This window comes from Streptococcus sp. ELY_86 (genome assembly GCF_058314495.1).
This window is the reverse complement of the sequence record NZ_JBZFUK010000004.1, coordinates 115,344-166,717: the sequence shown is the minus strand read 5'-3', so window position 1 is coordinate 166,717 and position 51,374 is coordinate 115,344. Positions and strand designations below refer to the sequence as shown.

The following is a 51,374-nucleotide window of genomic DNA, read 5'->3' as shown; positions in this document are numbered from 1 at the left end:
GGATAAGTCCTCGAGCGATTAGTATTGGTCCGCTTCATATGTCACCATACGTCCACTCCCAACCTATCTACCTGTTCTTCTCTCAGGGCTCTTACTAACTTAACGTTATGGGAAATCTCATCTTGAGGGGGGCTTCACACTTAGATGCTTTCAGCGTTTATCCCTTCCCTACATAGCTACCCAGCGATGCTCTTGGCAGAACAACTGGTACACCAGCGGTAAGTCCACTCTGGTCCTCTCGTACTAGGAGCAGATCCTCTCAAATTTCCTTCGCCCGCGACGGATAGGGACCGAACTGTCTCACGACGTTCTGAACCCAGCTCGCGTGCCGCTTTAATGGGCGAACAGCCCAACCCTTGGGACCGACTACAGCCCCAGGATGCGACGAGCCGACATCGAGGTGCCAAACCTCCCCGTCGATGTGAACTCTTGGGGGAGATAAGCCTGTTATCCCCAGGGTAGCTTTTATCCGTTGAGCGATGGCCCTTCCATACGGAACCACCGGATCACTAAGCCCGACTTTCGTCCCTGCTCGAGTTGTTACTCTCGCAGTCAAGCTCCCTTTTACCTTTACACTCTGCGATTGATTTCCAACCAATCTGAGGGAACCTTTGGGCGCCTCCGTTACGCTTTAGGAGGCGACCGCCCCAGTCAAACTGCCCGTCTGACACTGTCTCCCTAGATGTTTAACCTAGCGGGTTAGAGTAGCCATAACACAAGGGTAGTATCCCAACAGCGCCTCCAAGTAAACTGGCGTTCACTCTTCCTTGGCTCCTACCTATCCTGTACATGTGTTACAGATACGCAATATCAAACTGCAGTAAAGCTCCATGGGGTCTTTCCGTCCTGTCGCGGGTAACCTGCATCTTCACAGGTACTAAAATTTCACCGAGTCTCTCGTTGAGACAGTGCCCAAATCATTACGCCTTTCGTGCGGGTCGGAACTTACCCGACAAGGAATTTCGCTACCTTAGGACCGTTATAGTTACGGCCGCCGTTTACTGGGGCTTCAATTCATACCTTCGACTTGCGTCTAAGCACTCCTCTTAACCTTCCAGCACCGGGCAGGCGTCACCCCCTATACCTCATCTTACGATTTTGCAGAGAGCTGTGTTTTTGATAAACAGTTGCTTGGGCCTTTTCACTGCGGCTGACCTTCTGTCAGCGCCCCTTCTCCCGAAGTTACGGGGCCATTTTGCCGAGTTCCTTAACGAGAGTTCTCTCGATCACCTGAGGCTACTCGCCTCGACTACCTGTGTCGGTTTGCGGTACGGGTAGAGTATACATTATCGCTAGAAGCTTTTCTTGGCAGTGTGACATCGCTAACTTCGCTACTAAACTTCGCTCCCTATCACAGCTCAATGTTACAGATGCAAGCATTTGACTCACATCACACCTCACTGCTTAGACGTGCTCTTCCAATCGCACGCTTTAGCTAGCCTTCTGCGTCCCTCCATCACTCTATACTCTAGTACAGGAATATCAACCTGTTGCCCATCGGATACACCTGTCGGTCTCTCCTTAGGTCCCGACTAACCCAGGGCGGACGAGCCTTCCCCTGGAATCCTTAGTCTTACGGTGGATGGGATTCTCACCCATCTTGCGCTACTCATACCGGCATTCTCACTTCTATGCACTCCAGTGCTCCTTGCGGTACACCTTCTCTGCACATAGAACGCTCTCCTACCATTACCTAAAAGGTAATCCACAGCTTCGGTAAATTGTTTTAGCCCCGGTACATTTTCGGCGCAGGGTCACTCGACTAGTGAGCTATTACGCACTCTTTGAATGAATAGCTGCTTCTAAGCTAACATCCTAGTTGTCTGTGCAACCCCACATCCTTTTCCACTTAACAATTATTTGGGGACCTTAGCTGGTGGTCTGGGCTGTTTCCCTTTCGACTACGGATCTTAGCACTCGCAGTCTGACTGCCGTCTCTGACTCTTTGGCATTCGGAGTTTATCTGATATTGGTAATCCGGGATGGACCCCTCAATCAAACAGTGCTCTACCTCCAAGAGTCCCTCGCGACGACGCTAGCCCTAAAGCTATTTCGGAGAGAACCAGCTATCTCCAAGTTCGTTTGGAATTTCTCCGCTACCCACAAGTCATCCAAGCACTTTTCAACGTGCCCTGGTTCGGGCCTCCAGTGCGCTTTACCGCACCTTCACCCTGCTCATGGGTAGGTCACATGGTTTCGGGTCTACGTCCTCGTACTTAGTCGCCCTATTCAGACTCGGTTTCCCTACGGCTCCGTCTCTTCAACTTAACCTCGCACGAAAACGTAACTCGCCGGTTCATTCTACAAAAGGCACGCTCTCACCCATTAACGGGCTCGAACTTCTTGTAGGCACACGGTTTCAGGTTCTCTTTCACTCCCCTTCCGGGGTACTTTTCACCTTTCCCTCACGGTACTGGTTCACTATCGGTCACTAGGGAGTATTTAGGGTTGGGAGATGGGCCTCCCAGTTTCCGACGAGATTCCACGTGTCTCGCCGTACTCAGGATACTGCTAGGGTTACTGACTATTTCAAATACGAGGCTTTTACTCTCTTTGGCTGACCTTCCCAGATCATTCTCCTATAGTCCTTAACACCATCTTGCAGTCCTACAACCCCGAAGTGTAAACACTCCGGTTTGCCCTCCTGCCTTTTCGCTCGCCGCTACTCAGGCAATCGCTTTTGCTTTCTCTTCCTGCAGCTACTTAGATGTTTCAGTTCACTGCGTCTTCCTTCTCATAACCTTAACAGTTATGGATGACAGCCTCTAGCTGCCGGGTTCCCCCATTCGGACATCTCTGGATCAAAGCTTACGTACAGCTCCCCAAAGCATTTCGTTGTTCGTCACGTCCTTCGTCGGCTCCTAGTGCCTAGGCATCCACCGTGCGCCCTTATTAACTTAACCTTATTAAAAAACTCTTTCAATATGATCTACAGCGTTTCGGTTTCTTTTTTTGTTGCGCTATTCAATTGTCAATGAGCTATCTCTAGGATACAAAGTGACGGTTCGCTTTAGCGAAAACTTCTGTAGAAAATTAGGAATCTGACGCTGTGTGCCTGGCACACGAGGAAGATTATCTATTTTCCTAAGAAGTTAGTCACGTGTTCAACTTCACTTTTATTCAGTTTAGTAGGTTTTGTATCCCAATGGAGCCTAGCGGGATCGAACCGCTGACCTCCTGCGTGCAAAGCAGGCGCTCTCCCAGCTGAGCTAAGGCCCCTCTTCCCTCTCAAAACTAAACAAGACGTAGCCAAGTGCTTCCGTTGTAATTGTATTCGGACTAAAATCCTTGTGAAAAAGATGTCCTGCCTAAGAAATCAGGATTTCTTGTCAGACCCCTATGTTCATACGGATTTCTTAACGTTCTCATAACTTACTTTTCCTTAGAAAGGAGGTGATCCAGCCGCACCTTCCGATACGGCTACCTTGTTACGACTTCACCCCAATCATCCATCCCACCTTAGGCGGCTGGCCCCTTAAAGGTTACCTCACCGACTTCGGGTGTTACAAACTCTCGTGGTGTGACGGGCGGTGTGTACAAGGCCCGGGAACGTATTCACCGCGGCGTGCTGATCCGCGATTACTAGCGATTCCGACTTCATGGAGGCGAGTTGCAGCCTCCAATCCGAACTGAGATCGGCTTTCAGAGATTAGCTTGCCGTCACCGGCTCGCGACTCGTTGTACCGACCATTGTAGCACGTGTGTAGCCCAGGTCATAAGGGGCATGATGATTTGACGTCATCCCCACCTTCCTCCGGTTTATTACCGGCAGTCTCGCTAGAGTGCCCAACTCAATGATGGCAACTAACAATAAGGGTTGCGCTCGTTGCGGGACTTAACCCAACATCTCACGACACGAGCTGACGACAACCATGCACCACCTGTCTCCAATGTTCCGAAGAAAAACTCTATCTCTAGAGCGGTCATCGGGATGTCAAGACCTGGTAAGGTTCTTCGCGTTGCTTCGAATTAAACCACATGCTCCACCGCTTGTGCGGGCCCCCGTCAATTCCTTTGAGTTTCAACCTTGCGGTCGTACTCCCCAGGCGGAGTGCTTAATGCGTTAGCTCCGGCACTAAGCCCCGGAAAGGGCCTAACACCTAGCACTCAGCGTTTACGGCGTGGACTACCAGGGTATCTAATCCTGTTCGCTACCCACGCTTTCGAGCCTCAGCGTCAGTCACAGACCAGAGAGCCGCTTTCGCCACCGGTGTTCCTCCATATATCTACGCATTTCACCGCTACACATGGAATTCCACTCTCCCCTTCTGCACTCAAGTCCTACAGTTTCAAAAGCACACAATGGTTGAGCCACTGCCTTTTACTTCTGACTTATAAAACCGCCTGCGCTCGCTTTACGCCCAATAAATCCGGACAACGCTCGGGACCTACGTATTACCGCGGCTGCTGGCACGTAGTTAGCCGTCCCTTTCTGGTCAGTTACCGTCACTATGTGAACTTTCCACTCTCACATACGTTCGTCTCTGACAACAGAGCTTTACGATCCGAAAACCTTCTTCACTCACGCGGCGTTGCTCGGTCAGGGTTCCCCCCATTGCCGAAGATTCCCTACTGCTGCCTCCCGTAGGAGTCTGGGCCGTGTCTCAGTCCCAGTGTGGCCGTTCACCCTCTCAGGTCGGCTATGTATCGTCGCCTAGGTAGGCCTTTACCCTACCTACTAGCTAATACAACGCAGGTCCATCTCTTAGTGATACTTTTGTATCTTTTAAATCTCTAACAGGCGTTAGTCATTCTTATGCGGTATTAGCTATCGTTTCCAATAGTTGTCCCCCGCTAAAAGACAGGTTACCTACGCGTTACTCACCCGTTCGCGACTCACGATTAATGTGGAGCAAGCTCCGGTATCAATCGTGCGTTCCACTTGCATGTATTAGGCACGCCGCCAGCGTTCGTCCTGAGCCAGGATCAAACTCTCATTGCTTCTTAAGTTTGAGCGCTTAACTCACTTTGTGTCATCGCTGACTTATTGTTCTTGACAGGTTACGTCTTCCGTAACCCGCACTTGGTTCGTCTTGTTCAGTTTTCAAAGGGCTCTGACCTGCTGTCTCCTAACGAGACAACTACTATATTCTATCAGCTCTTCCCCCCTTTGTCAACTCCTTTTCCTTACTTTTTTTCAACTAAATATTATTTATGAAAAAAAGAAAGACATTTTTGAAAAACGCCAAAATGTCTTCCTATTAATTCATTGAAATCGTTGAATGTTTATAGCCATAAGTGAAGTAAATCAAAACACCAATCACTGTGCTGACACCAAATGCAATCCAGGTAATTGTCATATACTGGCTCATCAGCGCTAAGCATATAATTATCGAAACAATCGGCAGTACGGGGATAAAAGGTGTTTTAAACTCTCCATCCTTAGGCTCCCCTTGGTCTTTTCTTAGTTTAATGATAGCAACTGCCAGCATAATAAGGTAGGCGAGTGTACAAATATTTAAAAACTCTGCAATACTGGAAAGAGGAAATACTCCTGCACAAATCATAGAAGCAAATCCGACCAGAAGCGTTGCATTCTTAGGAACTTTACTGTGTTTAGTAACAACACTGAGTTTTTGAGGGAGCAGACCATCACGGCTGATGCTGTAAACCGTTCTTGCCAAAGCATAGGTCATTGAGATACAAACAGTTATCAGTGTTAAAATAGCAATAATGGAGATGTAGTCAGCTGCCCAATTTAAACCTGTCTGGCGAAGTGCAAAAGCAACTGCATCCGCTACATTTAATTTAGAATAGTGAACAATTCCTGTCAGTACCAAAGTAACACCGGCATAAAGAATAGTTACAATAGTTAAGGAAACTATGATGCCCTTAGGAATTGTTTTTTGCGGTTCATGGACTTCATCGACAGCCATTGAAATAGATTCAAATCCTAAAAAGGCAAAAAACATCAGAGAAGCACCGGCCATTATTCCTGTCTGGCCGCCGTAAATTTGACCAAAGCCAAAGGGAGAAAAGTTAGACCAATTTTCAGGTTTAAGGTGAAAGATTCCTACAATGATGAAGAGCGCCAAAGCTGAAAACTTCATAACAACAAGACTGCTGTTAAAGCGCAGAGCAATTTTAGAATTCAAAAGAACAATTCCCGTAACCAAAAGAACTACTAAAACCGGCAGTAAATCAATATAATTGCCCTTGCTGGGATTAAAAGTACCGTTTAAAGCTGCCGGCAGCTTTATCTCATAGCTCAATAGCAACCCTTTGAGGTAACTTCCCCAACCAGAAGCAACACTGGATACTGCAGTCAGAAATTCCATGATGATATACCAGCCGGCCAGCCAAGCAGGAAATTCCCCTAAAGTAGCATACAAATAACTGTATGCTCCTCCGTTTGCCGGAATTCTTGAGGCGAATTCTGCATAAAAAAGAGCCGAAATGCCAACCGCTACTGCTGCAATAATAATTGAAATAACCAAAGCCGGACCTGCGTATTTCGCAGCACCAATACCAGTAACCGTAAAGATTCCTGTTCCTACCATTGACCCTAAACCAAGGAAAATCAAGTCCACTACTTTGAGATGGCGCTTCATTTCTGTCTTGTCTAACTTTGTATTTTTCTTTCTGAAAATAGTCATCATTTCTCCTAATCGTTTTAACAACCATATTAGTTTATCATAGTAGGCGGTCCTTGTAAATTTAAACGGACAAAAAAATTCCTATTAAATAGTAATAGGAATTTTTTAAATATTAATCAGCCTTATCTTCAGTCATTTTTTCCTTGATTTCATCATAAGAAAGGGCATGAGCTTCTTCTGAATCATCTTCTGATTTCTCAGGAATCTTACCTGTTTCGTAAATAGACTTGATTTGTGCTGCATCAAGTGTTTCGTACTTAAGCAAGGCTTCAGCAATCAATTTATGTGTTTCGCGATTGCCATTAATGATATCAGCTGCTTTATTGCGAGCGTCATTAAGGAGATCACGAACTTCTTCATCAATAAGAAGGGCTGTCTGAGCTGAATAGGTCTTTTCAGGCGCAAACTGACCCGGCATCATTGAATGGTTGCCTTCATATTGAACAGGACCGAGTTTTTCACTCATACCATATTCTGTTACCATGGCACGAGCTAATTGTGTTGCCTGCTCAAAGTCGTTGGAAGCACCAGTCGTTTGGGCATTAAAGATAATTTCCTCAGCAACACGGCCTCCCATAAGTCCAGCCAGCTGTTCTTTCAAGTCATCTTTAGATAGGAGATTTTGATCTTCCTTCGGCAGCGCAATCATGTAGCCGCCGGCGCGGCCGCGCGGAACAATTGTAACTTTATGCACAACACGCGCATTTGATAAAACCAGTCCTACAATCGTATGTCCGGCTTCATGGTAAGCAACCATCTGTCGCTCATGTTCAGAAATAGTTTTATCCTTCTTAGAAGGACCGGCAATAACGCGATCTTCTGCTTCATCAATATCGCTGGCATCGATCGTTTTCTTATTGCGGCGTGCTGCAACAAGAGCAGCTTCATTTAAAACATTTTCTAAGTCTGCGCCGACAAATCCCGGTGTTTGCTGAGCAATAACCTTTAGGTCAACATCCTTAGCCAGAGGTTTGTTTTTGGAATGAACACGAAGGATAGCTTCACGGCCCTTAACATCTGGCCGGCCGACAAGAACCTTGCGGTCAAAACGTCCGGGACGCAGAAGGGCGGGATCCAGAACATCGCTGCGGTTGGTTGCAGCAATAACGATAATGTTTTCGTTTCCTTCAAAACCATCCATCTCAATCAGCAGTTGGTTGAGGGTTTGTTCACGCTCATCGTTTCCGCCGCCCATTCCAGCTCCGCGGCGACGTCCGACAGCATCAATTTCATCAATAAAGATGATGGCACGCTCAGCCTTTTTAGCATCCTCAAAGAGGGAGCGAACACGGCTAGCACCGACACCGACAAACATTTCAACAAAGTCCGAACCTGAAATACTGAAGAAAGGAACACCGGCTTCACCGGCAACAGCTTTGGCAAGGAGAGTTTTACCGGTTCCCGGAGGGCCTTCAAGAAGAACACCTGCCGGAATACGGGCTCCCAAGGCTTTATAGCGTTTTGGTTCCTTTAAGAAATCAACAACTTCGATCAGTTCTTGCTTTTCTTCCTCTGCTCCGGCGACATCTGAAAAACGCACCTTGACATCACTCTTAGAAGATGAACGAGCTTTGTTCTTACCAAAGCTCATGGCACCGCGAGCGCCGCCCCCGCTTTGATTCATCATCATAGTGAAGAAGAAAATCATAATGATAATTGGCAGGAAGCTTATCAGGAAAGAAATCCAAGCACCGCTTGAGCTTTCTTGTTTAACAGAAATTTTTGTTCCGTGACCTTCTGCTAATTTTTCAATTTTATCAATAGAAGTACTGTTAGGCAGAACAATGGATGTAAACTTCTTAACTTTTGCAGTAGCACCGTTAAAGAAGGCTAGCTCATTATTTGCTTTTATTTCTTTAGCTTTTTCATACTCACCTGTTACTTGGAGAATGCTGCCGTTGGGCTGATAGGTAATTGACTTTATATCGCCTGATTTGACATGCTTAACAAGGGTCGTGTAACTGATTTTTTCACTCTGTGAGCCTGTCCCTCTAAAAAAATACTGAAAACCAGTTACAATAGCCAAAATCAGTATAATGTAAACAAAGGAGTTTCTCACAAATCCATTATTTCGATTATTTTTCATGTATTAATTAACAACCTTTTTCTTATTTTGAATAAACTTCTTCTTTCAAGACTCCTACGTAAGGAAGATTACGATAATTTTCAGCGTAATCCAAACCAAAACCGACGATAAATTCATTGGGAACATCGTAGCAGACATAATCAGCATCAATGTCAACAACACGGCCTTCCGGCTTATCAAACAATGTTGCAATTTTAACAGAGTTTGCCTGGCGATACTTGAACATGTCACGCAAATATTTTAAAGTACGGCCGGTATCGATAATATCTTCAATAAAGACAACATCACGGCCTTCAATATTGGTATCAACATCTTTTAATATCTTAACTTCACCGCTGCTTGTGGTGCCGCCATAATAACTTGATACAACCATGAAATCAATTTCAACCTGAGTATCAATATGTTTCATTAACTCAGCCATAAAAGGAACAGAACCTTTTAAAACACCGACTAAAAGAGGATTTTTTCCTGCATAGTCCTTGGTTAACTGAACACCTAACTCTTTGGTTTTAGCGATAATTTCCTCTTCAGAATAGAGGACCTTTTTAATATCTTGTTCGAGCATTTCTCACCAGTTTCTATTTTGAATATACAGTCTGCCTTTCATTATATCATCTTTAAAATCTTTTCTCAAATAAGTAACATCATCTAAAAGAACAAAAATGATTTCGCCGTCTTGCTCAGCAACAACTGCTTCCGAGCGTTTGGCACGAGGAATTTTCTCATCAATGAACAGGCGCCGCAATTTTTTGGAATAAGAGCCCAGCTGAATTTTATCCCCTGGCTTGCGTTTTCTGATTACAACAGGAGAGTCGGTCTTTAAAGGAATCCCTTCTTTAGAACCTGACTCTCTCTGAAAAGAAAAAGTGTACTGACCATATTTGACCATACCGCCATATTCTAGCACTCTTTCCTCGTCATCTCCATCCGTCTTGAGACCTATTTTGTTAATTTCAAAGGTTTTAGCATCTTTTTTTAAGTAATAACCATTTTTCAAATAATGATGATAGCTGCTCTTTCTTCTAAGGATATGCAGGAGGTTGTTAAACTGTGCCTTACTTATATTTAAATCAGGAAATTTTTCGAGGTAATCCTGCAGCAGAAAATACTGAACTGGTTCACTTTGTTTTTGAAAAACCTGACAGTCCTGAGGGTCTAAATGTTCACTTAAATCACTAAAAGCCTGAAAGAGTTTCTCTGTTTCTGCACCCAAATCAATTAAATGCCGGGCCAGCTGAGGATTTTCCTGCTTTAAAGCCGGCATATAGGTATTTCTGATTCTGTTTCTTAAATAGCGGTCTTCATTGTTTGAACTGTCGTCAAAATGAAAGATATCCGGTAAATCTTTTTTAAAAAAGGTTAAAAAAGGGCGAATCAGCTGACCGCCGGCAAAAGGCTGAACTTCCTTTATACCAGTTAAATACCGCAGACGCGACCCTCTCAGTAAACGCAAGAAAACCGTTTCAGCCTGATCGTCAGCATGATGAGCCGTTACAAGCCCTGTATAGCCATCTCTAAGCATAACCTGCTTAAAAAACGCATAACGAAAATCACGCGCTTTTTTTTCAGAAAATTCTCCTTTATAAGTGTCGCTGTAAAAAGGAAGGGCTTCTTTTTCAGCCCAATTTTTAAGATAGGCCTCCTCTTCATCAGACTGCAGCCGCTGCTTATGATTCACATGTGCTATGGCTATTTCTATATTTAACTGCTTTTGATAAGCATGCAAAAAGTGCAGCAGATTCATAGAATCTACTCCACCTGATACAGCTATTAAAACTTTGTCATGCCTGTCAAAAAATTTTTTTTGACGAACGTATTTGAAAATCTTGTCGTAGGTCATTTTAAGATACCATATACATCATCAGCAATTGCTGAGATATTATTATAGGATGCTTTATCTGTAAAAATAGATAAAACAAAGGGTTCACCGGCATAAATAACAGCTACATCATGCTTATAGTCATAAGCATCCCCGATTTTATGAGCGACAGGAACGGCAATATCACGGGAAATACGATTGCTGTCAAACTCAGTTGTTTTTAAGTAATTTAAGGCTGAGCCGCGCTGATTGTAAAGAGCTTCCATAACATTTGCTGCTGTTCTTGATGACACTTTTCGATTGTCCATATTCCACTGGGATTCAGCAGCTCTTTCAATCGTTTCTTGGTAAGCTCTGTCATATTTATGGGCAACATAATAACCTAGAATATTGCTGGCAACGTTATCTGAATGCTGAGTTACCGCTTTTAATAAAGCATCTACTGTATAAGCCTTATTATCAGCTTTTTTAGGCATTTTACCGCTGCCTTCTGTCTTATAGGCTCCCTTAAATTCATTGACTCGTTTGGTATAAGTCAGCTTATCCGTTAATTTTACCTTCCCGTCTTTAATTTGTTTTTCAACAAAATATAAAATAGGGAGCTTGGCCACACTGGCAGAGTACATTGCTTTGTCTTCGTTAATTCCGGCTGTTTTTTGCGTATCCAACTGCTTAACATAGATGGAATAATTAGCTTTATTATATTTGCGGTTCAGCAGAGCCTGAACTTTTTCCATACGATTGTCCTCGGGCTCTAAATCGTTTTTATCAATCCAGCCTTGACCGTCAGCTTTTAAATAGATTCCATGTCTGGTGACAGCTGTTTTGGAAACATGCACTTTATGATAGCCTGTAAGTTTTGTTTTGACTTTTTTGACGCCTGTCACATAAGGACTTTGATAGATAGTGAAGCTTTTTTTGAGCCAATAATTTTTGGAAAAATAATCCTGCCGAAGAACAATATCGGCATAGACACTATCCTGACTGGCCTTTATAAAGCGGCCGTCTGACAGCTTAAAGACCGGTGTCTCGACATTTTCTGTAATCAGGGCTTTGATTTTCAAAGCAGAATTCGGTTTAATCTTTTGAGCTTTTCCTGTCAGATCAGTTTTTGGATAACTGGAAACAGCACGATAAACATTAGGATTTTCCGGAATGCCGGTAAAGAATTCTCCGGGTTCTTTTTCCGTACTGATTGCCAAAATAGGAGCAGAAAAAACAAACATTAACATGACGGCTAATAGTTTTTTCATTTTGCTCCTCCTACTTTATTTTGATTCTTCGGCTTATTAGACGGCTCTTCCTTTAAAGCCTGATTTTTGTGAGCCAATTCTTCCAGTTTGTCATCAGAATAAGCTAAAAATTTTTCAACTGTTTCAATTAAATGTTCCATTATTTCGGTAATAAACTTGGTGCAGGGTAAATATTTTCTCCATCGATGGAATAATAATATTTAGCGCGTGCATATTTTTCAACATAACTGTCATCTTTCAGACGCCGGGCAAATTTTTGTTCAGCCTCTGTTCTTTCATTTAGCTGCTCTTGCTGTTTTTGCAGTTTAACAATCTGCTCTTTTTTCTCCTGTAAATTCATATAACTGGCAACAAGATTATAGGCCGGTAAAATAAACAGCAAAATGATAAAGACCAGTATCCAGCCGATGAAGCGATGGCGCCGCCTCATCTCTTCTTCTTCATAACGCTTTTTGCTGTTTTCATCATTAATGTATTTATTATTAAGCTGAACAATGTTAGGCTTCTCCATCTGGTTCAATCCTCGACTCACTTATGATTTCATACATATTGGCAGCATCGTCTTTTTTGGTGCTGTCTTTCATTTCTAAAACACGAACTGTCAGCAATTTGTTGCCAAAGCGTATTTCAATAGTATCATTAATTTTTAAATCTGTTGAACTTTTAGCCAAAATGCCGTTGACTTTGATACGTCCTTTATCAGCAACTTCCTTGGCTACCGGGCGGCGTTTGATAATACGGGATACTTTCAAATACTTATCTAATCTCACCTAATCACCTCAAATCTATTTTTTTATTCTATCATTTTTCTTTTTAAAAAGATAGGAAGAGCTTGGCCGTGGGCCTGTATTTTTCAGTTACAGGTCATTAAAAATCTGTTAATAATAACTTACTGACTGGTTTTTCTCATTTTAATCTCATCTAAGCCAGCTCCAAATTGGAGCAGCTCTTCTAAAATTTCGTAATCTTTCTTTGCTTTTACATTAAAAATAATCTTAATTTTTCCTTGATCTTCACTGATTTGCGCTTTGAGATTGGTCTTGGATAGAGCTTCAAAATAGTCTTGAGTCAGATAAAATTTCTGAGAGGCTTTTTCAAAGACAACATGGATACTGTCATTTTTCTTCTCCGCCAGCGCTACAAATGCTTTATCCATATAGGACTTGACAAGGCCGATTTCCAGCAGATAAGCGACCTGATCCGGATAGTCGCCAAAACGATCGATCAATTCCTCTTGAAGTTCTTGGTAATCGTCACGGCTGTCAATTTCGCGGATTCTCTTATAAATTTCTATTTTTTGCCGTTCATCGGTAATATAACTGTCCGGCAGGTAGGCATCTATTTGCAGATTGATTTCAGCATTGCCTTTGGAACGTGTCTGTGATTTTCCTAATTTTGTTGCAATCGCTTCTTCTAAGAGCTGTGAATACATTTCAAAACCAACAGAGTCAATAAAGCCGCTTTGCGATGATCCCAAAAGATTTCCGGCACCGCGGATAGACAAATCCCGCATAGCGATTTTAAAACCTGAACCAAGTTCTGTAAATCCCTTAATAGCTTCCAAACGTTTTTCTGAAACCTCGGTTAATATTTTATCAGGATGGTACATCAAATAAGCATAGGCGATACGGCTGCTTCGGCCAACACGACCCCGAAGCTGATACAAAGTTGACAGTCCCATATGGTCTGCATTTTCAATAAAAAGTGTATTAACATTTGAAATATCAACACCCGTCTCAATGATCGTCGTTGTCACTAAAATATCATAATCACCGTTGATAAAATCCATCAAGGTATTTTCAAGCTGAATTTCACTCATTTGTCCATGAACAAAACCAATGCTGGCTTCCGGAACTAATTCCTGAAGCTCTGAGACTTTCCTGTCAATCGTGTCAACCTTATTGTAAACATAGAAAACCTGACCGCCCCGATCGATTTCACGGATAATGGCCTCACGAATAACTCCCTGATTATTTTCCATAACATAAGTTTGAACAGGATAGCGGTTAGTCGGCGGTGTTTCAATCACTGATAAATCCCGTATGCCCAGCATAGACATGTGCAGGGTTCGCGGAATTGGTGTAGCTGTCAAGGTTAAAACATCAATCTTTGTTTTGAGTTTTTTCAGCGTTTCCTTGTGCTTAACCCCGAACCGCTGCTCTTCATCAATGACAAGAAAACCTAAATCTTTAAAGATAACATCTTTAGAAAGCAGCCGATGGGTACCGATGATAATATCAATCTGACCTTTTGCCAATTTTCTCAGCGTTTCCTGCTGTTCTGCTTTTGTCTTAAAGCGGCTCATGACATCAATAATAACCGGAAAATTTTCAAAACGCTCTTTGAAATTAGTATAATGCTGCTGAGCCAGAACTGTTGTTGGCACTAAAACCGCTACCTGCTTGCCATCATTAACGGCTTTAAAAGCTGCCCGCATGGCAACTTCTGTTTTCCCAAAACCAACATCACCTACGAGCAGGCGATCCATGGGCTGCTCTTTTTCCATGTCTTTCTTGACTTCCTGAATAGATCTTAGCTGATCTTCCGTCTCAATGTAGGAAAAGTGATTATCAAAGGCTTCTTGACTGTCATCATCCGCAGAAAAAGCAAACCCTTTTAGCTGACTGCGTTCAGCGTACAGTTTCAAAAGGTCATCAGCAATATCTTCAACCTGCCGTGATACCTTTTGCTTAGCTCTCTGAAAGCGGCCGTCATTCAGTTTGTTAATCTTTGGTTCTTTTCCATCACTGGCGACATATTTGGAAAGCATTTCTATTTGTTCGACCGGAATAGAAATACGATCAGAATTTTGATATTGGATGGTTAAATAATCCCGGTGAACACCTGAAACCTCAATGGTCTCAATGCCTAAGAAACGGCCAATCCCATGGACATTGTGGACAACATAGTCACCTTTTTCCAGCTCATTGTAATCTTTCAGGCGCTCTGCATTGCTGACAGCAGTTCGGCGAATTTTACGTTTAACCTTTTTATGAAAAATCTCGCGCTCAGTGATAAGAGCAATTTTTTCATCAGCAAAATAAAAACCGCTAGACAGATTTCCGATAACCAGCTGTGCTTGATTTTCAAGGAGCTCGTCAGGTTTACTAATTGGTAAGGTTAAATGATACTCTTGTAAAGTTTCTTGTAAACGTTCTTGACTAAGCTGTGAATCTGTCTGCAGAAGAACTGTTGCGCCCGATTTCTGATAACGCTCGATTTCACTGACTAATAAAGGAAACTGATTAAAGAATTCCTGCATAGGATACTGTGTAAAGTTGTAAACAGCGTCAAACTTTAGATTTCCTAATCCCTTGTGAAAACTCGAAAAGAAGGTAGCTGGTTGGTATTGCCGCAAATATCTGTAAGTATCAGCGAAATAAGACAGACTTGACACTGCTTTACTGTTTTGTAAATCTTCTGTCAAAAGAGCAGCCGCATCTAAATCAAAACGGCTGTTACGATCTAGAATCTTTTGAAAATCATCAAAGAATATTGGCGTTTGCTGAGGCAGGTAATCCAGCAGCGTCCATTCTTTTTGGTAGAAAAAGGACAAAAATTTTCTAATATCCTGATGCCGATGACGATCTTTGGTAACTGCTAAAACTTCTTTCAAATAAGATTTCAAATTCTCACTGGCAGTAATGGGAACTTTTTCCAACTGACGACAAGCATGCTCAAAGTCACTTTCAGTAAGTACAATATCATCAGACGGTGTCAAAGTGAAAGAATCAATGTTAGCAAGCGATTTTTGGCTGTCAACATCAAAAGTACGAATACCATCTATTTCATCACCAAAAAATTCTAGGCGGTAGGGAAACTCCTGCTCAACTTCGTAGACATCTAAAATATCTCCCCTTTTGCTGAACTCTCCCGGATTATAAACCTGAGACACCCTCTCATAGCCAATGTTTGACAGCTGCTTTACAAGATTGTCAAGGCCATATTCTTCGCCAACAGTTAGTTTTAATCTGGCTGCTTGATAGTTTTTGGGATTGGGCAATAAGATTCTAGTTCCTGCAATACTGGTAACCAGAATGCCTCCTTTTTGCTGATCCAAAAGAAAATTCAGGCTCTTTACACGAGAATTTGTCTTGTCCTGCGAAGCAAAAATAAATTCAGCTGCCGGTGCATCATCAGCAAAAAAGCGATAGACTTTTTCATCACCAATGAGAGCTGACAAATCATCTGCTAATTTTTCAGCTTCATTTTGAGTTGAAGTAACAACCAATAGTTTACCCTTTTGACTGCTGTCAGCAGCGGCTATTGCTAAAGCCTTGCTGGTATTAGACAGCCCCATTAGTAATTGTCTGCTGGAATCAGATAACAGTTCAGTCCACTTTTTGATATTAGTATTTTGTTTAAATAAATCTATTATGTTCATTTTATCCATTGAATTTTTGCATTGTCATATTGAAATCTTTGGTTTGTAAATAATACTTTACAGCCTCGTCAACCTTGTCAAGTGTCTTTAAAATGGTTATGCGGTCATCTTTATCAAACTTTCCAAGAACATGCTGAATGACAGTCATGCCAGTCTTAGGACGGCCAATTCCAATCTTAACACGATCAAATTCCTGTGTTCCAAGCTCCTTAATAATACTTTTAATACCATTATGACCCCCAGCAGAGCCCTTTTGCCGAAAGCGGATTTTCCCTACTTCCATATCCAGATCATCGTAAATAACAATCAGATCATCCGGAGCTAGATTATAATAAGCTAAAAAGGCTCTGACAGCCAGTCCGCTGGCATTCATAAAAGTTGTTGGCTTGATAAAATAAATCTTCTCACCATCCATAAACGTGCTGGCTGCTTCTGCTTTGAAAACTTTATTTTCTGTAAAGTTAATATTTAAAGAGTTGACAATACTGTCAACTGCCATAAAGCCAACATTATGTTTTGTATCCTTGTACTTGCTTCCCGGATTTCCTAATCCAACAATTAATTTTGTCATTTTTTCCTCTCAAAGACCAAAAGGGAGCTGGGAAAATTTCCCAACTCTTTTTAGGTTATACGCCATTTTTAGACATTTTCTCACGTGCTTTTACACATTAAACCGAAATTCCATGATGTCGCCATCCTGAACAAGGTAATCTTTTCCTTCTTCACGCAGGCGGCCAGCTTCCTTAACAGCCTTTTCAGATCCATAGTGAATTAAATCATCATAAGACATCGTTACGGCACGGATAAAGCCCTTTTCAAAGTCCGAGTGAATAATTCCTGCTGCCTGAGGTGCTTTGATGCCACGTTTGAAAGTCCAGGCACGCACTTCTTTTTCTCCGGCAGTAAAATAAGTTCCAAGCCCCAAGAGATGGTAAGCAGCCCGTGTCAGCTTATCAATGCCTGACTCTTCCAATCCCATCGCCTCAAGAAACTCTTGTTTGTCATCATCATCAAGCTCTGAAATTTCTTCTTCGGCACGCGCTGAAATAACAACAACTTCTGCATTTTCAGTTGCAGCAAAATCACGAATCTGTTTAACATAGTCAATACTGTCCGGATCTGCTACCTTATCTTCATCCACATTAGCCACGTAAAGTACCGGTTTTGTTGTCAGTAAAAACAGACCCTTGACAATTTTTTGTTCGTCTTCTGTAAAGTCGATCGTTCTGGCAGATTTGCCATCCTCAAGAACCGGTTTGATTTTTTCAAGAACATGAAACTCAGCGACAGAATCCTTATCTTTTTGTGTTCTTGCAATCTTTTCAACACGCGCATAACGTTTGTTAACTGATTCCAGATCAGCCAGGATCAATTCTAAATTAATCGTTTCAATATCTGCAATGGGGTCAACAAAATCAGACTCACGGCCTTGCTCACGCATGACATTTTCATCATCAAAAGCACGCACAACATGGACAATGGCATCTACTTCACGGATATTGGCTAAGAATTTATTGCCCAAGCCCTCTCCTTTCGAAGCGCCTTTAACAATACCCGCAATATCGGTGAATTCAAAAGTTGTCGGAACTGTTTTTTTAGGTTTTATCAACTCTGTCAGTTTTTGGAGACGTGCATCCGGCACTTCAACCATGCCGACATTTGGATCAATAGTGGCAAAAGGATAGTTGGCAGCCTCTGCTCCTGCCTTAGTGATTGCATTAAAAAGGGTTGATTTACCGACATTAGGCAAACCAACGATACCTGCTGTTAAAGCCATATTTTATTCTCCGTTACATTTATTAAGTCCACACCATTATATCATAAAAAAACCTGCCATAAACAAGCTTTTTATCTTACGAAATAAAAACAAGTAAAAGATACACAGCAATCAGAAAAGACAAAACTAAGTTTTTCTGTGATTACAAGACTTTTTTTATTTTTCGTTCAAAATCATGCCGGCTCATCATGACAACATGGTCACAATTGGTACAGCGAATCTTAATATCTGCTCCCAAGCGCATGACTTCCCAGCGATTAGCCTTTTTGCCTGTTGACTTAATCGTGCAGGCATGAGGTTTTTTCATTTCAACAAAACTTCCTAAATCATACATTTTATTTTCCCTTTCAACGATATATTTTTCTCTCTTGGCATGTGAAGGTCTCACTGGAAAATTCAGCCAGTTCACCGTCAATCTGAGCAGCTGTCGGTTTATAGCAGTCCAAGGTTAATGCCGTGTAAGACTCATGTTTTAAACGAGCACTTTTTTTATGTTTTTTCAGGACTAAAGCCAGCAGTCCTTGGATATTTTGAAAGACCGTTCCTTTCTTCAGATAAACCAATTCAAGCTGCTGCCTTTTGGCGGAAGCCTCCGGCCAAGTCATAATGCCGCCTCCAAAATAAGCAGTATTGGCCACAACAAACAAAAACAAATCAGATAGCTTTTGGGAACGCCCTTTAGCATCCGTAAGTGTTAAGGAAACGCTGTCGCGGCTGAAAGCAGAGCGAATGCCAAACAATAAATAGGTCAGCTTTCCCAAATAAAGCTGGTTTAGACGTCTTTTCAAAGATGAGTTTTGCGAATAAGAGATGACACGCGCATCAAAACCAAAACCCAGACTGTTTAAAATCAAATAGTCATCCGATCGAAAGACAAAAATCGTTTCTGTCCTGCGCTTTTGCAGTGCCTCCATAACTCTTTTCGGGCTCGCCGGCAAACTGCGGCAAAAATCATTGCCCGAACCCGAAGGCAGATAGGCAAAAGGGATTTCTTTTGGCAAGGCAAAAAGAACTTTTGACAGCGTACCGTCTCCGCCGACAATCAAGAGCTGGTCTTGATCAGATTGGTAATCAGCCAGAATTTTAGTTAATTGGTTAATCTCATCGCCAGCACACTGCGTCAGATAAATCGCTGCCCTAAACTGTGGATAATTTTTTTGAATTGTTTTTGCTTTTTTTAAGCCGCTTTTATCTCCTGCATTAGGATTTACCAGAATATAAAGCATAAAATCATTATATCATATTGCTAAAAAATAACGCCTATAGCAGGCGTTATTTAGCGTTATTTTAGTTTGTTCGTACCGGTGTAATCAGCTGAATAAAGTTTTCACTGTCATCGCCCGGTGTCAAAGTAAACGGACGGATCGGTGAAATAAAGCGAATCGTTACAGTTTCGCTCTTAAGCGCTTTAAGCGCTTCAATCAGATAGGTTGGGTTAAAGCTAATGGTTAAATCACTGCCGGAAATCTTTTCAGTATCCAATTCTTCATTAACTTTACCAACTTCAGGAGAGTTAACATGGGCAGTTACTTGATTGTTGGCAATTTCTAATTTTACCGTACCGTTTTGGGTTGCATTGGAAATAAGATGAGCTCGTTCCATGGCGTAGCGCAGCGAATTAGTATTAAAGACAACCTCAGTTTCAAAGTTATTCGCCAATAAACGGTCAGTATCCGGATAATTACCTTCTAAAAGGCGCGTGTAAAAGCTGATGGTTTCGCTTCTGAAGAGAATTTGACTGCTGGAGAAGAAAACTTCTACCGATTCCACATCTTCTGTGAAAACAGCTGAAAACTCACGCAAAGAACGGCTGGGGATAACAACATCGAAATCATCTGTTGAATTGTCCAAAGTCAGTTTGCGCTGACTCATGCGGTGAGAATCGGTAGCAACTGCTTTAAATTCTTTATGATCCGTTAAAACGAGATGGACACCTGTTAAAATCGGACGGCTTTCTTGTGTGCTGGCAGCAAATGCTGTTTCTGAGATAATGGTTTTCAACAGCTTTGTATCCAAAATCAAAGGATTATTGGTGATAACTTCCTGCAGACGCGGGTATTGTTCAACATCTTTTCCTTTTAGAGTGATTTCTGATTTACCGCTGTTTAAAACCACCTGATGCTGTTCGATTTCTTCAAAATCTAAGGTGACATCCGGTAAACTTGAAACAATATTAATAAAGAAATTAGCCTCAAGCAGGATTGACCCTGGAGAAGTAATTAACAGCCCTGCATTTTCATCATCAGCTGAAATAGTATTTTCAATAGAAATTTGTCCGTTAGAACCTGTTAAAACAATTGATTGGGAATGAACTTCAATTTTTAAACTGGAAAGAATAGGGATAGCATTTTTAGAACTGATAGCTCGTTTAGTGGCATTTAAAGCTTGCAAGAAGAAGGCTTTATTGATTGAGAATTTTATCATGGAATACTCCTTTATTTTATAAGTATTAAGTTAGTGGTAGTAGTAGGTCTTGTGTATAGTGCGGATAAGTATCAGAATTTGAGGTACTGTCTGGCTTAAGAGTTGTTCACAAGCTGTGGATAAAAAGTTACTTTTACGAGACTTATGCACAGAGCCTATTTTATTTTATTTTTGATGGTTTCTAATTCAATTTTCAGACTGTCATCTTGAGCCAGCATATTTTTTATTTTATTATAAGCATGCAGCACAGTTGAATGGTCCCGTCCTCCAAACTCTTTTCCGATTTTTGGAAGGCTGTTGTCAGTCATTTCACGCGCCAAATACATGCCGACCTGACGTGCCAGAACAATATTTTGCGTCCGTTTGGTTGATTTAATTTCTTTGACTGTTACGCCGTAGAATTTTCCGACCTGCTTTTGGATTTCTTCAATAGGAATAACAATCATCTTAGGACTGCTGTCTTGCTTTCTGGCTCTGATTGCTTCTGCTGCTACCTCGACGGTTATCACGTCAAGATTTCTGTAATTGGCTACCAGACTGATGTCTTTTAAAGCCCCTTCCAAATCCCGAACATTGGAGTCAAACTGTCCTGCCAGATATTCAATTGTTTCTGATTGGAAACTGTAATTGTATTCTTGAATTTTATTGTTCAAAATGGCGACACGTGTTTCAAAATCAGGCGGTGTAATGTTGACCGTCAGTCCCCATTTAAAGCGTGTAACCAAGCGCTGCTCCAAGTCATTGAGATCATCCGGCGTTCGATCGCTGGTTAGAACAATTTGTTTATTATTGTCGTGAAGAGCATTAAAGGTATTGAAAAATTCTTCTTGTGTGGCAGCCAAACTTTTCTTGGCCAAAGATTGGATATCATCAATCAGCAGCAAATCTAAGTTGCGAAATTTCTGCTTAAGCTCATCCATATTTTGCAGCCTGATGTGGACAACAAATTCGTTTATGAAGTTTTCAGCAGAGATATACTTGATTCGGGCCTTAGGATTATTAGCCAAGACAGCATTGCCAATGGCATTTAGCAGGTGGGTCTTACCTAAACCGGGTCCTCCGTAAATAAAAAGAGGATTGTAGGTTGTTCCCGGAAGGTCTGCCACAGAAACAGAAGCTGTAAAGGCCCAGCGGTTTTCATCACCAATTACAAAATTATCAAAACTGTATTTTGGATTAAGATCGTTTTGCACAATTGGCAGAGGCTGGGCGGACGGTCCGGATACCGCAGTTTGGAAATGTGTGTCCGACTGCAGCTCTTCCTCTTCAGAAACATAGTCAATGGAGATTTCAGTGTTGAAAACTTCAAAACCGGCTGTCAGCACAACAGGCTGCAAATTTTTTTCCCAGAACAGCTTTTTCATATCGTCAAGCACAATGGTTGCGGTACTTCCTTCAACTTTTTGCAGTTTAGCATCTGAAACAAAAAAATCAAACGTTGCTTGTTTTAATTGACTTTGTGCAAGTTCTAAGATCCTATTCCAAAAAATTTCTTCATTTTTTGTCATAGTGTGCTCCTATCAAGATTTGTAATAAGAAAATTTTACCACAAAAAGCAAAAGTTTTCCACAGCTGCAAATGAAAAATCCACATAGTGGACAAAAGTTTTCCACAACTTGTGGATAAAGAGATAAAAACTGTTAATTCAGCTATCTGAGCTAGTTTTAGCTGTGGAAAAAAGTGCCAGAAAAAAATGAAAATAAACAGGCTAAAAAAACCTGTTTATTATTCTGTTGAATTCTTCCTCAGAAGAAAAGGAAATTTTCAGCTGCCCCTGATGCTGTTTACTGTAGGAAATAGAAACAGGGAGGCCCAGAAGCTGACTGATTTCCTTTTCCTTTTCTGCAATAAAAATATCTTTTGCTGGTTTTTTCTTTTTTTCTTTCTTTGACAGGTTTTTCAAAGCTTTTTCAAGCTGACGGACACTTAACTGCTGATCAAGGATGCTGCGGAACCACTTATCCTGCAGCTCCTGTTTATCGATGCTTAACAGCAGACGCGCGTGCCCTTGAGAAATTACCCCTTTTTCAAGAGCCTGTTTGATATCAGACGGCAGATTTAAAAGTCTGATGCTGTTGGTAATATAGGGCCGGGATTTTCCAATTGCCTTGGCGATATCGTCATGGGTCATCTGACTTTTACTGATGAGATTTTGATACGCCTTAGCTTCTTCAATCGGATTAAGATCAGAGCGCTGTAAATTTTCAATAATGGCCTGCTTCATACTGTCTTTATCGGAAATATCTTTGACAATGACAGGAATTTTATTCAAACCAGCCAGTTTAACGGCTTTTAGCCGCCGCTCCCCTGCAATCAAATCATAGCCGAAAATATCTGATTTTCGGACAATTACAGGCTGAATCAGACCGTTTTCTTTGATGGACTGCGCCAGTTCTTCCAGTTCTTTGGTCTTAAAGCGGAGCCGTGGCTGATAAGGATTGGGATTAATATCTTTAGGATCAAGGTATTTTAATTCTTCAGGCATAACTAACTCCATAAAAAAGGGAAGGACAAAATGTGCCTAAGTTCAAAAAAGCAGCTTTTTTGCCCATCCCAGATACAGTTGAAACATATCTTTAGCAGTGAAGATTTATTGTCAAAAGCGGCAACATTTAATCAAAAGGCTTCACAGTCAGTCTTTTAAGTCAGTTTTAGCAGCATTTGCTGCTTGGTGGGATTTGTGCGATTAATTATTTAAATCCTGACTTGTCTTTGTCAGCTGAATATCAACTGTCTTTTTATCTTTGCCGCGGTAGAAGGTAATCTTAATAGTATCACCTTTTTTATGCTTGTAAAGAGTACTTTGAAGATCGCTGATGGAAGCTACTTTTTTGCCGTCAATTTCTGTGATAACATCGTATTTTCTCAGTTTACCGTCAGCCGGCATGCCATTTTGAGTTGAAAGAACAACGATACCGCTGGTAATGTTACTTGGAAGTTTTAGGGACTCTCTGCCGCTGGTAGATGCTTCGCTCAGATTAGCCATTGAAATACCGAGAGCCGGTCTGATAACTTCACCATTTTCTTCTAATTGGTTAATGATGGAAACCACATCGTTTGATGGAATGGCAAAGCCCATTCCTTCAACAGAAACACCGCTGCTTGAATTGCTGCTGGATGCAATTTTACTTGAACTGATACCGATGACCTGCCCTTTGATATTGATCAAAGCTCCGCCGGAATTACCCGGGTTAATAGCTGCATCGGTTTGGATAGCATTGGTTGAGATGGTTTCGCCGTTTTCATTTTGTGTGGTTACTGTTCGGCTGAGGCTGGAGACAATGCCTTCTGTTACCGAATTAGCATAGTCGCTTCCCAGAGGACTGCCGATGGCAATAGCAGGTTCACCGACCTTAATCTTATCTGAATTTGCAAATTTTGCAACAGTGCTGACTTCTTTAGAGGAGATTTTCACAACCGCTAAATCAGAATAGGTATCGGAGCCGACTAATTTCCCGACGACTTTTTTTCCGTTAGCCAGCATGATTTCAAGCTTTTCAGCATCTTTTACGACGTGATTGTTGGTTATCAGGTAGGCTGTATCACCGTCTTTTTTATAGATAACGCCTGATCCCTCACCGTAGACATTTAAACCATCTTCGGATTGATTTTCGTCCTGTGAGTCACCGTAATTATTGTAGTAGCTGGTATCCGTGTCTATTTTTTGGTAATTGATGACCGAAACAATAGCATTTTTAACATCTTTGACAGCTTCAGTGGTGTCAGACTTGGTGTTATAGACGACATTGCTGACAGTTGTTTTTCCGCCGTCAGAAATGGACTTGCTGCCTGATACCCAGTAAAAGACCACTGTTGAGATAATCCCTAAAATAAAACTTAAAAAAATAAGCAGAAAAGGGATAAACCATCTTAGGAAGGTATGGGGTTTTGCATTATTCACTTTTAGGACCTCCGAATTTTCAATAATTAGTCTGGAACAGTCTAAGAAATTTGACTTAATTATACCTTAAAACACTAAAAAAAGAAAGAATCCACAAGTTGTGGAAAACCTTCTGAAAATGTTGACTGGTATTTGCAAATAAGTGTTTTTCAGAAAAGCAGTTTATTTTAAAAACTGTGGATAAGTCTGCTGAAAAAGGTGTTATAATAGAAAATATGAAAGTAAAAATAATAGCAATCGGTAAAATTAAAGAAAAGTATTTAAAAGACGGTATTGCTGAATACAGCAAGCGTTTAAGCCGTTTTACTAAGTTTGAAATACTAGAGCTGCCGGATGAAAAAACACCTGACAATGCCAGTCAGGCGCAGAATCAGCAGATTCTTGAAAAAGAAGGTCAGCGGCTTATGTCTAAAATTTCCAATCGGGATTTTGTCATTGCTTTGGCCATTGAAGGCAAACAGTTCTCATCTGAAGCTTTCAGCAAGGTTTTGTCTGATGCAAAAGTAAAAGGTTACTCCAACCTTACCTTTATTATTGGAGGAAGTCTCGGGCTTTCTAAGGAAATAAAAAACAGAGCTGATCTGCTTGTTAGCTTTGGTCTTATGACCCTGCCTCATCAGCTCATGCGTTTAATACTAACTGAGCAGATTTACCGAGCGTTTATGATTCAGGAAGGAAGTCCTTATCACAAATAGGAGACATGATGACTTATTCTGAAATGTTTAAATTGTTTGAAGAGAATTCTGATTCAGAAAAAGCTGCAAAAATGGCTAACTATCAGAAAGACCATTTTGCATTTTATGGGATTCCAACGCCTTTGCGGCGCCAATTGTCTAAAACATTTTTGAAAGAGAAATCTTTAGAAGAGGCTGTTGACTGGAAATTTGTTTTTACAATGTGGCAGGAAGACTGCCGTGAATGCCAGTATCTAGCCTGTAATTATCTGCAGATGGCAAAAATCAGATCAAAATTGATTCTGTCTGATCTAAATAAAATAAAAAAGCTCGCTGTCAGCAAATCATGGTGGGATTCTGTGGATAATTTGGATGAAGTTGCCGGAGCTATTGTTAAAAATGATTCTCAAGCTAAAGAAATTATGTTAGAGTAGTCTTTAGCCGATAACTTTTGGCTGCGGAGAGTGGTTATTGATCATCAGCTGACTTTTAAAAAAGCTACTGACGAAAATCTTTTGGCAGCTATCATTGAAAATAATCTGTCGGGTTCTGCCTTTGCTAAAGAATTTTTTATCAACAAGGCTATCGGCTGGGCCTTGCGGGAATATTCAAAAACCAATCCTATTTGGGTTCATCAGTTTATTGAACAACACAAGGAACAAAAGAACCGTTTATCTGTCCGAGAAGCCAGTAAATATCTGTAAGAGCGTTTCACGTGAAACAAAGGGAGAAAGTTTGAAAAATGACAAAAAATTATCAAAATTTTGAAGGATTGAGAGTGGCAATGCTGTTAACTTTTGTCAGCGGCTTTATTGATGCTTATACTTTTATCACTCAAGAAGGGCGCTTTGCCAGCATGCAAACGGGAAATTTGCTGTATATGACAATCAATCTTGCAGAAGGGCATTTAAAAGAAGCCGTTAGTTTTTTGATTCCCATCATCTTTTTTGTTTTAGGTCAGTTTTTCTATTATTTTCTTAGAAAATGGGTGACGCCTAAAGATGTCGGTTGGCATAAGCTAAGCACTTATGTGATGCTGTTTTTGCTGGCAGCAATAGCTGTTGTGAGTCCTTTTTTGCCTTCTATTTTTACGATTGCCGGTTTGGCATTTTTTGCTTCCATTCAGCTGGCAACTTTTAAGCGGGTCAGAGGTTATACTTACACCAATACGATGATGACAGGAAATATAAAAAACGCCGCCTATCTTTTTCTTAAAGGAAGTGTCGAAAAAGATAAGCAGATACTAAGACAGTCGATTTATATCATTACGGTTATTGTTACTTTCATGGCAGGTGTTTTGCTGTCTACTGTTATGTGCCGCTACTTGACTGAAAACAGTCTTTACGTCTTGCTTTTGCCTATGTTGGTACTGGTGTATTTCTTAAATATAGAAAGAAAAGAAAAAGACCTCAAGGACTTATGAAGCTGCTTTTGACGGCTAACGTTAAAATACAGCAATAAGAAAAGGATCGGTAGTTGCCCGATCCTGTTTTTGATCCCAGCAGGATTCGAACCTGCGACCGTTCGCTTAGAAGGCGAATGCTCTATCCAGCTGAGCTATGAGACCTCATAACCTCATTATTTTACCAAAAGTTATAGGCTGCTGTCAATCTTTACAAGCATAAGTCTTGTTAGTTTGTCCTGAGTTTTTTTCTGGCAGCATGGAGGGAATATTCTTATAATTTTTTTGAAAAAAAGCTAGACAAATAAAAGATATTTGTTATAATAATAAGAGTGTTATGGTCCGTTGGTCAAGGGGTTAAGACACCGCCTTTTCACGGCGGTAACACGGGTTCGAATCCCGTACGGACTATCCATTCCGGCATAGCTCAGTTGGTAGTAGCGCATGACTGTTAATCATGATGTCGTAGGTTCGAGTCCTACTGCCGGAGTGATAAGACACTAATCCTGCAATTTGTGCAGGGTTTTTTATTTGATGAGCTTCAGTCTGTTTTGCGGTTTTTGGTACAAAGCAAATAAACCAGCTGAAGTCAGAATGTGTGTGACTTGCGATTACGTTACAATTTTTGATAGGGACTAAAAGTGTCTGCGCAGATATTATATTAAACGTAAAAAGAGCCTGTAAATGGCTCTCTTTTTAGTATTTTGAGGTTTTAGCGGCTCTGTTGGATTTTTGGCAGTAAAATTGATACAGCATAAAAAGAAGGACGCCAAAGGCAGAAATCAGAATTCCCTGATACAGGCCTTGAGGAAGAAATGTCATGGTCAGTTCGCCTCGGCCTTTTTTAACATTAATTTTCATAAGGCCGTTTTGAGCTTTTTTAATATCTAGTTTTTTCCCGTTCTGTTCTGCTGACCACCCTTTGTCATAAGGCAGAGTATAAATCAGTGAACTTTTCTTTTTAGCTGTGTAAGATGTAAAAATTTGATTTTTTCGAACTGAAACTTTGGTTGCCGCACTTTTTAATTGTGCTGCTGCTTTTTGATAGGCTGTTAAATTTAAGGCGTAAACCTGCGGTAAATCATAACTGACTGTTTTATTATCAGGAAAAGTGACTGTGAAAGTCAGCAGCTCTTCTTTTTTATAATGGCCTAAATTAAACAAATAATAACTGTTATCCGCAATTTGTTTTGTCTTTCTGCCCTTAACGGTTAATAAAATATTTTTTTCGTTTTCACTGCTAAAACTGATATTAGGAAGATTGATATAAAGCTGGCTGTTAGCAGGAACCTTTACAGTATAGTAAACTTTTGCTTGACTTCCCTTTAAATCAGTAACAGCTGTGCGGCCGTTTAAAACCTGACTGTTTTTACTTGAAAGAATGGGAACTTCTGTAAAGAAGGAATCTGTTATTCCTGTCAATTCTTTGACAAATTTTTCCTGATTGGCAAGCGGATCAGAATCTAAATTGACATCCTTGTAAAGGCCGTTTGCCATAAGTGCCAAGGGCAGCTGATAAGAATTTTTGTAAAGACTGTAATGGCTGCCCTTTTGTTTGAGCTTAAATCCGAATTTATGGGGATTTTGTGTGCTGATATTGTAAGCAACTGAGAAAAGGCTGTCCATTAAAATGGTGTTGTTATGGTAGCTGATGAAAGCATGATTGCCTTGGGAGTAATAGCCTAAAGCGTTTAATAATTCGGCAGACAGCGTGTTTTTGACGGATGAAAATTGAGAAATGCTGTTATAGTTGAATTTCATGCCGTCATTTAAAGTCTGGTGAATCAGTTTTTCCAGACGGAAAAAACCAGGTGTTTCTTGGTCAGCTAACTTGACATAATTGTCAACTTCTTTTACATTATCGTCGTAAACCGTTCTGGAAGGAAAGTTCCAGTCATTTTCAATACCTTCGATTTGAAAAAAGCTGTTGAAAGACAGTTCAAAAATAGTAAAGATAAATGTAAAGGAGACGATTAATTTTTGAGAAGCCCCCTTAGTGAAAAAGAGGAAGAGAACTAAGCCGTACCCAGTCAGAAAAAGGCCTGTCAGAATGAAATGTGCCGGTGTCAAAAAGTCATAGTTCTCCCTAAAAAAGAAAACTCCCGTAAATCCAAAGATCAATAAAATAAAGGCCGGGGAAAAAGCGTTAAAGGTCAGATGCGCTATTCTGGACAAAGTTTCAGCTGCCATCATGATTATGACAGTGGATAAAATCCAGGAATAACGGTGAAGAAACATGTTGGGAGCATGCATACCCTGCCAGAAAAGATCAAGCGGCTGAAAGAAAAAACCGGCAATGATAAAAATGACAAGAAGCAGATAAGCCAGCTTGACTTGATGCTTAATGGTTTTAACAAAAAAGAAAGTGAGAGCTAAAAGTAGGGGTAATAATCCGGCGTAAACTGTTGGAATAGAGCCGTATTTTGTGGTATCGTAACTGCCAACAATATTTTTGGCAAAGAGATCAAAGATTCCCATTTCTGGGGTTAATATGCTAAAATGTTCAGCTGTTTTTTCTCCGTGGCTGCTTAAATCAAGCAGAGCCGGAAGGAGCATAAAAGCGCTGGTAAATGCTGAAAAAACCGAAACCAAAGCAAAATCAGCAAATCTTTTTATTCTTTCCCTGAAATTCCATGATGTCTGGACAAAAAACCAAAGCAATAGAAAAACAGCCGTCATAAACCCAAAAAAGTAATTCTGAATGAACAAACAGCTTAAGCTAAGAAAATAAAGCGACAGTCCCTTTTTATTAAGTAAGCGATCGAGCCCCAGTAAAATGAGAGGCAGTAAAATGAAAATATCCAGCCAATTATTTAACTCCAGCTGACTGGTGGTAAAACTCATAAGAGCATAGGATACTGACAGTATCAGAGTCAAGTATCTGTTTAAATTGGGATAAATCCGGTCAAGACAATAAAAAGCTGACAAGCCAATTAGGCCGAATTTAATCAAAGTAAAGAGGTAAAAGGCATCGGCCATGTTTTGGACATTAAAAAAATAAGTAAAGGGTGTCAAAAAGCTCCCTAAATAATAGCTCATAAGGGCAAAAACATTAAACCCCAGTCCGCCTTTAAAGGAGTAAAACAGACTGTCAGTTCCATGGAGGATATTGCGAATGAGCGTATCAAAAATGACGTACTGATGAAAGCCGTCACTGGCTAAAAGAGTCGTCTGACTGCCCCAGTAGATGTTTTTGGTAAAAAGGACAGTAAACATGATAAAAGCAGGCAGTACAAAACTGATAGAATAAAAAATAAGGTTTTGTTTGTGGTTTCTCAAATAATTCATCATAAGTTTTCTTTGTAAAAAAAGAGAGTGGGACAAAAATCGGTAAATCGTCATGAAATGGCGATTTCGATTTTCCTCGCTCTCCTATTTTAAGGCTCAGGTAGAAATCATCCACTGGATAATTTCTATCCCACCTCCGCACAGTTTATTAGCTCAAAAGGTCTGGGAGACCTTTTGAGAGTGATAATAAAGCTAACTAAGTTAGCTTCAAATATCCGCTATCACTTGCGTAGCAAGGGATAAGGACTTCCAATTAGCAGTGGTTCATTGGTGCTAAAGCATCTAATGAACTGTGCAGGGGTAAGACTAAGTCGGCTAAGCCAACAAGTCTTACTCCCAACCACTGCGTTAAATATGTGATACTTCATAAATTGAAAGAGTTTGAGACTTTTGTCCCAGACTATTGCCAGAGCTTGGCAACTTTTGCCTGGACTTCTTCATTTTCAAGGAATTCATCATAGGTCTCATCGATACGGTCAATAACACCGTTTTTAGAGATGACAACGATGTGGTTGGTCAATGTTTGAATGAATTCATGGTCGTGGCTGGCAAAGATGATGGATTCTTTAAAATCTTTGAGACCGTCATTGAGGCTTGAGATGGATTCTAAGTCCAAATGGTTGGTAGGATCGTCCAAAATAAGGACATTAGATTTAAGCAGCATGAGCTTGGACAGCATCACGCGCACCTTTTCTCCTCCCGAAAGGACATTGACAGACTTGTTAACCTCATCGCCTGAAAAGAGCATGCGCCCTAAGAAACCGCGAAGAAAGGTGTTATCGTCTTCTTCTTTGCCGGCAAACTGCCGCAGCCACTCTAAAATAGATTCGCCGCTTGCGAAATCACTGCTGTTGTCCTTTGGAAGATAAGAGCGGCTTGTCGTAACTCCCCATTTGATTGTGCCTTCGTAGTCAATGTCTCCCATCAGTGCCCGCATAAGTGCTGTTGTCTGAATGTCATTTTGACCGATAACAGCGGTTTTATCTCCCGGATTTAAAATAAAACTGATGTTGTCAAGAATGGTTTCACCGTCAATTTTAACAGAAAGATTTTCGACAGTTAAGAGATTGTTGCCGATTTCGCGTTCTGCTTCAAATTTAATAAACGGGTATTTACGGCTTGAAGGAACGATTTCTTCGAGTTCAATTTTATCCAGCATCTTTTTGCGAGAAGTAGCCTGCTTGGACTTAGAAGCATTGGCTGAAAAGCGAGCGACAAACTCCTGAAGTTCCTTAATCTTCTCTTCTGCCTTAGCATTGCGGTCGGCCTGCAGTTTTGCAGCCAGTTCGCTGGATTCTTTCCAGAAATCATAATTGCCGACATAGAGTTTGATTTTTCCAAAATCAAGATCGGCCATGTGGGTGCAGACTTTATTAAGAAAATGCCGGTCGTGAGAAACAACGATGACTGTATTTTCAAAATCAATAAGAAAATCCTCCAGCCAATTAATGGACTGGATATCAAGACCATTAGTAGGCTCATCAAGCAAGAGAACGTCCGGCTCGCCAAAAAGAGCTTTGGCAAGCAAAACCTTGACCTTATCGCTATTGGTCAGCTCGCTCATATTTTGATAGTGAAGATCCTCAGCAATATTAAGATTTTGCAGCAGCTGAGCTGCTTCGCTTTCTGCTTCCCAGCCTCCCAATTCAGCAAACTGACCTTCTAACTCAGCAGCACGGACACCGTCTTCGTCGGAAAAATCAGCTTTCATGTAAATAGCGTCTTTTTCTTTCATAATGTTATAGAGCTCTTGATTGCCCATGATAACAACATCAATAGCCCGCTCTTCTTCATAGTCAAAATGATTTTGACGAAGAACAGACAAACGCTCATTAGGACCCAGTGCCACATGGCCTGTTGTGGGTTCAATATCACCAGCTAAGATTTTTAAAAAGGTTGATTTTCCGGCCCCGTTAGCCCCGATCAAACCATAAGTATTTCCCGCTGTAAATTTAATATTGACATCATCAAAAAGTTTACGATCGCTGAAACGCAGCGATATATCTGATACAGTTAACAATTTTTCACCTCATTTTTTAATACTACTACATTTTACAGGAAAAGCCCTTATTTTTCAATTAAATCCCTCAGCTGGAAATTTTTAGCTGCTGCTTTTGGCTTCCTGCTCTTGATAATTATGTTATAATTGAACTAATTGTAATTTAGGAGAATAGAAATGACAAAACCTATTATTTTGACAGGTGACCGTCCGACAGGAAAACTGCATCTGGGGCATTATGTCGGCAGCCTGAAAAACCGTGTTCTTTTGCAAAATGAGGACAAGTACCGCATGTTTGTTTTTTTGGCAGATCAGCAAGCTCTAACCGATCATGCTAAAGAATCTGAAATCATCAAGGAGTCTGTCGGCAATGTTGCCCTTGATTATTTGGCAGTAGGCCTCAATCCGGAAAAGGTGACGATTTTTATTCAGAGTCAAATTCCTGAACTGGCTGAACTGACCATGTACTATATGAACTTGGTATCACTTGCCCGTTTGGAGCGCAATCCGACGGTCAAAACAGAAATTGCTCAAAAAGGTTTTGGTCAATCTATTCCGACAGGTTTTTTGGTCTATCCTATTTCACAGGCCGCTGATATCACAGCTTTCAAGGCTAATTATGTGCCTGTCGGCAATGACCAAAAGCCAATGATTGAGCAGACACGCGAAATCGTCCGCAGTTTTAACCATACTTATAAGTGTGATGTTTTAGTCGAGCCAGAAGGTATTTATCCGGAAAATGAAGCTGCAGGCCGCCTGCCGGGACTTGACGGCAATGCTAAAATGTCCAAATCTCTGGGCAACGGCATTTATCTGTCTGATGATGCGGACACTGTTCGCAAAAAAGTGATGAGCATGTATACGGATCCCAATCATATCCGCGTTGAAGATCCCGGTTCTGTCGAAGGCAATATGGTTTTTCATTACCTTGATGTTTTTGGCAAACCTGAGGATGCCGCTGAAATTGCTGCTATGAAAGAGCATTATCAAAAAGGCGGTCTTGGTGATGTGAAGACCAAACGCTATTTGCTTGATATTTTGGAACGGGAACTAAAACCTATCCGTGAACGGCGTTTGGAATATGCTGAGAACATGGATTACGTTTTTGAAATGCTGAAAAAAGGCAGCGAGAAAGCCCGCCAGACAGCTTCAAAAACATTGGACGATGTCAAAAAAGCTATGGGCATCAATTATTTTTAAAAAGTTCCGTATAAAAAAAGCAGAGGAGATGCTGTAAAAATCAGCTTTTTTCATCTGTTTTTTTTTCTTGGGCAAATTTCCCTGAATTTATTGACAAATGATTTTAGCGTGTTATTATAGTAACAATTAAACTAGCCGACCGGCAAAAATGTATAGAAAAGAGGATTAGATAATGTCAAATTGGAACACTAAATTTTTGAAAAAAGGTTATACCTTCGATGATGTATTGCTTATCCCGGCTGAAAGCCATGTTCTTCCAAATGAAGTTAATCTGCAGACCAGATTGGCTAAAAATTTGACATTAAATATTCCAATTATCACAGCAGCTATGGATACTGTTACTGACAGTAAGATGGCGATTGCTATTGCGCGTGCAGGCGGTCTTGGCGTTATTCACAAGAATATGTCCATTAAAGAGCAGGCTGAGGAAGTTCGGAAGGTAAAACGTTCAGAAAACGGGGTTATTATTGATCCTTTCTTCTTAACGCCTAAGCACAAAGTTTCTGAAGCTGAAGAATTGATGCAGCGCTATCGCATCAGCGGAGTTCCAATCGTAGAAACGCTTGAAAATCGTAAATTAGTCGGTATCATTACAAACCGCGATATGCGCTTTATCTCTGATTATGATACACTGATTTCAGAGCACATGACCAGTGAAAAGCTGGTGACAGCTCCGGTCGGAACAGATCTTGAAACAGCAGAGCGCATCTTGCATGAACATCGTATTGAAAAATTACCTTTGGTTGATGAAACGGGCCGTCTGTCAGGTCTCATTACAATTAAAGATATCGAAAAAGTTATTGAATTTCCAAATGCTGCTAAAGATGAGTTTGGCCGTCTGTTAGTTGCCGGTGCTGTCGGTGTCACTTCTGATACGTTTGAGCGTGCAGAAGCCCTTTTCGAAGCCGGAGCAGATGCCATTGTTATTGATACAGCTCATGGTCATTCTGCCGGAGTTCTTCGGAAAATTGCTGAAATTCGCGATACTTTTCCTGATAAGACTTTAATTGCCGGAAATATTGCCACTGCTGCCGGTGCCAGAGCTCTTTACGATGCCGGTGTTGATGTTGTTAAAGTGGGAATCGGTCCGGGCTCCATCTGTACAACCCGTGTTGTTGCCGGTGTCGGAGTTCCTCAGATTACAGCTGTCTATGATGCTGCCGGTGTTGCGCGTGAGTATGGCAAAACCATTATTGCAGATGGAGGGATTAAATATTCCGGAGATATTGTCAAAGCACTTGCTGCGGGCGGCAATGCTGTTATGCTCGGTTCTATGTTTGCGGGTACTGATGAAGCACCCGGTGAAACAGAGATTTATCAAGGCCGTAAGTTTAAAACTTACCGCGGTATGGGTTCCATTGCAGCAATGAAGAAAGGGTCAAGCGACCGCTACTTCCAAGGTTCTGTCAATGAAGCTAACAAACTTGTCCCGGAAGGTATCGAAGGGCGTGTAGCTTATAAGGGTGCTGCGGCAGATATTGTTTTCCAAATGCTTGGCGGTATCCGATCCGGTATGGGCTATGTAGGGGCTGCTGATTTGCAGGAACTTCGTGAAAATGCCCAGTTTATGGAGATGTCAGGGGCAGGGCTGATTGAAAGCCATCCACACGATGTTCAAATTACAAACGAAGCGCCTAATTATTCTGTACAATAAAGAATCAAAAAAGAAACTGCCGTCATTAAAACAGTTTCTTTTTTCTTTTTCTAAAATTGAAGTCTTCTTTAAGACGGGAAATTCGACTGTAGACAGTAACTTGACAATAAATTTAATCATAAATGCTTTAAAAACAGTGTTTGTTGACATGCTGTTTACATTTTTTGTAAAGAAAATTGACAGATGTTTTACAAATGTGTTAATCTGCGGAAATTTTTCCCTGACGGATAGTAAAGAGTTTTAAATCCTCAGGAAGCTGCTGAAGGTGCTCAAGACTGGTTGTGGTGATAAATGTTTGGACGTTTTCTTTAATGCCTTCTAAAAGTTTGGTTTGTCTGTGATTGTCAAGTTCACTCATAACATCATCTAGCAAAAGGATAGGGTAGTCTCCGGTAACAGATTTGATGAGTTCGATTTCAGCTAACTTTAGCGATAAAATCAAACTGCGATGCTGTCCCTGGCTGCCAAAACTGGCATTCATATCATTAATAAAAAATGACAAATCATCACGATGAGGTCCCAAACCAGTATTCTTCTTAAAAATGTCTCGCTGACGATTCTTTTGCAGCTGGGACAGGAAATTTTTCTCAATGTCTTTTTTATCATCAAATTTAACGGAAGACAGATAAGAAATGCTTAAATGTTCCTGCTGATTTGAAATGGTAAAATGGTGTTTATCGGCTTCTTTGGCCAGATCACGGATAAAATCAAAACGATGCCTGATAACTCTGGCTCCGTAATCCGCCAGTTGTTCATCCAAAACACTTAAAAATTCCGAATCAACTTTGTCAGCTTTTTTTAGATAGGAATTTCTTTGTTTTAAAACATGATTATAATTTGATAAATCAGCCAGATAGACAGGTTTAATCTGTCCCAAATCAATATCAATGAACTTCCTTCTAAGACTGGGGGAGCCTTTGACAAGCTGCAGATCTTCCGGTGCAAAAAGAACAACGGTCATCATGCCGATATAATCTGACAGTTTGGATTGCTTCAAATGGTTAATTCTCGTTGTTCTTCCTTTGTCTGACAAGGTGATTTCCAAAGGAATTTTACCATTGATGCGATTGAGTATTCCTAAAACATGCAGTTCGTTTTCGCCAAAGCGAATCAGCTCTTTGTCTGTACGTGTCCGGTGGCTGCGTGTCAAAGACAGAAAATAGACAGCTTCTAAAAAGTTTGTCTTTCCTTGGGCGTTCTGACCGACAAAAACATTAAGTTTTGGAGAAAATTCAGCTTCAAGATTCTGGTAATTGCGATAATTTGTCAGTTTAATTTTTTCTATCCACATAGTTAAGTGCCGGGAAATTTAACAGCCCTTTTAGTTTTAGAAACTGTTTTTGGTCCTTTATGCTGATTGGTTTTCTTGTTCTTTTGGTTCAATTCTTTGACGAGAGCTGACACTCTTTCTTTTTCCGCCAGCTGGCTGAGATGCTCCGCTTTTTCTTCAGGCGAAGGTTCAACAACAGTAATAACAATGTCCGATGCCGGAATAGCAACTTGATCTCCTAAGCGAATCTTCTTTCCGCGGCGGGTCTCTGCCTGGCCGTTAAATAGAACTTGTGTGCTGGCTAAATAAGACTTGACAGCTCCTCCGCTTGCGATAATGCCTAAATTTTTCAAGAGTGCCTGCAGTGTAATATAGTCTCCAAAAAGTTTGTATTCCATAAATTCCTCAACTTTCTCTAAGGATAATTATAGCATAAAATGATATAATTGAACGGAATAACATATTGAAGGAAGTTCCATGAAATTAGCCCAAGATGTACATTTACACTTGATTAAAACGACCAAATTTAAGACTAATCATATTACCTTTCGGTTTTCCGGAGAATTAAACAGCAAAACCTTGGCCCGGCGTGTTCTGGCCGCTCAAATGCTGGCAACAGCTAACAATGCTTATCCGACGCCGCAGGCTTTCAGAGAAAAATTAGCCAATCTTTACGGAGCTCGCTATTCAACGCAGGTTTCGACGAAAGGACGGGTTCATATTGTTGACATCGACATTTCTTTTGCAGCGGATCAGTTTATACCGGAAGGCGGTTCTGTTTTGGGGGAGATAGTCGCTTTTTTGAGAGAAGCCCTGTTCAACCCTTTAGCGTCAGTAGAGCATTATCAGAGTAAGACTTTTGATCTTGAAAAGGCAAACTTAATGAGGTATTTAGAAACTGATAAAGAAGATGCCTTTTACTACAGCCATTTGGAGCTGCAGAAACTTTTTTTCAAAGAAGAAATTATGCAGTATGCAAAGGATGCTACAGCTGATTTAGTGGCTGCTGAAAATTCTTATACTGCCTATCAGGAATTTCAAAAAATGCTCAAGGAAGACCGCATTGATATTTTTGTTTTAGGCAGTTTTGATGACTATCATGTTTTACAGTTGATTGAAGAATTTCCTTTGAGAGATCGGCAAAAAGAATTGACCTTTTTTTATCAGCAGAATTATTCAAAAGTTGTTCAGGAAAAGGTTGAACAAAGAGAAAACCAGCAGTCTATTCTGCAGCTAGGCTACCATCTGCCAATAACCTATGGTGACAGCAATTACTATGCTTTGCTTGTTTTTAATGGCATTTTAGGCGCTTTTCCGCATTCAAAATTGTTTACTGAAATCAGGGAAAAACAAGGCCTGGCCTACAGCATCGGCAGTCATTTTGACAGTTTCAGAGGTTTACTGCAGCTTTACACGGGGATTGACAGCAAAAAAAGGCCCCAGACATTTCAGCTAATCAATAAACAATTTAATGATTTGAAGTTAGGGCGTTTTTCCGGCCATTTATTAAACCAGACCAAGAAAATGCTGATCAGCAGCATTCAGCTGTCAGAAGATCATCCTAAAAGTATGATTGAACATAATTACCATTGTCAATTTTTAAAAGAGCGCTGCTTAGAAACAAAAGAATGGATTGACAAGATTGACAAAATCAGTAAAGAAGATGTTGTCAAGGTGGCTAACCTTATTAAGCTACAGTCTATCTATTTTTTAGAAGGAGAGTAAATGGCTGCAACGAGATTAAAAAGACGTAAATTTCCGGATATCGGTGAGGAATTTTACTTCAACCAGCTGGATAATGGGATCACTGTTTTTTTGCTGCCTAAAAAAGATTTCAAAGAAACTTTTGCTCTGATCAGCAGCCAATTTGGTTCAATTGACACAGAGTTTACAGCAGACGGTAAGCCTAAGAAGTATTCAGAGGGTATTGCTCATTTCTTAGAACACCAACTGTTTGAAATGGAAAACGGTAAAGACGCTTCTTATGAATTTACAAAATTAGGCGCGGACAGCAATGCTTATACAGATTTTAATAAAACAGTCTATTACTTTTCGGCAGCTGACAGGATTAAAGAGAATCTTGCCTTACTGCAAAATTTTACAAGTAAAGTTTCCTTTACAGCTGCGTCAATTGAAAATGAAAAAGATATTATTGCTCAGGAAATTGATATGTATCAGGATGATGCCGATGATTTTTTATACCAAGGTATTTTAGCTAAGCTTTATCCTGAGACACCTCTGGCAAAAGATATCGTTGGCAGTCAAGCGAGTATCGGCAGCTTAACTCAGCATGATCTGGAAGAAAATTTTCATTATTTTTACCATCCTTCCAATCTTGTTCTTTTGGTGGTCGGGTCTTTTGATGTCAAACAAGTTTACAAGGATATTGTCACTTTTCAAAAAGAGCTGCCTCAGGCGAAAGCACCTCACATTGAACGATCAAATTTAAAACTGCTTCCTGTTGCAACAGCAGGTTCACTGCAAAAAGATATTACACTTCCAAAGTTGGCTGTAGGCTTTCGTTTTGATTTTATTGGAAAGAAAACCAAATCTTTATTGAGGGAAAAACTGCTTTTGAAGCTCTTTTTCTCCCTTTTGTTCGGCTGGACTTCTCAGCGCTATCAAAAATGGTATGCAGATGGGAAGATTGATGATTCTTTTGATATGAAAATTGAGGTATCGGCATCTTATCAATTTGTTGTCATCATGCTTGACACAAAAGAGCCTATTGCCATGTCCAATCAGATCCGTCAGGCAGTCAAAAAATTTGAAGCAGATGAGAATTTATCAGAAAGCCATTTACAAACTCTGAAAAATGAGTTATATGGTGATTTTATCAGCAGTTTAGATACCATAGATACACTTGCTAATCAATTTATTGATAATTTGTGGAAAAAGGAAACTTACTTTGATTTTCCGAGCGTTTTACAAAGCTTGGAAATAAGAGATGTTGTGGAATTTGGACAGAAGATTATGAGAGAATTGCAAGTGACAGATTTTACACTATTTCCAAAATAGGCAGAAAAACACTCTAAAATTTGTTATAATAAACAGGATTAGTAGAGACGGAAAGGAATGAGGTAAAATAAAATGGATAAAATAGGTGATATTTTACGTGATGCACGCATTGAAAAAAAATTAAGCTTTGATGATGTGGTCGATAAAACAGGGATTGCGCCTCATTACATACTGGCTATGGAGCTGGATCAGCTCAAATTACTGCCGGAAGGAAAGACCAATGAGTATTTAGAAAAGTATGCCGAAGTTGTCGGTTTAGATCCGGTGTCTATCATTCACGGCTATCGCAATCAAGAGTTAAGTGATGACTTGATTCTTCCTTCTTCAATAGATGAGCCTGCTGCTTCTTCAGCTTCAGCAGATACAGCATCTGCAGCTGCGTCTGAAGATCAAAGCGACGAAAAACCATCTGAAACTCCTCAAGATCTGTCCATTGACTTAGATGTTACTCAAAATATCAGTCTGACAGAGGAAACACCGCAATTGGATGACACTGAGGAAGACCTTGAGAAAACTGCTCCTGCAGTTGAGAAAATTCCGTCTCGCCTCAGTAAATATGATTACGAAGAAGAGCCGAGCAGACGTTTCCCTTGGGCCTTGATTTTGCTTGTATTGCTGGCTTTGGCTATTGTCAGCTACGTCGGCTATATTGCTTATAACCAGCTGCACAATGATTCTGACAAAACTGAACTGAGCACCTCTTCTAAACAAAAGAAAGACACGACCAGTGATTCAACCACAACGACTGCACAAAGTCAGACAAACATTACAACAGATTTCGCAGAAGGCGGCAATAATGTCACTTTGAGCAATACAAATGGCAAGGTAGAAATTACCTTTACCTTGACAGGAGAAGAGGAAAGCTGGGTTTCAGCAAGCAATACCGATGCTGGAGAGTCCGGAACAACACTGACAGCAGCCCAGAAGACTTATACAGTAACTTTAGCAGAAGGTTCAACAACTTCTATGCTGACAGTTGCGGTGCTCAGCGGTGTTGACATAACCATAAACGGTCAAAAACTGGACACGTCTAATCTCATTAATGCCGGTTTGACAAACATTAATGTGACAGTCCAATAAAGGAGTTTTTAATGACTAAAAAAGAAAATATCCCCAATTTATTAACGCTCATTCGTATTTTACTGATACCGGTTTTCCTGCTTTTAACTTCTGTCACCAGCAGTACAGCTTGGCATATTGTTGCAGCGATTATCTTTGCTGCAGCAAGCTTAACGGATTATCTGGACGGTTATTTGGCCCGCAAGTGGAAAGTGGTGACTAATTTTGGTAAATTTGCTGACCCTCTGGCGGATAAGATGCTGGTTATGAGTGCTTTTATCATGCTTGTTGGGCTTGATTTAGCACCTGCCTGGGTTTCAGCTGTTATCATCTGCCGAGAATTAGCAGTGACTGGTTTGCGTTTGCTTTTGGTTGAAACAGGCGGGGAAGTTTTAGCTGCTGCCATGCCCGGAAAAATTAAAACAGCAACTCAGATGTTTTCAATTATCTTTTTGCTTTGCCACTTTGAACTGTTGGGAACTATCTTGCTGTACCTTGCTTTGTTTTTCACTCTTTACTCAGGTTACGATTATTTCAAGGGAGCCGGCTTCCTTTTCAAGGATACCTTTAAATAGACAATGGCAGATAAAACGATTGAATTAAAAAACGTTACGTTTCGTTATGATGATCATCAAAAAAAACCGACATTAGATAATATTTCGTTTCACGTGAAACATGGAGAATGGCTAGCCATTATCGGCCATAACGGCAGCGGGAAATCAACGGCTGTTCGCCTGATTGACGGACTTTTAGAAGCTGAATCCGGACAAATTTTCATAGAAGGTGAAGAACTGTCTGACAGCAACATTTGGGAGATTCGCCACAAGATTGGCATGGTTTTTCAAAATCCGGACAATCAGTTTGTTGGTGCCACTGTAGAAGATGATGTTGCTTTTGGACTGGAAAATCAAGGTGTTCCTCTGAAAGAAATGCAAGAACGTGTCAGAGAAGCGTTAAGTCTTGTCGGCATGCTTGATTTTAAGACAAGAGAGCCTGCCAGACTATCAGGGGGACAAAAGCAAAGAGTGGCTATTGCAGGAGCAGTAGCTATGCGGCCGAGTATTATTATTTTGGATGAGGCAACCAGCATGCTGGATCCGGAAGGCCGTCTGGAATTGATTAAGATTATTCAAAAAATTCGTGATGACTACGGCATGACGGTAATATCCATTACTCATGATTTAGACGAGGTTGCTTTGAGTGACCGGGTTTTGGTGATGAAGAAAGGTCAGATAGAATCCAGTTCAACCCCGCGAGAATTATTTTCCAGAGGAGATGAGCTGCTGAGTTTAGGGCTTGATATTCCTTTCACCTCAACGATTATTAAGGCTCTTGAGCAAATAGGTTTTACATTTAATGAAGATTATTTGCTAGAAAAGGAATTAGAAGAAAAGTTATGGGCATTATTCTCCAAAAAGTAAGTTATACTTATCAAGCGGGAACCCCTTTTGAAGGGCGTGCCCTTTTCGATGTTGATTTGGAAATTAAAGATGGCAGTTTTACGGCTTTTATTGGACATACAGGCAGCGGTAAATCGACTATTATGCAGCTTTTAAACGGGCTTAATACACCGACTGAGGGAACTGTTTATGTTGATGATGTGGCCATTAAGCCCGACTCAAAAAATAAGGATATCAAAAGTATTCGTAAAAAGGTTGGTTTGGTCTTTCAATTTCCGGAAAGTCAGCTTTTTGATGAAACAGTTTTAAAAGACGTTGCTTTTGGGCCGCAAAATTTCGGTATTTCTCAGGAAAATGCTGAAAAAACAGCCCGTGAAAAATTGGCTTTAGTTGGTATTGATGAAGATTTATTTGAAAAAAATCCTTTTGAATTATCCGGCGGTCAGATGCGCAGGGTAGCTATTGCAGGTATTTTGGCTATGGAGCCGAATATTTTAGTCTTAGACGAGCCTACGGCCGGGCTTGATCCCAAGGGTCGGCGTGAGCTGATGAATTTGTTTGAAGAGCTTCACCGGCAAGGGATGACTATCGTATTAGTTACTCATTTAATGGATGATGTGTCTAACCACGCAGATTGGGTTTATGTTTTGGAAAAAGGGAGGATTGTTCTGTCGGGCAGTCCTAAATCCGTTTTTCAGGAAATTGACTTTTTAGAAAGCAAGCAATTAGGGGTTCCTAAAATTACTCAGTTCGCTGCCAATTTAAGAGAAAAGGGCATGGCTTTCGATTCCTTACCCATCACCCTAGAAGAATTTGTGGAGGCTATTAAGAATGAATAACCTTATCCTTGGCCGCTATATTCCGGGTGATTCGTTCATTCACCGCCTGGATCCAAGAAGCAAACTGCTGTCAATGTTTATTTTCATTATTGTTGTTTTTTGGGCCAATAATGCTGCTACAAACCTTTTGATGTTTACTTTTACAATGGCTTTGGTTTTGCTGTCCCGCATTAAAATCAGCTTTTTCCTAAAAGGGTTAAGGCCGATGATAGGCTTGATCCTTTTTACAACTCTGTTTCAGGTTCTTTTTACCCAGACAGGGCAAGTCCTGGTTCAGTTGTGGATTATCAAAATAACCGACTATGGTCTTGGGCAGGCAGCATTGATTTTTATGCGCTTTGTGCTGATTATTATATTTTCAACACTTCTGACCCTGACAACAACTCCTCTTAGTTTGGCAGATGCGGTAGAATCTCTTTTAAAACCTTTAGAACCTTTAAAGGTTCCTGTGCATGAGATTGGTTTGATGCTGTCATTAAGCCTGCGCTTTGTACCGACGCTGATGGATGACACGACGCGTATCATGAATGCTCAAAAAGCGCGTGGTGTTGATTTTGGAGAAGGAAATCTGATTCAAAAAGTAAAGTCTATCATTCCTATTTTAATCCCCCTCTTTGCTTCCAGCTTTAAAAGAGCTGATGCTTTAGCGACAGCAATGGAGGCACGCGGCTATCAAGGCGGATCGGGCCGCAGTAAATATCGATTGTTAAGATGGACCTATAAAGACAGCCTGGCCATTATTGGTATCTGCTGTCTGGGTTTACTATTATTTTTATTAAAAAAATAAGAAAAACGTTTGACTGATGCGGAAAGGTGTAATGATTTAACAAAGGTTGAATAGTTGCCAACAAAGCAAAAGAAGGCGTTTTCTTTTTTTAATTAAAATCTAATTGTAATATATTTAACCTTACTCTAAAAAGCAAGTAATATATCTACTGTATGATGGGTAATATAACGCTAAAAGGAGTAAGTTATGTCATTAAAAAATATTTTAGAAAATAAAAGCAAAACAGTAAAAACCGGCTTTGCAGGACTTGCCACAGCTGCCAGTTTAATCTTGCCTATTGCAGCGCATGCAGAAAGCTATACCGTAAAATCAGGAGACACTCTGTCAGGGATAGCTTCAGCTCATGGAACAACAGTCAAAAAGCTTGCTAAATTGAATAAGATTAAAGATGTTCATCTTATTTATGTTGATCAGGTTTTAGAGTTAGATGAGAAAGAAACATCAGCACAAGCGCCTCAAGCATCAGAAGCACCAGCAGCTGCTTCAGAAGAAACATCTGCGCCGTCAGTTTCTGAAACGACTCAAGCGCCTGAAACTACGACAGCTGTGCCTGCAACCCCTGCTGAATCGCAGACAAGTGAGGCCACAACAGCGGCACCTGCAGAAACACAAGTGAGCGAAGCGACGACAGCAGCTTCTTCGCAAGCCACTTCTCAAACTACTGAAGCAACAACAGCCGCCCCTGCTGAATCACAGACAAGTGAGGCCACAACAGCGGCACCTGCAGAAACACAAGTGAGCGAAGCAACAACAGCAGCTTCATCACAAGCCCCTCAAACCACTGAAGCGACGGCAGCCGCCCCTGCTGAATCGCAGACAAAAGAGTCAACATCATCGGCTTCAACAACCGGCAGCAGTTTGAGTGCATCAGATGCAGCAGCGAAAGAATTTATTGCTCAAAAAGAATCAGGAGGCAGCTACAGCGCCCAAAACGGGCAGTATTACGGCCGTTATCAGCTGAGCAGCTCTTATTTGAATGGTGACTTGTCAGCTGAAAACCAAGAACGCGTGGCAGATGCATATGTTACCAGCCGCTATGGTTCATGGACAGCAGCTCAGGCCTTCTGGAATGCTAATGGTTGGTATTAATTTTAAATAGATGTCTAAAATGCTCAAAATTTCAATAGTTTTGGGTATTTTTTATTTACTTTAAATCTAATTGTAATATTTTTAATATAAAAATAAAGCTAAAGTAACAATTAACCTATATGATAGAGAACGAGATAATGAAAGGAAACAAATTTTTTATGTACAGTAGAGTCAAAAAATCGAAATTCAAAAAAGTTGTTAAAAGCCAATTTTTAGTTTTACCTTTTTTTGTAGGATTTGCGACCCTTTTTACAGGAGAATCTGTAAATACAGAAGCACATATTAAGAAATCAGAATCTGTTCTCGCTCAAGCTGCAGTGGTGAAGCCTCAAAATACTGAACAAACTCAGGTTCAGACTGTTGCGGCACCTGCAGAAACTCAGCCTGCTGCTGAGGAAGTTTCTTCTGCAGAGACTGTGACAGAAACAGCGGCACCAGATGCAGCAGCTGTTCAAAATACAACCAATGCAGCAGCTTATGACACTGCCTATGCTTCACAGCAAGCTCAAGCATCCAACGCCTCCAATACAGTTTCTAACGGCAGCCTTGCTAATGGCAATACTGCAGGGGCAACTGGGTCAGACGCAGCGGCAAAAATGGCATCAGCCACCGGTGTTCCGCAGTCAACTTGGGAATACATTATTGCCCGTGAATCAAACGGCCAGGTAAATGCGGCTAATGGTTCAGGAGCTTCAGGACTGTTCCAAACGATGCCTGGCTGGGGCTCTACAGCAACCGTTCAGGATCAAATTAATTCTGCCATTAATGCATATAATGCTCAGGGCTTATCAGCTTGGGGCATGTAGATTTTTATTTTAAGTAAACAGAAAAGTCATTAGTGAACTGATGGCTTTTTTAGTGTTTTATACAGCTGTTCATGATGGCCTTTAAAGGATTAGAAACAGGTATAAATATTACTTGACAATATATTGACAGGAATTAAGCCTTGCTAAAGTTGTTTTTACAAGATATTGGTCTTAATGTATTGACAGGACTGTCAATTTCCTTAGTTGGCTAAATCTACAGGAGAAAGAGTTTTTCTTGAAATTATCTGCTGGTTATTAGGGCCTGTTTTGTGATATAATATGTTTTGCGCCCAGGCGCTTCAAAATCGACCTTCAAATCGACTTTTGAAAACTAGACCCTTCAAGTCTATGTTAGAAAAATTGACTATTAGCGAAGCTTCAAAAATAATAGCGGCCGAAAGATCAGTATTTTCTGTCAGCGTTCTATTTTTATCGAGTATTTTAGCTAATATATCTTAAAATTTGATGGGAGGATTATCTATGAATGATAATTCAAAAACATGTGTTGTTGTCGGCATGAGCGGCGGCGTTGATTCATCAGTGACAGCTCTTCTTTTGAAGCAGCAAGGTTACGATGTTATCGGTGTTTTCATGAAAAACTGGGACGACACAGATGAGTTCGGTGTCTGTACAGCTACTGAAGATTATAAAGATGTAGCTGCAGTAGCTGATCAGATTGGTATACCTTATTACTCTGTCAACTTTGAAAAAGAGTACTGGGATCGCGTTTTTGAGTATTTCTTAGCAGAATATCGTGCAGGACGTACGCCAAATCCAGATGTCATGTGCAATAAGGAAATCAAGTTTAAAGCTTTTCTGGACTACGCTCTGACCCTCGGTGCTGATTATGTAGCAACAGGGCACTATGCTCAGGTCGAACGCGATGAAAACGGCCTTGTTCACATGCTTCGCGGCGCTGACAATAACAAGGATCAAACCTATTTTTTGAGTCAGCTGTCACAGGAACAGCTTCAAAAAGTGATGTTTCCGCTGGGACACCTTGAAAAACCGGAAGTGCGTAAAATTGCAGAAGAAGCAGGCCTTGCTACGGCAAAGAAAAAGGACTCTACTGGGATTTGTTTTATCGGTGAAAAGAATTTTAAAGAATTTTTGAGCAACTACCTGCCAGCTCAAAAGGGCCGCATGATGACTGTTGATGGACATGATATGGGAGAGCATGCCGGACTTATGTATTATACTATCGGTCAGCGCGGCGGTCTGGGTATTGGTGGTCAGCGCGGCGGCGATAACGCTCCTTGGTTTGTTGTCGGCAAAGATTTGAGTCAAAATATCCTCTATGTTGGACAAGGCTTTTACCATGAATCGCTTATGTCAACCAGCTTGACAGCTAGTGAAATTCATTTTACGCGGGATATGCCTGAAGAGTTTACAATGGAGTGCACGGCAAAGTTTCGTTACCGTCAACCTGACAGTAAAGTAACTGTCAAGGTATCAGGTGACAAAGCAGAGGTTGTCTTTGCTGAACCTCAGCGTGCTATTACACCGGGTCAAGCAGTTGTCTTCTATGATGGAGATGAATGTCTTGGCGGCGGTCTCATTGACAATGCTTATCAAGAAGAGAAGGTTTGTCAGTATATTTAACTTGACAGTTTTGTCAACGATCTTTTAATAACAGGTTTAAGGGATTATTGACAAATTGTCCTAAAGTGTTAAAATAATTCTAACAATAATCATGATGGTCAAAGCTCATGAGAATTGTGCGTCTTTTGACGTACAATTTTCGAGGGTTTTGGCTGTTTTTGTGTATGGACACAATTTACAGAAAGGAAATAAATACGGTCAGAAAACGTTGAGAAGAATCCAACTCTTTTTGTTTTCTTAGTACCCTTGTATCTTAATAATTATGACACACGAATTTACTGAAAACTACGACGTAATCGTTATCGGCGCCGGTCATGCCGGTGTTGAGGCTGGCTTAGCAACGGCTCGCATGGGCTGCAAGACTTTGCTTGCAACCATCAATCTTGAAATGCTGGCTTTTATGCCCTGCAATCCTTCTATTGGAGGGTCTGCCAAAGGAATCGTGGTTCGCGAGATTGATGCTCTTGGCGGTGAGATGGGGAAGAATATTGATAAATCTTATATTCAGATGAAGATGCTCAATACCGGCAAGGGTCCTGCCGTACGTGCGTTGAGGGCGCAGGCTGATAAGGCACTTTATGCTCGCAACATGAAGCATACGGTTGAGCAACAGGAAAATCTGACTCTTCGCCAGTCTATGATTGAAGAAATTTTAGTGGAAGATGGCAAAGTTGTCGGCGTTCGGACCGCTACCAATCAAAAATTTTCGGCCAAAGCTGTTATTGTCACGACAGGGACAGCCCTGCGCGGAGAAATTATTCTGGGGGAACTCAAGTATTCTTCCGGCCCCAATAACAGCTTAGCGTCTATTGGGCTTGCAGATAATTTGAAAAACTTAGGTCTTGAAATCGGCCGCTTTAAAACAGGAACACCTCCGCGAGTGAAGGCTAATTCTATCAATTATGAAGAAACCGAGATTCAGCCCGGAGATACAAAACCGAATCATTTTTCTTTCATGTCAAAAGATGAAGACTACCTGCAGGATCAAATTCCCTGCTGGCTGACTTATACCAACCAAACCAGCCACGATATCATTAATAAAAATCTCTACCGTGCGCCCATGTTTTCGGGTATTGTTCAAGGGGTGGGTCCGCGCTATTGTCCGTCTATTGAGGATAAGATTGTACGGTTTGCAGATAAGGATCGGCATCAGCTGTTTTTAGAACCTGAAGGGAGGGAAACAGAAGAAGTTTATATTCAGGGGCTGTCAACCAGTCTGCCGGAGGATGTCCAAAAAGATTTGGTTCATTCCATTAAAGGGCTCGAACAGGCTGAAATGATGCGTACGGGTTATGCGATTGAATATGACATTGTTTTGCCGCATCAGCTGCGGGCAACCTTAGAAACCAAAAAAATTTCCGGACTTTTTACTGCCGGACAGACCAACGGAACCTCAGGTTATGAAGAAGCTGCCGGTCAGGGAATTGTGGCAGGAATCAACGCTGCTCTTAAAATCCAAGGAAAACCGGAACTCATCCTCAAGCGCAGCGATGCCTATATCGGTGTTATGATTGATGATTTGGTGACCAAAGGGACCCTGGAGCCTTACCGGCTTTTAACATCGCGTGCGGAATACCGCCTCATCTTGCGTCATGACAATGCAGACATGCGTCTGACAGAAATCGGCCATCAAGTTGGGCTTGTTGATGAGAAGCGCTATCAGCAGTTTGCCGTTAAAAAGGCTCAGTTTGACAATGAGCTCAGCCGATTAGATTCTTTGAAATTAAAACCGGTGCCTGAAACGAATCAGATGGTTGAAGCATTAGGCTTCAAGCCTTTAACGGATGCTGTGACAGCGAAAGAATTTATGCGTCGCCCAGAGGTAACCTATGCTGATGCTGTCAGCTTTATCGGTCCGGCAGCAGAAGATTTGGACAGCAAGCTGATTGAACTTTTAGAAACAGAAATCAAATATGAAGGCTATATCAAAAAAGCGCTCGATCAGGTTGCTAAAATGAAACGTATGGAAGAAAAGCAAATTCCTAAAAATATTGACTGGGATGCGATTGATTCTATCGCAACTGAGGCGCGTCAAAAATTTAAGAAAATCAATCCGGAAACAATCGGGCAGGCCAGCCGTATATCCGGCGTCAATCCGGCGGATATTTCAATTTTGATGGTCTATCTTGAAGGAAGAAGACACTCGGCTAAAAACTAACCAATAGCAGGCCGGCAACCTTCTTTACCCCCTATATTTTATAAAGCTTTTATGGTATAATTAGGGCTTAAGAGGTTTAGATAATGAAAAGATTTCGTTTTGCAACCAGCCACCTGATCATGATAGGCATGATTTTATTTGGAATTTTGGCTATCAGTACCCGTGTTTTTCCGGATTCTCCGCTGCTGATGTTCATTGTTTTTTTAACGTGCGCAGCTATCGTCATATTACTTTATTATCAAAAAAGTGTCTATGAACTTTCTGAATTGGAGCAAATTGAACTTTTAAACAGCCAGACGGAAGGCAAGCTGATTACGATGCTTGATCAAATGCCGGTGGGTGTTGTTCAGTTTGATCCTGAAACAGACAAGATTGAGTGGTTCAATCCCTTTGCAGAATTGATTTTTACCAAGGAAGACGGTGAATTTGACAGTGACTTTATCATGTCTGTCATCAAAAGTAAAAAAGAAGGCTCCGCTGATCAGACAATGGAAGTCGGAGATAACAAGTATTCTGTCTATTTAGATGTAACTAACGGCATCTTTTATTTCTTTAATCTATCCAGAGACAATGACAGCCAAAAGCAAGGCCCGGATTTGCAGCCTGTCATCGGTGTTATTTCCATTGACAATTATGATGACACCGTCGAATCTTTGGCTGATGCAGAAGTGTCTCAGATTAATGGTTTTATTGCTAATTTTATTTCTGAATTTGCTCAGAATAACGGCATCTTTTACTGCCGTGTCAACATGGATCGGTTTTATTTCTTTACGGATTACGGCACTTTAAATCAGCTGATTCAAAATAAATTTGATGTGCTGGAACAATTTCGCAAAGAAGCTCAGGAGCGCCAGCTCCCTTTGACCCTGAGCATGGGAATTTCCTACGGCAGGACCAATCATGATCAGATTGGCCAGATTGCTCTTAAAAATCTTAACATTGCTCTGGTTCGGGGCGGCGACCAAGCTGTTATCCGTGAAAATGAGGACAATAAAAGGCTGCTTTATTTCGGCGGCGGCAGCGTTTCAACCGTAAAACGTTCTCGAACAAGGACACGCGCCATGATGACTGCCATCTCAGATAAGATAAAAACAGTTGACAGTGTCTTTGTGGTCGGACACAAAAATCTGGATATGGATGCTTTGGGAGCTTCTGTCGGCATGCAGGTTTTTGCTAATAATATCATTGAGCATGCTTATGCCGTTTATGACGATGACAGTATCGGCCACGATGTCAAAAGAGCAGTTGAGCGTTTACAGTCTGATGGTAATACACAGCTGCTGACTGTCAAGGAAGCTCTTGAACAGGTGACGGAAAATTCTCTTCTTGTCATGGTTGATCATTCTAAGCTGCAGTTAACGCTGTCAAGAGAGCTTTACGATAAGTTTACAGAAGTTATTGTTATCGACCACCACAGAAGAGATGATGATTTCCCGGAAAATGCGACACTAACCTTCATTGAGAGCGGTGCCAGCAGCGCCAGCGAGTTGGTGACAGAGCTTTTACAGTTCCAAGACAGCAAATACCGCTTGAGCAAGATTCAAGCCAGCATTGTCATGGCAGGAATTATGCTTGACACTAAGAATTTTTCAACACGTGTGACTAGCCGTACTTTTGATGTTGCCAGCTATCTGCGGACGCTGGGAAGCGATAATGTGGAAATTCAAAACATATCGGCTCTTGATTTTGATGAATACCGATCCGTTAATGAGTTAATTTTACGCGGGGAACGTATTCTGCCGAATGTCATTGTGACAGCCGGATCAGAAGATGCCAGCTATTCTAAGGTTATCGCCGGCAAGGCCGCTGATACTATGCTCAGCATGGCAGGTATTGAAGCTACATTTGTCATTACCAAAACCTCTGAAGGGTTTGTCTCTGTGTCAGCACGGAGCCGCAATAAAATCAATGTTCAGCGGATTATGGAAGAAATGGGCGGCGGCGGCCACTTTAACTTAGCTGCTTGTCAAATACAGGATATGACTGTTAAAGAGGTTCGCGAGCTCTTGTTAGAAAAAATTAAAGAAGAATTTAAAGAAAATAAGGAGTCTTAGTGATGAAAGTTATTTTTTTGGCAGATGTCAAGGGAAAAGGTAAAAAAGGCGAAGTCAAGGAAGTTCCTACAGGCTACGCTCAAAATTTTTTAATCAAGAAAAATTTAGCCAAAGAAGCCACCAAACAGGCCATCAATGAGCTTAAAGGCAAGCAGAAGTCCGAAGAAAAAGCTCAGGCAGAACTGTTGGCTGAAGCTAAGACCATCAAGGCAGAGCTGGAAAAAGAAGCAACTCTTGTTCAGTTCACAGAAAAAGTCGGTCCGGACGGCCGAACGTTTGGTTCTATCACAGCTAAAAAAATCTCTGAGGAATTAAACAGACAGTTTGGAATTAAGCTTGATAAGCGCCATATTAAGCTTGATCACTCTATCCGTGCGATTGGGGTTATTGAGGTGCCTGTAAAGCTTCATAAAGATGTTGACGGTATTATCAAACTTCAGGTTAAGGAAGCCTGAATTCATGATCAGACAAAATAAGGTTAGGGGGTGAGAAGTTTTGCCAGAAGCTCCGGAATTACGAGTTCAGCCTCAGGATTTGGTAGCAGAACAATCTGTCTTAGGTTCTATTTTTATATCGCCTGATAAACTCATTGCTGTTCGAGAATATATTGAGCCTGAGGATTTTTATAAATATGCGCATCGAGTTATTTTTAAAGCGATGATAAGTCTCAATGACCGAAATGACGCTATTGATGCAACAACTGTCCGCGCCGTTCTTGACAGTCAGGGGGACCTGCAAAATATTGGCGGAATCTCTTACCTTGTTGAATTGGTCAACAGTGTGCCAACCAGTGCCAATGCTGAGTATTATGCCAAGATTGTGGCTGAAAAATCTA

Annotated in this window: 39 protein-coding genes, 4 tRNA genes, 2 rRNA genes and 1 pseudogene (1 of these 46 only partly in view); 21 read left to right on the top strand and 25 right to left on the bottom strand. The window is 41.0% G+C overall.

Translation table 11 applies throughout. The features are described from left to right. The 20 genes from AC4HAN_RS07470 to AC4HAN_RS07375 form a co-directional block, all read right to left on the bottom strand. Positions 1-2,903, bottom strand: a 23S ribosomal RNA gene (locus AC4HAN_RS07470); the annotation flags it as partial. Between the two features lie 243 nt (positions 2,904-3,146). Beyond that, positions 3,147-3,219 (bottom strand) — tRNA-Ala (locus tag AC4HAN_RS07465). A 167-nt stretch (positions 3,220-3,386) separates the two neighbouring features. After that, positions 3,387-4,942 (bottom strand): 16S ribosomal RNA (locus AC4HAN_RS07460). Positions 4,943-5,201: 259 nt separating this feature from the next. Beyond that, on the bottom strand, positions 5,202-6,599 hold the full coding sequence (locus tag AC4HAN_RS07455) for an amino acid permease (protein ID WP_491091954.1): 1,398 nt from the start codon (positions 6,597-6,599) through the stop codon (positions 5,202-5,204). A gap of 109 nt (positions 6,600-6,708) precedes the next feature. Continuing rightward, positions 6,709-8,682, bottom strand: coding sequence for an ATP-dependent zinc metalloprotease FtsH (ftsH, locus tag AC4HAN_RS07450; protein WP_491091946.1), 1,974 nt, complete (start codon positions 8,680-8,682; stop codon positions 6,709-6,711). A gap of 22 nt (positions 8,683-8,704) precedes the next feature. Beyond that, a complete protein-coding gene (gene hpt / locus AC4HAN_RS07445; protein WP_491091945.1) occupies positions 8,705-9,247 on the bottom strand; it encodes a hypoxanthine phosphoribosyltransferase in 543 nt (180 codons plus the stop codon). 3 nt (positions 9,248-9,250) lie between these two features. Further along, positions 9,251-10,522: a tRNA lysidine(34) synthetase TilS gene (tilS, locus tag AC4HAN_RS07440; protein ID WP_491091944.1), complete on the bottom strand. Its 1,272-nt coding sequence runs from the start codon at positions 10,520-10,522 to the stop codon at positions 9,251-9,253. Next, entirely contained in the window at positions 10,519-11,754 is a 1,236-nt protein-coding gene (locus AC4HAN_RS07435; RefSeq protein WP_491091943.1) for a serine hydrolase, read from the bottom strand. Before AC4HAN_RS07435 ends, tilS begins: the two co-directional genes overlap by 4 nt. After that, positions 11,751-11,894, bottom strand: a complete 144-nt coding sequence (locus tag AC4HAN_RS07430) for an SP_0009 family protein (RefSeq protein WP_491091942.1) — start codon at positions 11,892-11,894, stop codon at positions 11,751-11,753. The genes AC4HAN_RS07435 and AC4HAN_RS07430 overlap by 4 nt, the downstream gene beginning before the upstream one ends. Beyond that, entirely contained in the window at positions 11,894-12,265 is a 372-nt protein-coding gene (locus AC4HAN_RS07425) for an FtsB family cell division protein (RefSeq protein ID WP_491091941.1), read from the bottom strand. The genes AC4HAN_RS07430 and AC4HAN_RS07425 overlap by 1 nt, the downstream gene beginning before the upstream one ends. Then, positions 12,252-12,524, bottom strand: coding sequence for an RNA-binding S4 domain-containing protein (locus tag AC4HAN_RS07420; protein WP_491091940.1), 273 nt, complete (start codon positions 12,522-12,524; stop codon positions 12,252-12,254). The genes AC4HAN_RS07425 and AC4HAN_RS07420 overlap by 14 nt, the downstream gene beginning before the upstream one ends. Positions 12,525-12,643: 119 nt before the next feature. Next, entirely contained in the window at positions 12,644-16,147 is a 3,504-nt protein-coding gene (mfd, locus tag AC4HAN_RS07415) for a transcription-repair coupling factor (protein WP_491091939.1), read from the bottom strand. After that, complete coding sequence (gene pth, locus AC4HAN_RS07410) at positions 16,140-16,709, bottom strand: aminoacyl-tRNA hydrolase (protein ID WP_491091938.1); 570 nt, start codon at positions 16,707-16,709, stop codon at positions 16,140-16,142. The genes mfd and pth overlap by 8 nt, the downstream gene beginning before the upstream one ends. Positions 16,710-16,799: 90 nt before the next feature. Continuing rightward, the gene (gene ychF / locus AC4HAN_RS07405; RefSeq protein WP_491091937.1) at positions 16,800-17,915 is read right to left on the bottom strand and encodes a redox-regulated ATPase YchF; all 1,116 of its coding nucleotides are present in this window, start codon (positions 17,913-17,915) and stop codon (positions 16,800-16,802) included. A gap of 142 nt (positions 17,916-18,057) precedes the next feature. Then, complete coding sequence (locus AC4HAN_RS07400; protein WP_491091936.1) at positions 18,058-18,249, bottom strand: DUF951 domain-containing protein; 192 nt, start codon at positions 18,247-18,249, stop codon at positions 18,058-18,060. Between the two features lie 13 nt (positions 18,250-18,262). Continuing rightward, positions 18,263-19,141 carry a diacylglycerol/lipid kinase family protein gene (locus tag AC4HAN_RS07395; protein WP_491091935.1) on the bottom strand — a complete coding sequence of 293 codons (879 nt, stop codon included), beginning with the start codon at positions 19,139-19,141 and terminating at the stop codon, positions 18,263-18,265. A 61-nt stretch (positions 19,142-19,202) separates the two neighbouring features. After that, positions 19,203-20,339 carry a DNA polymerase III subunit beta gene (gene dnaN / locus AC4HAN_RS07390; protein WP_491091934.1) on the bottom strand — a complete coding sequence of 379 codons (1,137 nt, stop codon included), beginning with the start codon at positions 20,337-20,339 and terminating at the stop codon, positions 19,203-19,205. A gap of 155 nt (positions 20,340-20,494) precedes the next feature. Then, positions 20,495-21,847: a chromosomal replication initiator protein DnaA gene (gene dnaA / locus AC4HAN_RS07385; protein WP_491091933.1), complete on the bottom strand. Its 1,353-nt coding sequence runs from the start codon at positions 21,845-21,847 to the stop codon at positions 20,495-20,497. Between the two features lie 200 nt (positions 21,848-22,047). Beyond that, the gene (locus AC4HAN_RS07380; RefSeq protein WP_491091932.1) at positions 22,048-22,824 is read right to left on the bottom strand and encodes a ParB/RepB/Spo0J family partition protein; all 777 of its coding nucleotides are present in this window, start codon (positions 22,822-22,824) and stop codon (positions 22,048-22,050) included. A gap of 201 nt (positions 22,825-23,025) precedes the next feature. Continuing rightward, on the bottom strand, positions 23,026-24,240 hold the full coding sequence (locus AC4HAN_RS07375; protein ID WP_491091931.1) for a S1C family serine protease: 1,215 nt from the start codon (positions 24,238-24,240) through the stop codon (positions 23,026-23,028). A gap of 215 nt (positions 24,241-24,455) precedes the next feature. On the opposite strand from AC4HAN_RS07375, the gene rlmH reads away from it, so the two are divergent. From rlmH to AC4HAN_RS07360, 3 genes and pseudogenes are all read left to right on the top strand, one after another. Further along, entirely contained in the window at positions 24,456-24,935 is a 480-nt protein-coding gene (gene rlmH / locus AC4HAN_RS07370) for a 23S rRNA (pseudouridine(1915)-N(3))-methyltransferase RlmH (RefSeq protein ID WP_491091930.1), read from the top strand. An 8-nt stretch (positions 24,936-24,943) separates the two neighbouring features. Continuing rightward, a pseudogene (locus AC4HAN_RS07365) lies at positions 24,944-25,618 on the top strand (DNA alkylation repair protein). Positions 25,619-25,656: 38 nt separating this feature from the next. After that, a complete protein-coding gene (locus tag AC4HAN_RS07360) occupies positions 25,657-26,337 on the top strand; it encodes a YoaK family protein (RefSeq protein ID WP_491091929.1) in 681 nt (226 codons plus the stop codon). A gap of 70 nt (positions 26,338-26,407) precedes the next feature. Here AC4HAN_RS07360 and AC4HAN_RS07355 read toward each other — a convergent pair. After that, positions 26,408-26,481 (bottom strand) — tRNA-Arg (locus AC4HAN_RS07355). 174 nt (positions 26,482-26,655) lie between these two features. Between AC4HAN_RS07355 and AC4HAN_RS07350 the strand changes: the two genes are divergently transcribed. Then, positions 26,656-26,727: transfer RNA gene (locus tag AC4HAN_RS07350), tRNA-Glu, on the top strand. 5 nt (positions 26,728-26,732) lie between these two features. Further along, positions 26,733-26,806, top strand: a tRNA-Asn gene (locus AC4HAN_RS07345). Between the two features lie 206 nt (positions 26,807-27,012). On the opposite strand, the gene AC4HAN_RS07340 is transcribed toward AC4HAN_RS07345, so the two are convergent. Together AC4HAN_RS07340 and AC4HAN_RS07335 are read right to left on the bottom strand one after the other, a co-directional pair. Next, positions 27,013-29,607 (bottom strand): YfhO family protein, encoded by a 2,595-nt coding sequence (locus AC4HAN_RS07340; protein ID WP_491091928.1) that lies wholly within the window; start codon positions 29,605-29,607, stop codon positions 27,013-27,015. Positions 29,608-30,004: 397 nt separating this feature from the next. After that, positions 30,005-31,624, bottom strand: a complete 1,620-nt coding sequence (locus tag AC4HAN_RS07335; protein ID WP_491091927.1) for an ATP-binding cassette domain-containing protein — start codon at positions 31,622-31,624, stop codon at positions 30,005-30,007. A gap of 156 nt (positions 31,625-31,780) precedes the next feature. Between AC4HAN_RS07335 and trpS the strand changes: the two genes are divergently transcribed. Both trpS and guaB read left to right on the top strand, forming a co-directional pair. Beyond that, positions 31,781-32,803, top strand: a complete 1,023-nt coding sequence (trpS, locus tag AC4HAN_RS07330; protein ID WP_491091926.1) for a tryptophan--tRNA ligase — start codon at positions 31,781-31,783, stop codon at positions 32,801-32,803. Between the two features lie 172 nt (positions 32,804-32,975). Next, the gene (gene guaB / locus AC4HAN_RS07325; RefSeq protein ID WP_491091925.1) at positions 32,976-34,457 is read left to right on the top strand and encodes an IMP dehydrogenase; all 1,482 of its coding nucleotides are present in this window, start codon (positions 32,976-32,978) and stop codon (positions 34,455-34,457) included. Between the two features lie 199 nt (positions 34,458-34,656). On the opposite strand, the gene recF is transcribed toward guaB, so the two are convergent. Both recF and yaaA read right to left on the bottom strand, forming a co-directional pair. Then, positions 34,657-35,748 carry a DNA replication/repair protein RecF gene (recF, locus tag AC4HAN_RS07320; RefSeq protein WP_491091924.1) on the bottom strand — a complete coding sequence of 364 codons (1,092 nt, stop codon included), beginning with the start codon at positions 35,746-35,748 and terminating at the stop codon, positions 34,657-34,659. Between the two features lie 2 nt (positions 35,749-35,750). Further along, positions 35,751-36,125: a S4 domain-containing protein YaaA gene (yaaA, locus tag AC4HAN_RS07315; RefSeq protein ID WP_491091923.1), complete on the bottom strand. Its 375-nt coding sequence runs from the start codon at positions 36,123-36,125 to the stop codon at positions 35,751-35,753. Positions 36,126-36,204: 79 nt separating this feature from the next. Here yaaA and yfmF point away from each other — a divergent pair, with 79 nt between their 5' ends. The 14 genes from yfmF to dnaB all read left to right on the top strand — a co-directional run. Then, positions 36,205-37,452, top strand: coding sequence for an EF-P 5-aminopentanol modification-associated protein YfmF (yfmF, locus tag AC4HAN_RS07310; RefSeq protein WP_491091922.1), 1,248 nt, complete (start codon positions 36,205-36,207; stop codon positions 37,450-37,452). Next, positions 37,453-38,745, top strand: coding sequence for an EF-P 5-aminopentanol modification-associated protein YfmH (yfmH, locus tag AC4HAN_RS07305; protein ID WP_491091921.1), 1,293 nt, complete (start codon positions 37,453-37,455; stop codon positions 38,743-38,745). Between the two features lie 72 nt (positions 38,746-38,817). After that, the gene (locus tag AC4HAN_RS07300) at positions 38,818-39,825 is read left to right on the top strand and encodes a helix-turn-helix domain-containing protein (RefSeq protein ID WP_491091920.1); all 1,008 of its coding nucleotides are present in this window, start codon (positions 38,818-38,820) and stop codon (positions 39,823-39,825) included. A gap of 11 nt (positions 39,826-39,836) precedes the next feature. After that, positions 39,837-40,379 (top strand): CDP-diacylglycerol--glycerol-3-phosphate 3-phosphatidyltransferase, encoded by a 543-nt coding sequence (gene pgsA / locus AC4HAN_RS07295; RefSeq protein ID WP_027974956.1) that lies wholly within the window; start codon positions 39,837-39,839, stop codon positions 40,377-40,379. 3 nt (positions 40,380-40,382) lie between these two features. Next, a complete protein-coding gene (locus AC4HAN_RS07290; RefSeq protein ID WP_491091919.1) occupies positions 40,383-41,225 on the top strand; it encodes an energy-coupling factor ABC transporter ATP-binding protein in 843 nt (280 codons plus the stop codon). After that, the gene (locus AC4HAN_RS07285; RefSeq protein WP_491091918.1) at positions 41,201-42,043 is read left to right on the top strand and encodes an energy-coupling factor transporter ATPase; all 843 of its coding nucleotides are present in this window, start codon (positions 41,201-41,203) and stop codon (positions 42,041-42,043) included. Before AC4HAN_RS07290 ends, AC4HAN_RS07285 begins: the two co-directional genes overlap by 25 nt. After that, complete coding sequence (locus tag AC4HAN_RS07280) at positions 42,036-42,830, top strand: energy-coupling factor transporter transmembrane component T family protein (protein ID WP_491091917.1); 795 nt, start codon at positions 42,036-42,038, stop codon at positions 42,828-42,830. Before AC4HAN_RS07285 ends, AC4HAN_RS07280 begins: the two co-directional genes overlap by 8 nt. 186 nt (positions 42,831-43,016) lie before the next feature. Then, positions 43,017-43,919, top strand: coding sequence for an aggregation-promoting factor (gene apf, locus AC4HAN_RS07275; protein WP_491091916.1), 903 nt, complete (start codon positions 43,017-43,019; stop codon positions 43,917-43,919). Between the two features lie 158 nt (positions 43,920-44,077). Beyond that, positions 44,078-44,725 (top strand): transglycosylase SLT domain-containing protein, encoded by a 648-nt coding sequence (locus AC4HAN_RS07270; protein WP_491091915.1) that lies wholly within the window; start codon positions 44,078-44,080, stop codon positions 44,723-44,725. 480 nt (positions 44,726-45,205) lie between these two features. Next, positions 45,206-46,327, top strand: a complete 1,122-nt coding sequence (gene mnmA, locus AC4HAN_RS07265; protein ID WP_491091914.1) for a tRNA 2-thiouridine(34) synthase MnmA — start codon at positions 45,206-45,208, stop codon at positions 46,325-46,327. A 262-nt stretch (positions 46,328-46,589) separates the two neighbouring features. Continuing rightward, positions 46,590-48,485: a tRNA uridine-5-carboxymethylaminomethyl(34) synthesis enzyme MnmG gene (gene mnmG / locus AC4HAN_RS07260; RefSeq protein WP_491091913.1), complete on the top strand. Its 1,896-nt coding sequence runs from the start codon at positions 46,590-46,592 to the stop codon at positions 48,483-48,485. 83 nt (positions 48,486-48,568) lie between these two features. Then, positions 48,569-50,539 carry a GGDEF domain-containing protein gene (locus AC4HAN_RS07255; RefSeq protein ID WP_491091912.1) on the top strand — a complete coding sequence of 657 codons (1,971 nt, stop codon included), beginning with the start codon at positions 48,569-48,571 and terminating at the stop codon, positions 50,537-50,539. Positions 50,540-50,541: 2 nt separating this feature from the next. Beyond that, positions 50,542-50,994, top strand: coding sequence for a 50S ribosomal protein L9 (rplI, locus tag AC4HAN_RS07250; protein WP_491091911.1), 453 nt, complete (start codon positions 50,542-50,544; stop codon positions 50,992-50,994). Positions 50,995-51,034: 40 nt separating this feature from the next. Then, a protein-coding gene (gene dnaB, locus AC4HAN_RS07245) for a replicative DNA helicase (protein WP_491091910.1) crosses the window boundary here: on the top strand, positions 51,035-51,374 show its beginning. Its footprint extends 1,025 nt past the window's final position; only the first 340 of its 1,365 coding nucleotides appear in the window; it begins with the start codon at positions 51,035-51,037; the stop codon falls past the right edge of the window.

Excerpts from the sequence above, each read along its gene's own strand:
- recF (WP_491091924.1), bottom strand. The coding sequence starts at position 35,748 with ATGTGGATAGAAAAAATTAAACTGACAAATTATCGCAATTACCAGAAT.
- AC4HAN_RS07270 (WP_491091915.1), top strand. The coding sequence starts at position 44,078 with ATGTACAGTAGAGTCAAAAAATCGAAATTCAAAAAAGTTGTTAAAAGC.
- apf (WP_491091916.1), top strand. The coding sequence starts at position 43,017 with ATGTCATTAAAAAATATTTTAGAAAATAAAAGCAAAACAGTAAAAACC.
- AC4HAN_RS07285 (WP_491091918.1), top strand. The coding sequence starts at position 41,201 with ATGGGCATTATTCTCCAAAAAGTAAGTTATACTTATCAAGCGGGAACC.
- pgsA (WP_027974956.1), top strand. The coding sequence starts at position 39,837 with ATGACTAAAAAAGAAAATATCCCCAATTTATTAACGCTCATTCGTATT.
- guaB (WP_491091925.1), top strand. The coding sequence starts at position 32,976 with ATGTCAAATTGGAACACTAAATTTTTGAAAAAAGGTTATACCTTCGAT.
- hpt (WP_491091945.1), bottom strand. The coding sequence starts at position 9,247 with ATGCTCGAACAAGATATTAAAAAGGTCCTCTATTCTGAAGAGGAAATT.
- AC4HAN_RS07255 (WP_491091912.1), top strand. The coding sequence starts at position 48,569 with ATGAAAAGATTTCGTTTTGCAACCAGCCACCTGATCATGATAGGCATG.
- mfd (WP_491091939.1), bottom strand. The coding sequence starts at position 16,147 with ATGGATAAAATGAACATAATAGATTTATTTAAACAAAATACTAATATC.
- AC4HAN_RS07290 (WP_491091919.1), top strand. The coding sequence starts at position 40,383 with ATGGCAGATAAAACGATTGAATTAAAAAACGTTACGTTTCGTTATGAT.
- AC4HAN_RS07380 (WP_491091932.1), bottom strand. The coding sequence starts at position 22,824 with ATGCCTGAAGAATTAAAATACCTTGATCCTAAAGATATTAATCCCAAT.
- AC4HAN_RS07300 (WP_491091920.1), top strand. The coding sequence starts at position 38,818 with ATGGATAAAATAGGTGATATTTTACGTGATGCACGCATTGAAAAAAAA.
- AC4HAN_RS07280 (WP_491091917.1), top strand. The coding sequence starts at position 42,036 with ATGAATAACCTTATCCTTGGCCGCTATATTCCGGGTGATTCGTTCATT.
- yaaA (WP_491091923.1), bottom strand. The coding sequence starts at position 36,125 with ATGGAATACAAACTTTTTGGAGACTATATTACACTGCAGGCACTCTTG.
- mnmG (WP_491091913.1), top strand. The coding sequence starts at position 46,590 with ATGACACACGAATTTACTGAAAACTACGACGTAATCGTTATCGGCGCC.
- ychF (WP_491091937.1), bottom strand. The coding sequence starts at position 17,915 with ATGGCTTTAACAGCAGGTATCGTTGGTTTGCCTAATGTCGGTAAATCA.
- AC4HAN_RS07425 (WP_491091941.1), bottom strand. The coding sequence starts at position 12,265 with ATGGAGAAGCCTAACATTGTTCAGCTTAATAATAAATACATTAATGAT.
- dnaA (WP_491091933.1), bottom strand. The coding sequence starts at position 21,847 with ATGACAAAAAATGAAGAAATTTTTTGGAATAGGATCTTAGAACTTGCA.
- tilS (WP_491091944.1), bottom strand. The coding sequence starts at position 10,522 with ATGACCTACGACAAGATTTTCAAATACGTTCGTCAAAAAAAATTTTTT.
- AC4HAN_RS07395 (WP_491091935.1), bottom strand. The coding sequence starts at position 19,141 with ATGCTTTATATTCTGGTAAATCCTAATGCAGGAGATAAAAGCGGCTTA.
- AC4HAN_RS07360 (WP_491091929.1), top strand. The coding sequence starts at position 25,657 with ATGACAAAAAATTATCAAAATTTTGAAGGATTGAGAGTGGCAATGCTG.
- AC4HAN_RS07400 (WP_491091936.1), bottom strand. The coding sequence starts at position 18,249 with ATGTATGATTTAGGAAGTTTTGTTGAAATGAAAAAACCTCATGCCTGC.
- trpS (WP_491091926.1), top strand. The coding sequence starts at position 31,781 with ATGACAAAACCTATTATTTTGACAGGTGACCGTCCGACAGGAAAACTG.
- pth (WP_491091938.1), bottom strand. The coding sequence starts at position 16,709 with ATGACAAAATTAATTGTTGGATTAGGAAATCCGGGAAGCAAGTACAAG.
- rlmH (WP_491091930.1), top strand. The coding sequence starts at position 24,456 with ATGAAAGTAAAAATAATAGCAATCGGTAAAATTAAAGAAAAGTATTTA.
- yfmF (WP_491091922.1), top strand. The coding sequence starts at position 36,205 with ATGAAATTAGCCCAAGATGTACATTTACACTTGATTAAAACGACCAAA.
- ftsH (WP_491091946.1), bottom strand. The coding sequence starts at position 8,682 with ATGAAAAATAATCGAAATAATGGATTTGTGAGAAACTCCTTTGTTTAC.
- rplI (WP_491091911.1), top strand. The coding sequence starts at position 50,542 with ATGAAAGTTATTTTTTTGGCAGATGTCAAGGGAAAAGGTAAAAAAGGC.
- AC4HAN_RS07435 (WP_491091943.1), bottom strand. The coding sequence starts at position 11,754 with ATGAAAAAACTATTAGCCGTCATGTTAATGTTTGTTTTTTCTGCTCCT.
- dnaN (WP_491091934.1), bottom strand. The coding sequence starts at position 20,339 with ATGATAAAATTCTCAATCAATAAAGCCTTCTTCTTGCAAGCTTTAAAT.
- yfmH (WP_491091921.1), top strand. The coding sequence starts at position 37,453 with ATGGCTGCAACGAGATTAAAAAGACGTAAATTTCCGGATATCGGTGAG.
- AC4HAN_RS07340 (WP_491091928.1), bottom strand. The coding sequence starts at position 29,607 with ATGATGAATTATTTGAGAAACCACAAACAAAACCTTATTTTTTATTCT.
- AC4HAN_RS07455 (WP_491091954.1), bottom strand. The coding sequence starts at position 6,599 with ATGATGACTATTTTCAGAAAGAAAAATACAAAGTTAGACAAGACAGAA.
- AC4HAN_RS07430 (WP_491091942.1), bottom strand. The coding sequence starts at position 11,894 with ATGGAACATTTAATTGAAACAGTTGAAAAATTTTTAGCTTATTCTGAT.
- mnmA (WP_491091914.1), top strand. The coding sequence starts at position 45,206 with ATGAATGATAATTCAAAAACATGTGTTGTTGTCGGCATGAGCGGCGGC.